Source organism: Bacteroides stercorirosoris, assembly GCF_900142015.1.
GTDB classification, from domain to species: domain Bacteria; phylum Bacteroidota; class Bacteroidia; order Bacteroidales; family Bacteroidaceae; genus Bacteroides; species Bacteroides stercorirosoris.
Genome location: NZ_FQZN01000010.1, coordinates 114,419 through 172,089, shown reverse-complemented (window position 1 = coordinate 172,089; position 57,671 = coordinate 114,419). Strand labels below are relative to the sequence as shown.

The following is a 57,671-nucleotide window of genomic DNA, read 5'->3' as shown; positions in this document are numbered from 1 at the left end:
TTCCTGTTCAACAAAACTTTCAAAGCCTGCATCGCCCAAAACAGCGGCAAGCACATCATTTACAGTCTCAGTGCAGGGAAAAGTGCGGAAGGTAAATTCTAAATATTTCATTGGAATACAATTTATTGTTAAATACAAAGAGCTTCTCTATAAGGCGAACCACTTTCTTTGTATATTTGTTTATCATCTGCAAAGATAATGCAAATCGAATGCAGAACTTTCATGCTTGCATGAAAAAGTTATGTTGAGATGCCGCTTATCTTCTTTAAAGATAAGGTATTTAGGGAATTCCCTACAATCATTTCGGGAATTTCTCCTGTATACGGTAAATCCCATCGCTATCTTTGTGACGTGATAAAATGGATTAATGTAAAACCTATAAACCACACCCATATGAAAAAGATTGTTTTTTTATCGCTTTTTGCCTTGTGCCTTCCCTGGATGGTTGCGGCGCAGAGCATAGATGACGACCTTTACTACGTTCCTTCCAAAGATAAGAAGGAAAAGAAGCAGGAGAAAAAGGTAACAGCTACTGCTCCGGCTGAAGAGATTGTAGTAAAGTCGAATGCACCGACTACGGTTTATACGTCGCCGGGTAACACTACTGTTGTAGTGCAGGATCGTAAAGGAAACACACGTGATGTAGACGAATATAACCGTCGTTATGATTCGCGTGAGAATGATTTCGTCATGGAAGACGATACCTTATATATTAAAGAAAAAGCAGTGCCCGATCCGGAAGGTGAATGGGTGAACGGCTTCGAAGGTTCGGAAGATGATTACGAATATGCAATGCGTATCGTGCGTTTCCGTAACCCGCGCTATGCCGTGAGCATCAGCAGCCCGTATTATTGGGATGTCATGTATGGTCTGAATTCTTGGGACTGGAACGTATATTCCGACGGATTGTATGCCTATGCTTTCCCCACTTTCTCCAACCGCTTATGGTGGGATTGGCGTTATAACTCCTATGGCTGGGGTGGCTATCCTTATTATGGCTGGGGAGGTTATTCGCCTTATTACGGCTATGGAGGCTGGGGTATTGGCTGGGGTGGCTTCTACGGCGGATGGAGTTGGGGATGGGGACATCACCATCATCATCACTATCCCGGCGGTGGCTGGTATCCCGGTGGCGGTGGACACTGGGGAGGTGGGCACTGGGGAGGTGGCAGCGTATATACAAACAGACGTTACACCGGTACACGTAGCACAACACCTTCTATGCGTACATCCGGTTCAAATAGAGTGTCCGGTACGACAAGAGACGTAACGACCAGACGGACCAGTGGACAAGTGAGACGCGGAGAAAGTACAACTACCCGTCGGGTAGTGGGAACCCGTTCTTCAAGTGAACAACGTCCGGGAATGTCAACTCGCACTGATGCAGCTTCATCAAGACGTTCTACTTATACACGTCCGAGCAGTACGCGTAGCAGTTCTTCTTACAATAGCAATGTAGGAACTGTACGTAACAGTTCAACGAGGTCGTCTTCTGGAACTGGTAGTTCTGTGAGAAGTTCTTCAACACGTAGTACTACTCCTACCTATAATCGTGGCAGTTCAACAGCTCCGCGTAGTTACTCTAATGATAATAATCGTTCCACTAATAGTAGTTCACGTTCTTATAGTACTCCTTCTTCTACCCGTTCTTCTTCCAGTAGCAGCTATTCTTCCGGAAGTAGTTCCCGTTCCAGTGGAAGTAGCTATTCCAGTGGTGGCGGTGGAGGTTCCACACGTTCCAGTGGTGGCGGCGGTGGCGGCTCAAGAAGAAGATAAGTAAGTGTTTTACTCAAAAATGAATGAATTATGAGAAAGATAATGATTCTAACAGCCCTTACTGTGCTTGTCTCGGTAAGCGCAGGGGCTCAGTCGGTATACGACGCTACGAATATAGCAAGTAAAGATTTAAGTGGTACTGCCCGTTTTGTAGGTATGGGAGGGGCAATGGGAGCGTTAGGTGGCGATATCTCTACCATCGGTACGAACCCTGCCGGTATCGGTATCTATCGCAGTAATGATATTATGACGTCATTTGGCTATTCGAGCACAGGAGTAGAAAGTAAATATGGCGGGCAGTCATTTAATATGGATAAGAACCGGTGGAACTTTGACAATGCAGGTGTTGTGTTCTCTACCAAGGTTGGTAACGTTACGTCATTACGGTATGTGAATTTTGCCTTTAATTATCAGAAAGTAAAGTCTTTCAACCGTAATATGACTACGGCAGGGGACTTGAATGGGCATTCACAGACATACTTGATGGCAGCTATGTCCGATGGGATTACGAAGCCAATGTGGGACAACAACAATCCTTTCAACACGGATGTAATTGGTTGGATGTCAGCATTGGGATATGAAGGATATCTGATAAGTCCGTCACTAACTACGGATAAGACGCCTTATCCACTTGAGGATGCCGATGGAAAACCAATTGTTGATGAAAATGGTAAACCATTATATACGAATTATGACTTTTATACAAGTGTCTTGGGAGATGGAGACCGTCCTTATTTACGCGAATTTCGTTCGCGGGAAAGCGGAGGGGTAAATCAATTCGATTTTAATGTTGCTTTTAACTTCAATGATCGTTTCTATCTTGGTTTAACGATAGGGGCTTACGATGTGAATTATAATAAGTATACATTGTATGGTGAAGACTTCCGTACAGAAAAGGGAGAAGCTACAGGTTCCGGATATACATTGGAAAGTTTCAACAAAGTGACAGGAGCGGGCTTCGACTTTAAGCTGGGTGCCATTGTCCGTCCGTTTGAAGATTCGCCTTTGCGTATTGGATTTGCTATACATACTCCGACTTTTTATAATTTGACATGGGCTACTTCCGCACGTTTGGTTTCGGAATTGTATGAAGGAGACAAGCTTGTAACTACGACGGTTGATAGTTATGATTATCTGGATAATAGAGATATGAAACAGGATTATAAGATCAACACTCCTTGGGTTTATAATTTAAGTTTGGGATATACAGTGGGAACTCAGTTGGCATTGGGAGCTGAATATGAATATAAAGACTACTCGACAACGAAGTTCTATGACTACAATGGAGATAATATGGAGTGGCAGACCAATGAATCCAAACTCTGTCTGAAAGGCGTAAATACATTCCGCATTGGTGCTGAGTATAAGGTAATTCCGCAGTTTGCATTGCGTGCCGGATATAATTATAGTAGTTCTGCTTTCAAGAATGATGCTATTAAGGCGTATCATGAATATTTTATTAATACTGACACGGATTATACAAATCTAAAATCGTTAAGTAACTATACGTTGGGTATCGGTTATAGAGGCTCTGCATTTTATGCTGATTTAGCATACAAATATTCAGTGCAGAAAGGTGACTTCTATCCATTTGATTCATCGGCGAGCGGATTGAAAGATCCTCTTGCAGCCGCTAAGTTGACTGATACGCGTAGCCAGGTGATATTAACCTTAGGTATGCGTTTCTAAAAGAACAACCATATAAGCAAATAACCTTTCATTGCAAATACCTTGTGTATTAAACCAAAATCCCCGGAGCCTGCATCACAGGACTTCGGGGATTTTACTGTTTTATAATACTTTGAAAATGATTCTCTTACAAGGAGTTAATTCCTTGTTGACAAGAAGTTGACTTCTTGCTGACAAACTCTTAACTTCTTGTTGACAGCCTCTTAATAGGCTATCTTGTCTTCCTTCCCACTCCATGCTTCAAAAGCCTTGATAGCTTCGTCATGCAGCAATATTTCCGACGGTAGTTTGCGGTCGGCAGGCTTTAGAGCAATCTCGTCATAAATGAAAGAGTCGTCGAAACCTATATTTTTGGCATCAGTCTTGTTGTTTCCATAATACATTCTGTCCAGTCGTGCCCAATAGATGGCACCGAGGCACATGGGGCATGGTTCGCAGGAAGTATAGATTTCATATCCGCTGAGGTCGAAAGTGCCCAGCTTGGCTGCCGCTGCACGAATGGCGCTGACTTCGGCATGTGCTGTCGGATCGCACGAAGATGTCACACGGTTCACTCCGGTAGCTATGATTTCACCATTTTTGGCAATGACAGCACCAAACGGACCGCCACCGTTAGCGACATTCTCCGTAGAGAGCTCAATCGCTTTTCTCATTAATTCTTCTTTGGTCATAATAAAAATGATTGTTTTTTTAGAGTTACTGACAAAGATAACAATGTTTTTGGTATTCTCCAAGATCGTGAGCGATTACCGGAAACAAAGAAATCCGTCCCCTGAGATGAAAAGATTTATCTCAGGAGGCGGATTATCTTGTCTCACGGAACGGATTTTTTTATCTCAGGAGACGATTTTTTTCATCTTGAGAGATGGATTTACCAATATAAGCCTACACCTATAGAAGCCGGATAGAGTTCGGGGCCTTTATTTTTTTCAAACAGAGAAGTGAGTGCGAAACGGGCATTGAATCCCAGACAACCGTAACCTGCCTGTAATAACAGATTCAATCCAAGCGGATGGGTATTTAACTTATCACTCAATGTATGTTTTTTATTATCATATTTGGCTCTGGATTTAACTCCCACACGCCATTCCACTTCCGGACCGGCTGCAAGAAAGGCGCGGCGACTACCGAATTTTGTCTGCCATTCCAGGCTGACGGGCAGGCGGAAAGCCCAATAGCGAAGCCAGCTTTTTTGATAGTCTACGTCTTCGGCCGGGCGGCAGACAGTGATACCGTCCACTTTTTCGAAACCATAATTATCATCTAATTTATGGACGATGCGTGCCAAGCCAAGAGTAGTAGTGAGTCCCCAATGATTGTTCCGGGTGATGGAAACCCCGGTATTGAATAGGTTGATACCCCATTCCCAGGACTTGGAACCGAGTTGTGGAACCTCGGCGGAATATTGAAGCTTGCCGCCTGCCAGCTTATCGAAGCCAAAGTAAAAGGCAGGATAATGCGGATCGAAGCGATAGTTGCCTTTTTTCTTTTTCATGAAAGGTACGGATACGGTAGTAGTCCGTTCGATACTGCGGCCGTCCAGATATACACCTTCAAACACTTGTGTATTCTCTATGGTATCATTTTCAGCCTTGGCTTCGTACATCTTTACTTTGATTTTGCCGTCACGCTCCTTGATGACAACTTTGCGGCCATTGAGGTAAAGAGTGGTGTCTTGCGGGATGCTTTCTTGTGCCATGACTGTCATGGAAGTCATGAGCAGGAATAAAAAGAATATTCGTTTCATAAGTTTTATAATTTGTGATTTATAATTTTCAGAGTTAGTCTTTGCTGAATATCAGTGTGACAAGGTCGTCACTGTCTATCTCGCCTTCAATATAGATAAGAGTCGCTTCACCTTTCTTCCCGAGCCGGAACAGTATGAAACGGTTGGTCTTATTCTGTAATGGAGGCAATTGGTAGTAGCCTGATTGTATTTGTCCGTCAGTTACTACCTCCTTTATCTTCTTGGCGTGTTCGCGGTCAGCTTCCAGGCAACGGTAAATTTCGGGTAATGCTTTTTCTGCTTTCGCCAGTTTTAGGCTCTGATAGTGGGTGATGTCCCAGTTCTTGGATAGCATTTTGGACAGTTCCACGTAGGTAGCCCCTTTCTGGTTGCCGTATTTCTGGAATACGGAAGCTATTTGTAGCCCCTTTTGGGCGTACATGCCGGTGCTGAATAGTAACAGCAGGCAACATAGCAGGGTACGAATGAACTTTTTCATAATCATATCTATTATTTTTTTTTATTATTCGAACATCAGGTCAAGTACTTCATCTTCCGTGGTCCGCATATCACGGAAAGCGGCAAGAGCTTGTTCACGTACCAGATTGTCGTCGGTGTATTGCTTGCCATCAATGATGACATAATTCTCTGGAGTAACGTGAAGGTATTGTTTGGTGCCGGCAATACCGATAAGCAATAATATTCCGGCTGCCACTCCGCTCATCATATAGATGAAGCGGCGGCGATGGGAGGGAAGCTTAGCTGTAGGGACACTTTTTTCTTGGAATGCTTTTACCTCCTGTTCCAGACAGATGAACAAGGGACGGTACACTTGAAGGTGTTCGGGCACATTTTCCCGGGTGAAGAAACGGCGCAGTTCGCGTTCTTCCTCGCACGAGGTCTGTCCCTCGAAATAACGGTCAATTAATTCTTCTATCTTCATGCTTGGTTCCTCCTTCTTCTTTCTTGTATGGTTTGCAGGTAAATTTCCCTCACTTTCTTCCGTGCCCTCGACAAGTTGCTCCGGATGGCTTCCGGGTTGCAGCCCGTGATGTTGGCGATCTCTTCCGTTTCGTATTCCTCGATGTCCTTCATTCTCATGATGGTGCGTTGCAAGGTGGGCAGCGAGTCGATGATTTCACGCATCAGGCGGATTTCGTCCTTTATTTCGAGCAACCGTTCCGGTGTTCCGCCGGGAGTGGCATCCTGCACGTATTCCAACGGTACGTTGCCGGTATGCCTGGTGCGCCACATGTCCATGCAGAGATTATGAGTCATGGTCATGGCGAACGCTTCAATGCTACGGTACTGCTCCAGTTCAAGCCTTTTGTTCCATAGCTTGAGCAGGACTTCCTGCACGGCATCTTCCGCATCGTCCGGACTCTCGGTCAACTTCCGCGCATAATTTAATAACTTATCGCGGAGAGGAAGAACGGATATTTTAAATTGTTTAAGTTCCATTTACATTGATAAGACGAACGGGAAAAGAGAACGTGACATCAAAAGTAGAAAAAAGAATAAAAAAAAGAGGATACAGTAATGCATCCTCTTCTATCAACACAAAATGTGTTTTTACATTATTTCTTGAAGTAACGGTTATACAGACCTTCAAAGCCTTTACCGTGACGAGCTTCGTCTTTAGCCATTTCATGAACAGTGTCATGGATAGCGTCCAGGTTCAGAGCTTTTGCGCGGGTGGCAATGCGTTTCTTATCTTCGCAAGCACCTGATTCAGCGTTCATTCTCTTTTCGAGGTTCGTTTTTGTATCCCATACGCAGTCGCCCAGCAGTTCAGCAAACTTAGAAGCATGTTCTGCTTCTTCCCAAGCATAACGCTTGAAAGCTTCTGCTACTTCGGGATAACCTTCGCGGTCAGCCTGACGGCTCATTGCCAGGTACATACCAACTTCTGTACATTCGCCCATGAAGTGATTGTTCAAGTCTTTAATCATTTCTTCGTCACAACCTTTAGCTACACCGATAACGTGTTCGTCAGCAAAAGTAAGAGGACCATCTTCTGTAGCTTCTACTACTTCTACAAACTTGCTTGCAGGTGCTTTACACAACGGGCATTTCTCAGGAGCGGCATCACCTTCATATACGTAACCGCATACAGTACATCTAAATTTCTTCATTTTCTTTCTGATTTAATTGAATTAGTTATTCGTTCGTTTTATAATAAAACGTTAGTCTTCTTTACATTGTTTACAAATACCTTTGTAATAATAATGGATTTCCTGCACTTCGTGTCCATCCATATCCGTATCTACCACTTTCTTTACAGCATCGTCGCACGGCAAATCATAAATTCTTCCGCAACTCTTACATAGGAAATGTGCGTGAGGACTGGTATCGGCATCGTAGCATGTGTTACGTTCATCGATAGTAAGGGTTTGTGCAGCTCCTTGTTCGCTCAAAATCTTCAGTGTGTTGTAAACTGTAGTTTTTGAAAGCGTAGGTATAGTAGGAGACAGTGCTGTATAAATTTCATCTACCGTCGGATGCGTACGATGTTCCATGAGATATTTCATGATGGCGATACGTTGCATTGAAGGCTTAATGTTATGTTCTTGCAATCTTTCTACTACTATTTCCATATTCTCTTAGTTCAAACTTGTAATAATTACATTTTTATTTCGCTTGCAAAGATAAAGACTTCTGGGAATTTTCCAAAAGATTTCTAATCTTTTTTTGCATGATTATTCTATAAAATGTAATTTTCACCTCTTTTATATGGGTTGGTAGGGGATTTCTATCCAGAATTCGGATCCTTTGCCTACTTCGGAAGTGACTCCGACAGTGGCATCCATCTTTTCGGCAATCATCTGGCAGATGGATAGTCCGAGTCCTGTGCCTTGCTTGAAATTGTCCAGTTTCACAAAGCGCTGGAAAATAGTTTGTTGTTTGTCGGGAGAGATGCCACAGCCTGTATCTCGCACATAAAAATGTAATTTGCCGTCCCGGGGTGGGTTATAACCGATGGTGATGCTTCCTTGGGAGGTGTATTTTATGGCATTGGAAAAATAGTTTCCGAGCACTTGCAGCAAACGGTTCTTCTCAGTATGTATGCGGCATTTTTTCATTCCGCACTCCGTAATGCACTCTACGTTTGCAGGCATCCTGAAGTGAAAGGCATCTTCAAGTTTATGCATACATCCATTGATGTCTACATCGGTATAGTGGAAATCAAGTAGTCCGGCTTCTATTCTGGAAAGGTCGAGAATATCATTGATGAGTTGCAGCAACAGGTAATTGTTGTCTTCTATGATTCTGATGTATTCGTGGCATTCGGGAGTGTCCGCCGTTTCGGCGAGGATACTGGAAAAGCCGACGATAGCATTGAGCGGGGTACGTATTTCATGACTCATATTGGCAAGAAAGGCCGATTTTAACCGGTCTGATTCTTCGGCGCGTTCTTTTGCCTGAATGAGTTCTTTTTTGTGTTTTAGGGAATGGGTGTAATAGAAGATATAAAAGGTGAGAAGGAGGGTAAGGAAGATGCCTGTCATCCAGATGTAGGCTTTGTATTGCTGATAGAATGTGGGAGGTTGAAAATAGTAAACAGCATTCTCCGGATATAGCTTTTCCGGTATGTTGCACCATTTCAAATCGGAGAAATTAAGGTATGTGCGGGGAGTTCCACCGCTTTGGTAAGGAATGGATGAGGCGGATTCACCTTCCATGATACGGTTGATAATGGACATTACCGTGGCTGTGAAATCCTGTACGGAAATATAGTGTCCGCCTGCATACAGGTTCTCCTGCAAATTTAAGTCGGCCAGGGTGAAAACCGGGACTTTCAGGAAGGTAGGAAGTATCTTCTTGAGGTGGTCGGACAAGTAGTAATTCTGCTTATTGCCATATTGCCGCAGCCAGGCATAGTATATGACACCGGTCGTCTTATCATAAACAGTGAGCGTGTCCAGTAACTCTTCGGTGGCTATCTGTGCCGATGATAAAAGTTCCAGTTTCAGGTCGGGAAAGTCTTTTTGCATGATTGCCTCTATGGATTGTCGGGTGACAACGCTGATGTAGCGGTCGTCAGAGATAAAGGCTATCCGTTTGACTTCCGGCTGGAGCTGTTTGATTAGTTCCAGGGTTTGCTTGATATAATAAGGTTGCTTCAATACGGTGATATTATAGTTCTTGTTGAATTCCTCGATGGTTATGCTGTTTGCTTGCATCAGAGGAGATTTGTCCAGTAATGTCTGCAATGTGGACGGGACACGGTCGCGTGAATAACAGAGTATGACGGGAATATTTTTCCAGGGGCCGTCGAATATGGGAGCGCTGACCAACCATCCAGGATCTCCTACGATTATGACAGCTTTTGGGGGAGTGGGGCATGCTTGCAGAATATCTTGTTGGGCTTGCTTCACTTCCTCTTTATTCTGAAGCACCGGCACTGTCAGGAAATAAGTCTGCAATCCGAGTTTTTCCTCATAAGGGAAATACCCGCGAAGTTCATTCAGGAAACCATGTATCCATGCTTCTTCTTCACTGACGGAGCTGAGAAACAGTACATACTCTTTTTCCTTTTCTTGGGCTGAGAGGGAGAGATACCCTGCCAGAAGTATCAGGGAAAGTAGCCATCTATGGAGTGCATTGCGGGTTTTCATGAGTTTTGTATAACGTGTTTTAAAAATGCCGCTAAAAGTACTAATAATTTAGGATATACCGAGTGAAAGAAATGATAATTTTGTGTTTGTGGATAAATAAGCGTATTTTTGCCGTCAAATATTATAAATGACATCCTTATGAATTACGGATATGTAAAGGTGGCGGCGGCTGTGCCCCGTGTCAAGGTGGCGGACTGTAAGTTCAATGCCCGTGAGATTGAAAAGGAGATAATCATTGCTGAAGGGAAAGGCGTGCAAATCATTGCGTTCCCGGAATTGTGCGTGACAGGATATACATGTGGCGATTTGTTTGCCCAGCAACTGCTGCTTGAAGAGGCGGAAATGGAGCTGATACAGATTATAAACAATACGAGACAACTGGACATTATTGCCATACTGGGTATGCCGGTGGCACTGAACGGTATGTTGCTGAATACGGCTGTCGTAATCCAAAAAGGAAAGGTGCTGGGTGTGGTGCCTAAAACCTATCTTCCCAATTACAAGGAATTTTATGAGAAGCGTTGGTTCACGTCTGCCGTCGATGTGTCGGAAAGAAGTGTGCGTCTTTGCGGACAGGTGGTTCCTATGGGGGCTAATCTGTTGTTTGAGATGGCGGACACGACATTTGGCATTGAAATCTGTGAGGACTTATGGGCAACCATTCCTCCCAGTTCCTCACTGGCATTGCAGGGAGCGGAAATTCTGTTCAACCTGTCGGCGGATAACGAAGGCATAGGCAAGCACAACTATCTGTGTTCGCTGATTAGTCAGCAATCGGCGCGTTGCATTGCCGGTTACGTATTCAGTTCATGCGGCTTCGGAGAGTCTACCACGGATGTGGTGTTTGCGGGAAACGGGTTGATTTTTGAGAACGGGACGATGGTGGCTCGTAGCAATCGTTTCTCTTTTGAGGGACAGGTTGTTATCAGTGAGATAGATGTGGAACATATTCGTACGGAACGTCGTGTGAATACTACATTTGCCGCTTGCCGTGCACATTGTGCACCGGGAGAAGCGGTGCGGGTATCTACAGAATATGTGAATAGTAAGGATTTGAACCTGACACGTGCTTTTGAACCACATCCGTTTGTTCCGCAAGGTGCTGCATTGAATGAGCGTTGCGAAGAAATCTTCTCCATACAGGTTTCCGGTCTGGCACAGCGTTTAATGCATACCCATGCCCAAAGTGCAGTTGTCGGGATTTCCGGCGGACTGGATTCCACACTGGCATTACTGGTATGTGTCAAGACGTTCGATAAACTGGAATGGCCTCGTAAGGGTATTATCGGTGTAACTATGCCGGGCTTCGGGACAACCGACCGTACACATACGAACGCTGTGGATTTGATGAATTCTTTAGGGATAACCGTCCGTGAAGTTAGTATCAAAGAAGCTTGCGTTCAGCATTTTAAAGATATAGACCATGATATGGATGTACACGATGTGGTTTATGAGAATGCCCAGGCACGGGAGCGCACGCAGATATTGATGGATATAGCCAATCAGACCAATGGAATGGTGATAGGCACGGGCGACCTGTCTGAACTGGCACTGGGCTGGGCTACTTACAACGGTGACCATATGTCTATGTACGGTGTCAATGGAAGCGTACCCAAAACTTTGGTAAAACATTTGGTGAAGTGGGTGGCTGAGAATGATATGGATGAGACTTCACGTGCTACGCTACTCGATATTGTAGATACGCCGATCAGTCCAGAACTGATTCCGGCGGATGAAAACGGAAACATCAAGCAGATAACGGAAGACCTGGTAGGACCCTATGAACTGCATGACTTCTTTCTGTATTATTTTCTACGTTGCGGTTTCCGTCCTTCCAAGATATTTTTTCTTGCAGCCCGTACTTTCAAGGGTGTGTATGATGAAGAAACCATCAAGAAGTGGTTGCGGATATTCTTCCGCCGGTTCTTCAACCAGCAGTTTAAGCGTTCCTGTCTGCCGGACGGACCCAAAGTGGGCAGTATTTCCATCAGTCCGCGCGGTGACTGGCGGATGCCGAGTGATGCATCGTCAGAAGCATGGTTAAGGGAAGTGGAAAACCTGTGATCTAAAAGAGATATAAAGTAGGAACTAAAAAGAGACCCTTGCATTTGCTTAGTGAACTGATTATCAGTGTATCTCATTTACATACGGTTTACCTGATGATGTAAAAGCATTTACCGCAGGATGTAACGACCTTTACCCCGTATTGTAACGGCTTTTACCTCGGTATGTAACGACCTTTACCTCGGCGTGTAAATGGAGTTACCGTTTGGGGTAAACAATGTTATCATGACATGAAACGGTTGTGCCCCCGCAGAGTGGATAAGTTTCACTCTACGGGGGCACAGTCATTTATCGGATTTCTCTTTAGAACGTAACGTCCATCTTCACAACGAATGTGCGCGGGGCGCCCAATGCCATGGGGCGGTAGCTGTATTCCTTATTAAACAGATTGTTTACCATGAATTGGAAAGCTACTTCTTTGGTGGCTTTCACGCCCATACGCAAGTCAACGGTGCAGTAATCCGTATTATGCTTTTTCCAGTAACTTGCCAGTGTCTCGCCGTTGCCATATCCGAAGAGGATGGTGCGGATGGTATTCATGAGGTCGAATTCACCCAATTCTTTAGGGCGTTCGTCCAGCATGATATAGTCCACTGCCAGTATTTTGCTCTTCCAGTTTACGTTTCCGCCGAGGTTGAAGCGTTTCCACTGGAAGTCCATCGAGGCTTTGAAAGAATGTTTCGGACGATATTTCAGATATTTGGAGTTGTTTGATTTCTCTTTCATCTGCAACGGGTCGGTATAGGCATCTTCAATGGCGTTGCGCTTTTTGTAGTCTGCATCACGCGGCTCGGTGTACACATATCCTAAGTTGTAAACCAGCTTGGTGTTCTTGTTGAAGTTGTAGGCTCCGGTAGTGCTGATTTCCGCACCGTAGATTTCCGCTTTGGATACATTATGGAATTGCGCGCCAATGCCGAAACCTTGTCCCATCACCAGCATGAGGAGGGCACCCGGGATGCTGTTAATCATCTGGTTGTTGGCGTTATTGAACAAGCCGAACTGGAATTCCACCATATTCTTATACTGGGTGTAGAAACCTGCCACATCGAGGAAACCTTGCAGGTTACCTATCTTATATCCTTGTTTGATACCGATTTCTGCATTGAAACCCTTCTCCGGTTGGATGTTGTAATTGGGATAAACGCCTACACCGCCGATATCCTTGCGCAGGAACTTCTCGGTAATGGAAGGGTTGCGGTAACCCTGGCCGAAGCTGGCACGCAGGAAACTGTAGTCGGCAAGCTGGTAGTTCAGTCCTGCACGGAATACGGGACGGAACGGCACTTTCGTTCCGAATATCGTGGATTCAGCTTCGCGGTAATGCTCGTTGACGCGATAGTATTCGGCACGTACGCCGGCTGATACGCTCAGGCGATCCCAGAAACGCTGGTCGTACTGGAAGAAGAGGGCTACGTTGTCGCTGTTGTGCGTTTCGCCCATTACGGCGGAGTTGTAGCGGATATGTTCGAAAGTGGTTCCGGCAGTGATTTGTGCGCCACCGTCCCATTTCTTGTTGAACTGGTAGTCCAAGTAATAATTATAACACTTGTCTTGTTTGGTGCGCGCGTTGTTCTTGGTGGGATTCATAACACCGGACAGCCAGGGCACTAAGTCCGAAGGTATCTTGCCTTCCAGCACGGCACCTATATCTGAGGGCAGACCGTTGTTCATAACCCATGAAATCAGATCGCAATAGTCGGCTGTGGTGGCATTGGGGAAAACTTTCTCCAGTGCCGTGAATGCGCCGTTCACTATATCATTGACGTTACCTTGCAGAATACCCTGGTATAGCGGGTCCAGTATGCTCAGGTCACCGTTCACGATGTTCTGTATCTGCTGGGCATCGGTACCCATATTGCCTAAGATGTCTGTAATGGATGCGCCTTGGGTGGGTTCGGCAAGATTGTCGGAACTGTAATAGAAGCGTCCTTTTACTTTATGGGACGTACCGTTGTCGGGGTTCACGTAATTAAAGAAAGGGTCGATGTGGATGTTGTTTGCCTCACGTCCCATGTTGGTGAAAGGAGAGGGTTTATAAGGTTCGGCCGGTGAGCGCCAGATGAAGAAATCACCGTACTTATTGCTCAGGAAGTCAATGTTGAAGCCGTAATTCATAAACTTCGTTCCCATATCCGGCTGATGGTAAGTCAGGTTGCCGCCTGCGCGGAAGCGTTTGTTGTAACTTTGCTCGCGATAACCCTCGTCGGTAAAGAGATTCAGTCCGCCGCTGACGTCGAAATTACCGATGCGGCGTGAATGTGAGAAGTCGAAACCTTCGTAAATGGGTTTACGGATGCCATTGTACAGGCTGTTGCGAAAGATGGGTTCTACGGGGTACTTGTCATTCTTCCAGAACGTATTATCGCTGTACGCATAACTTTCATTCTTCGGGTCATCGTAGATGCCGACGTATGTGCTGAAACGACTTTGCGGGGTTAACCCCGGTCGTGCGGTACGGATGTTGATAATCCCGTTCAGGGCAGACGAACCATAGAGCACACTGGATGCTCCTTTGATAACTTCCACCTGCTCTATATTCTCCAGTGGTACGGTGTTCCAGTTGATTTCTCCGGTTTTCGGGCTTAGTGTACTCATCCCGTCTACCAGTACCAGACTGCGGGCGCCTACGCTGTACGTCCATCCGCCACCACCGCGTATGGAGGGCTGCTTGTCTACAATGTCCACGCCCGGAAGGGTTTGCAACGTCGATGTGATGTCCGTAGGTGCCTGGCGTGCAATGTCGCTCGCTTTCAGCACGTTCATTGAAACAGTCACGTCGGAGAGTTTTTGCTCGAAACGTCCGGCACTGACGACGACATCCTGCAGCAGGTTGGTACTTTCTTTCATGTAGATGTCTTTGGTCATATTCTCACGTCTGCTGATGACGATGGGTACCAGCATATCATCATAACCTACATAGCTGAATATGAGGTCGACTCCGCCTTCGGGGAGGCTGATTTCGTATGCACCGTTTATGTCGGAAACGACACCCTGCTTGCCGTGCAGTGTGTAGGTGACGGTGGCGCCCGCCAATGGTTCGTTTGTACCGGCGTCGTAGATATGTCCTTTCAGAGTCTGTGCGGAGACGTATGTGCCCGTCAGCAAAAGGAAGCTTACTATAAGGTATATTTGTTTTTTCATACGTATGCTAATTACGTGGTTTCTAAATTATCCTGCATTTTTCACGTTGAAGTAGAGCGTCAGGCTGAGGTCGCTGATCAAGGACGACAGATCGGCCAATGTGCCTATCGTACTTTCTCCCAGGCCGGGGATTTCTCCGATACTGATGTTCCTTATGGCATCCGGTAGTACTTTCAGCAGTGCAAAGACGGGGTCCAGTTCTTCCTTGTTGAGGGTGATGGAGTTTTCTGCATATGAGAGTTTCAATCCTGTGGTAGACCACTGATTCAGCAAGGCATATACCTTGGGGAGCACGGTAATCAGATTGTCGTCAGCACGTGTCACCGCTTGGTTGAGCCGTATCTGGCGGATTATCATATCCACGTTTGGGGCGACATACAAGGTATTCCCATCTGTCATATAGAAAGAAACCAGATTGACGGGAGAGCTTTTCCAGTCGGATTCCTGCATTCCGGAATAGGAAGCGGTAATATTGCCATCGGTATGGAAGCTGATATCTTTGAGAACGGCTTTCAGGAATTCGTTAACTTTTCCCTCGATTAGTTCTCCTAAATCCATGTCGCCTATGGCGATGCGCAACACAACTCCGGCTTTCACAAAGTTCAGGTCCTTTGCCTGTACCAAAGGATTGGCTGGTATTTGGGGATTTTTTATATCGAGTGCCAGTTTGCCTTTTTGCACGGTTCCGTTGTAACTGAAAGTAGTCCCGGTCTGGCTGCCCGTAGCGTCACCCGAAAATGTATATCCGCCTTGTCCGTCGGGAGTCAGGGAGATACCGGTCAGCTGGGTTTCCGCCTCGTGGGGTAATATACATTGCAAGGTGAGTTGGGCTGTCCGCGAGTCATTGGTTTCGAAGTTCACACTTTTTCCTATCAGTTCATGTCCACTGTAAGTTAAGGCAAGGTTGGCACGTGTTCCGTCTGATAGTTTGCTGCTGTAATGGGCGGTGATTTCATCGGGTGCTGCACCCGGATAATCATCATCGTTGCAAGAGGTGACAAATAGTCCTCCAAAGGATGCAACCATACAGAATAGGTAGAATAAAGGTCTCTTTTTCATCTTCGTTTAGTACTTTAAATGAATAGTCTCTTATAAATATCCGGTGCAAAGTTCTAAACAATAGGGGAATCTGACAAATTCTGAAAGCTGAAATTGAGTTCCCCCTTTCAGAATAGATGTTCTAATTTTCGGTGGAAAGCTTTGTTAAAGCAAAAAAGAGCTTATTTCTTGTCGGAAGGAGAGTAATATTTACGGTAGATGAGTTTAAACTCATTGCTGGAGCGGAAAGTCTGGAGCCAGGCATTGAGACTGTCCAGCAGGACGGGGGATTGCTTGCTGACAGCCCATGAATAAAATTGTGTGAAACTGATATCCGTGTTGATATCTATCTGAGGCAGACTATCCACCACGGCGCGGGCGATACTCTCATCGCATACGGCATAGTCAATATCTCCGTGAGCCACGAGGGATATCAATTGTTCCGAACCGTATTTGTCTATTTCTTGAATATAGATGGTGTCGCCTATTTCATTTCCCAGGTTATGGATGCGGAGGATAGACGGTGAACCTTTTACTACATGCAAGGTTTTGCCTGCCAGGTCCAACTGGCTTTTGACGAACAGGGAATCGGTAGGTGAGGTGGCTTTCCGCTGTACGAGAACTTGCTTGTTCAGTACAATCGGTGTGGTAAGGAGCAACGAATCTTTCAATTCGCTGGTAGCCAGGATGCCATAGGCTATGACATCGAATTTGTCTTCGGCCAGTCCTTCCAACCGTTTGTCGAAACTCATTTCGGGAGTAATGGCGGCTTTCCAGCCACGGTCGCGGGCAAATGCTTCTATCAGTTCGTAATGAAAGCCCGACAATGTATCACCGTCTACATAGAAACTGATGGAATTATATTCCGTAGCGACACGGATGATTTTCTCGGCAGCTATTTCTGCATAATCACGCGGATGACCCTGCGACTTCTCTTTTTTAAGAAAGAAGGTGGCAATGCAGGCGGCTATAATGCCCATTGCTGCATATTTCAGAATCTTAGCTTTCGATATTCTCATACGTAAAAGGCTTTAATCATAGAAATTCCATGAAACACCCAGTCTGAGAAGACTCGGGTTGATGGGGTAGTGCGGTACGAGGAAAGAATTACGTGTACCCATACCCTGGTTCACGTGAGAGTACATGGCAAAGAGACGTGTACGTTTCAGGTGTATGTTGGCATAGATATTGACTATCGGATAACCGCCGATCTCTACCTGGTCATCGTTCGGTTGCAGATGGAACTGCTGGATGGCAGGGGTATAGGCCGGGGCGTGATATTTAGTGAAATAACGCACGTCGGCACCCAGTTGTACGGTTAGTACTTTCTTCGCCATTGTGGTCAGTATGTAGAGATTGGAATATAATGAGATTTGGGGCAGAGGGAGAACGGTTTCGTTGCTCGATTTTTGCCAGACTATCTCATTGTCCAAATGGAAAATGCCTGCGCGGAAGTTTTGTTGCAGCGTAGCGGAAAGTACTTGTATGTTTCCACTATTCTGGGTAGGTACGGCATTCTGATTAAAGTAGGTGTAGTTCTTAATGTTTTCTACACCGGCACGGAGGTTGGTACCCCATCGGCTGATGTTAAGTTCACCTTCCACACGGGTACGGAATTCTTTTTCCATATTATCATTATCCCAAATGAACAGGTTGGAATGATAATGGCGCATATAGAAGGAAGGTAATGTGTTCTTTACAAATCCCCGTACAATGAAATTTACCGTATCTTTCCAAAGGCGGAAATTCAGATCCATATTTCCGTTTACACTGAATTGTCCCAGGGCTTTGTCCATGATACCTATTTCACCGTCTACGGAATAGTGCAGGGTCTTACCCTGGCGTTTGGCAAGTTCACCGCCAACGTAGATTTCCTGCTCGGTGAAGCGGTCTGTCGTTATGGAGTCTTTATTCATCAGGTCATAACGGCTGTACTTATGCGATATGTAGGCGGTCAGTCCGGCTTTGGCATATTTATTGAACCCTTCCAGCAATGCGATACCGAATACGTTCTTCACGCTGAATGCTGTGGTGGAGTCGCGGCTGACTCCGAATTTGTTATAGTTGGCATTTTCGTTCGGATCTTCCACTGCCTGGAAACGGTGGCGTGACCGTTCTACCTTGAAGGTGTGGATGAAACTTGTGACCGGAACGAATTCTTCGACGAAATTGGTATCTTCCGGAAGGGAAGTGCTGTTATGAATACTGTCCAGGCGGATGCTGTTTGCCTGTATGAGACTGTCTGCCAAAAGACTGTCAGCCGGGAGTCCGGTTGTTGCCAGACTGTCTGAAATAGCAGATGTTTTCCTTATCGGTGTAGTGGTATTGGAGGAAGCAAAACTTTGCTGGGCATTGTTTTTGGCGGCTTCCTCTTTCAGTACTTTTCGCGTAAAGCCCATTCGGTAACGCTGCGTAAGGTAAACGTAAAAGTCTTTGTTACGGTTAGAAGCCTGCTCCATCTTCACCGGGATAGTGGTGGACTCATACTCTTTCTTACCTTCTGCCATCGTATCGGGACGGGTGATATAACCGTCATCCGCTATACCGCCATTTTCATTCATCTTCAAGTAGAAGTTGTTATACACGGCTTGTAACTGATAACGTTCGCCGATATAGCTTCCGAATATGCCGGCGTTGAAATAAGAGGTAGATTGATTGGTATAATATCCGCGCCCGTACAGGTAGTCGATTTTAAAACCGAAAGCCAGGCGCTTATTTACATTGACGGAAAAATAGGACTTGAACCGTTCTTCACCGTTTATCTTGTTACCGGCTTTATAGTAAGTCAGATTTGTATAAGGAACGTTACTGTTGGTGAAAAGCATTTGGTCGGGACGGACAAAGAAACTGGAGAATGGTGCCATAAAGATGGTCGGTTCGTCACTTTCCCGGTCAAAGAATACACGCGAGAGGCGGGGAGAACCGAGGTTGCCTAAAAAGTTATATTGTCCTGTCATACCGTCTACCAGGTTCGTGTTCTGAAAGTTCAGGTTGGCTGTGTCGGCGGGTATGATTGTGCGGTTGCCCAGTGTTTCGCTTAATTTCCACATATAGAGTTTGGGCGGAATGCTTTGTACATCAGTACCGGTATCCAGGCTGTCTGGCTGTCTGGATGGGTCTACCTGGTTTCCATATTGGTCACGGTTGTCCAAGGTATTGAGCGTACGCTGTGCCTGCGCTGTCAGCAGTCCCAATACTGATAGAAGTATGTATGTTAGTAGAATGCGTCTCATAATTAGGCGCAAAGATACAATAAAAAATTATTCGCTTGCGGAATTCAGCCTTTTTTGCCTATTTTTGCAAACACACTATCTTATAAACCAATATAAATATGAAGACTCTGATACTCTTTTTCTGTCTTTCCGGACTTTTTTCTTCTCTTTATGCTCAAGATGAACTTACGAGTTTGAAAACTGCCGCGGAACGTGCGGAAAAGCTCGGAGTTGATGATAGCATCGCACTGGCCTATTGCCGGCTGGGTGAATATTATGCTTACCGTTCGTCGGACACTGCGCGATATTGGTTTGAGAAGTCGATGAAAGCCGTCAAAACCAAACAGCCGCCTCTTTATACGGGACTGTTGGTAAATTTGGCTGAAACCTACTTTTCACATGGTGACATGGATGAGGCGATGAAACGCTACCGGTTTTCTCGCGACGAGAGTGCCCGGCTGAAAGATACGGCTTCACTGGCAAATTCCATTTCAAGCATAGGCATCATTTATCGTCGGAAAGAGATGCCGGATTCTGCGTTGATTTGCTACAATCAGGCTCTGCTGTTGCTGGACAGACGTGATGGCGACTGGGATGAGAAAGCCAACCTGCTGGGAAATATATCCATACTCTATGCCAATACTTCCCGTCTGGACGAGGGGTTGGTTTATGGAAAACGTGCGGTGGAAGCTGCCGCCAAGAGTGGTGATATGGATATGATTCTATATGCCAATTATTCTTGTGGCAGTATCTTGTTTCTTCAGGGAAAATATGATGAGGGAATCGCTATGATTCGGGCGGTGCTTGAAGAAGGCAGAAGACAACGTATGCCTAAATATGCGCTGAAAGGTATTGTTACGATGCTCCGGATGTTTTATAAGATAAATCAGCGGGACTCGGTGAATTATTATATGCGTGAAGCGGAGGAGGTGCTGCTGGAACTCCCTGCGAATTCTGTCGAGGTGTTGGGGTATCGGGAGATGCAGTCTTTGCTGCTTGCTCAGATGGGACGCTACAGGGAAAGTTTGGAAATTCAGAAGTCCTTGCTGGACTATCAGGGAGAAAATGTTTCCTCTCCTGTTGACAAATTGTATCTGGAAATGGCGCGTAACTATCAGGATCTGAAGGATTATTCTCAGGCGGCCAAACATTATGAGCGCGCCTATGCATTAGCGGACAGTCTGCGTACCGAGCAGGTCCAGAAAGAACTTTCCGAATTGACTGTGAAATACGAAACCAAAGAAAAGGAACTTGAAATAGTCCGCTTGAACGGAATGCGTCTGGAAGAGGAAGCCCGGACTATGCGTTGGGCTATCCTGGCACTCGTTTTTGCTTTTGCGTTTATTCTGTTCGCCTTCTATTATATGTTCCGCCGGAAGCGTATGCAGAAAGAACAGGAATACAGGTTGGCACAACGTTATATTGAAGGATTGGAAAAGGAACGGACGAGACTTGCGAAAGAGTTGCATGATGGTGTGTGTAATGATTTGCTGGGTATCGGGATGCAGATGCAGTGTATGCCGTCCACACCGGAAACACAGCAGGAGTTGTTAGGGCTGTTGGAACAGGTACGGGGAGATGTACGTTGCATTTCTCATGAACTGATGCCTCCAAAGTTTCAGTATGTTACCCTCGTCGAGGCCTTGGAAGCGTATGTGGCTCATCTGGCGATTCCTTCTGCCATGCATATCACTATGCATAATGCGAATACGGATGCTGAATGGAGGAAAGTTCCCGAACAGATAGCTTATGAAATATATCGGGTGGTGCAGGAATTATTATCCAATTCAGTGAAGCACTCCGGAGCGACGGATATACAGTTGAAACTTTCTATGGAACCTTCTCAGTTGGTGTTGCAATTGACCGATAACGGCAAAGGATATACTGACACTCCGGCTTCTTTGCGCGGAATAGGTCTGAATACAATTCGCGAACGTGCAAAGAGCATCAATGCGGCTTTGACAATGGGAGTCAGTAAATCGGGTGAGCAGGAATTTGTCTTATCGGTTCCCCTGCCGTTTCCCGAAAAATAAACTGACTTTTCAAGCGAAAATCACTATTTTTGATGATGTCGTATATTTATAAATCACTTTTCTTTGCAACATAAATGTAGAATACAAAAATAGGTTAATGAGAGAAAAAGATATACGCATTTTGTTGGTGGACGACCATGATTTGGTGCTTCAGGGTTTGAAGCGGATTGTGGAATGTTCTTTACCGGAGATAAAAGTTGTATGTACTGCCTCAACAGGGCAGGAGGCTTTGCTTCTTATCGCATCACAGAGTTTTGACCTTTTTTTGTTGGATATGGAGTTGCCCGATATGTCCGGACTGGACATTATAACTCATATCCGGAAAAAGGCTCCAAAAGCACGTATTATCGTGAATACGATGCACGAGGAAATCTGGTTTATAAAAAACATGATGCAATGTGATATCGACGGCATTCTTTTCAAGTCTGTAGATGCTACAAAAATAACAGAGGCCATCCGGCGCGTGCTGGACGGGGAAACTTATTATTGCACCTATGCTGAACACGTGCGCAATCAGATGAAACGTTCGGAAGAGGGGCGGAAAGAAGAACTTACGTTGCGCGAGTTGGATGTCTTGAAACATATCTCCGAAGGAAAAAGTACCCAGGAAATAGCGCAGGAACTTTGTGTTTCCACTAATACGGTGGATACACACCGCCGTCATTTAATGGAGAAGCTGGGCGCGCGCAATGCGGCAGATCTGATTATGACGGCTGTTTCCAAGGGAATTATTCCCATTCGGAAGTGCTGAAAATGAATCTTTCAATTAAGCGGAAATAAAACATATTTAATCACTATAATTAATCTGGTATCATGGAGAACGTATATCTGTTTCTGGGCTTGGTAGTTCCTTTTTTGAGTCTGTTTGGCTTGATATTTTCGTGTGTCGTATTTTTTAAGTTTGATAAAGTGAAAGGCTGGTTTAATAAAAGAGCCGGAACGGAAATTGTTTCTTCATTCAGTTTCCGTACCCTCCGCACGCTGATTCTGACAATGGTGCTGGGATATGTGATGTTTCTGGTTTATATGTTAACTTCCATCCTGATATTGGGAGAAAGTGCTACAGAAGGACAACTGTTATGGTATGGCGTTGTTTTCGCAGTGTTAACATTGGCTTATCCGGTGTGGCGTATTGTGCAGCGCTTTTTGCAATATGGCCGTTCTGCAGATAAGAAAGCCGATATGTGGCGCATCATTTATGATGTGATAATGAATATTACCTTCTTGTTTGGTGGAATTATGCTTATGGTGGTAGTGTCGTTTGTGGCAGTTATCCTCTCACTGACCAAATGGAGTGGTTTTGTTCCCGGTCGTTTGCGCGAGTTGTCAGGTGTGGAAGTAGTGCCGGAATCGAAAAACTACTATATAGTTGGTGCGGTTTTGGGTGTGGTTGCTGTCATCTCACAGTGGGTTGGCGACGGTGGTCAGACTTTTATAGGTTGGCTGGTGGGCATCTCGGCTTTGGCAATCATTCTTTATGCCTGGTATCAGATACGTAATACGCCGAAGGAAGACCGGAAGCAGATTACCTGGCAATGGGGATATATGATTCTGACAACTTATGCTGTGTTTACAATTACTTGGATATTGATATTCGTTGCATTGGCACTTCTGGTGCTTTATATCATTTTGATGGCTACCGGGCATGCAGGCAGCGGCAAGGATAAGTATAAAGTGACTTGTGATAATCTGACGGATGATGTGATAAACGGACGGGGTGTCTGCAGTATTACTAATTCAAGGTGTACAGCACGCGATTCGGGAAGTTGTCCCTATAAATAAGTCTTTTTTATGTATTATGGCATAGTCTATAAAAGTTAAGCCCTTGCAATAATTTCTTTCTGCAAGGGCTTAACTTTTTTATTGTAAGAGCTTATGGAATTATACCTCTTTAATCAATTCCATACCTTTCTTAATTGCTTCTTCATTCATCGGTATCAAGTGATGATGGCGTTCGGGCAATGTCTTCTTCAATCCTCTGAGCACACTGTCCAGCGTAACCATCGGTTTCAGTTTTAGCAATCCACCCAGCACAATCATGTTAAATGCTTTGGCATTATTCATTTCATTGGCTGCATCCATTGCATCGATGCGATACACTTTGATATCCTTACGGGTAGGCGGATTGATGATGCCGTATCCGTCGTAAATCAGGATACCGCCTGACTTAACCTTACTCTCGAATTTCTCCAAAGAAGGTTGGTTCAGGATGATGGCAGCATCGTACTTGCTCAAGATAGGGGAGGAGATTTTCTCGTCGCTCACGATAACCGTTACGTTGGCCGTACCACCGCGTTGTTCCGGTCCGTAGGCGGGCATCCAGCTTACCTCTTTGTCTTCCATCAGTCCCGAATATGCCAAAATCTTTCCCATGGACAATACACCTTGTCCGCCGAAGCCTGCTATAATGATTTCTTCTTTCATTGTTCTTAGTCTTTTAGCATGTGATTATTTATCTTTCAAGTCACCCAGCGGATAGAATGGGAACATGTGCTCTTCCATCCATTTGTTGGATTGTGCAGGAGTCTGCTTCCATCCGGAGTTACAGGTAGAAACGATTTCTACCAGGTTGGAACCTTTGCCTGCCATAGAATTCTCAAATGCCTTGCGGATAGCTTTCTTAGCTTTGCGGATGGCACCAACGGTCTGCACACTCTGGCGGGTTACGTAAGCTGTTCCTTCTAGTTGTGCGGCGATGTCGGCCATCTTCAACGGATAACCATGTAGATGTACATCACGTCCGTAAGGACTGGTAGAGGTTTTCATGCCAACCAGCGTAGTAGGAGCCATCTGTCCACCTGTCATACCATAAATGGCGTTGTTGATGAAGATGATAGTGATGTTCTCACCGCGGTTCAATGCATGGATAGTCTCGGCAGTACCGATACATGCCAAGTCGCCGTCGCCCTGATAAGTGAATACCAGGCGGTCCGGCCAGAGGCGCTTGATAGCGGTGGCAAGTGCAGGTGCACGTCCGTGTGCAGCTTCCTGCCAGTCAATGTCCAGATAGTTATAGATGAACACGGCACATCCCACCGGGGAGATACCTACTGTTTTGTCTTCCATGCCCATTTCTTCGATAACTTCGGCTATCAGCTTGTGTACCACACCGTGGCTGCATCCCGGACAGTAGTGCATGGGATTATCGTTCATCAGAGTCGGTTTCTTATAAACCAGATTCTCAGGCTTGATAATATCTTCTTTTGTCATAACTTTTGTTTTTTAAGTTGACAAGGCTTCAGTTTACGAGGCCCTTGTATCTTGTTAACTTGTTCCCTTGTCACCTGTTGGTGAACCGTATAAAAAACTCCATCAGCTTAACGAATATTGCTGCGCCGCAAACATAGATGAATAGTTTGAAATCATCCTTTGCAACAAAATATACGATGATAGCTGCCAAAGCGAGTATCATGAAGAGTATATTCAATACGCTTCTTATTTTATCAGGGTTCATTTCTTTATTACTTTTTCTTTCAACGCACTTACAATTTCTTCCGGATCAGGTACGATTCCGCCAAGGCGTCCGAAGTGCTCTACTTGCACTTTACCATTCACAGCGAGGCGTACATCTTCAACCATCTGTCCGGCATTCAACTCGGTGACCAGCATACCTTTTACCTTTTCGGCATAAGATGCGATGGCTTTTGTGGGGAATGGCCAAAGAGTAATGGGGCGCAATATACCGACTTTGATACCTTCTTCGCGTGCAAGTTCCATTGCTTTTTGTCCGATGCGGGCCATAGAACCAAATGCGATAATCAGATAATCGGCATCTTCACAATCGATTTCTTCGAAGCGTACTTCGTTTTCTTCTATCAGTTTGTACTTGGCCTGGAAACGGATATTGTTCTTTTCCATTTCTTCCGGTTTCAGTTCCAGAGAAGTAATGATGTTGGGTTTGCGACCGTTAGCCTTGCCGGTAGTAGCCCACGGGCATTGCTCGATAACTTCTGCATCAGTGCGGCGCGGCTTTTGCGGGGGCAATACCACCTTTTCCATCATCTGGCCGATAACACCGTCGGCAAGAATGATAGCCGGGTTGCGATATTTGAAGGCAAGGTCGAAAGCCAGTCCTACGAAATCTGCCATTTCCTGTACGGAAGCGGGAGCGAGCGTAATCAAACGGTAGTCACCGTGTCCTCCACCTTTTACGGTCTGGAAGTAGTCCGCCTGACTTGGCTGGATAGTTCCCAATCCGGGACCGCCACGCATCACGTTTACAACCAGACAGGGCAATTCGGCACCTGCCAGATAAGAGATACCTTCTTGCTTCAAACTGACACCGGGGCTGGAAGATGACGTCAATACCATTTTTCCACTTCCGGCACCGCCGTACACCATATTAATAGCTGCCACTTCACTTTCTGCCTGTAACACCACCATGCCGGTAGTTTCCCAGGGTTTCAGTTCGGCAAGAGTTTCCAATACTTCCGATTGCGGAGTAATAGGATAACCGAAGTACCCGTCCGCTCCGCAACGGATAGCTGCATGGGCGATGGCTTCGTTTCCTTTCATTAATACAACTTCTTCTGCCATATTCTACTGATTTACAGATTTATTCAACTTTTACTTTATAAACAGAGATACATCCGTCCGGGCAAACCTGGGCGCACGACGCACAGCCGTTGCAGGTATCTTCCAGTATTTGGTGGGCATAGTTATACCCTTTTACGTTCACCTCTTTGGTGAGGGCTATTACATGCAGGGGACAGGCTACCACACATAGGTTGCAGCCTTTGCACCGTTCGGTGTCCACTACGATTGCTCCTTTAATCTTTGCCATAATTCACGTTACTTTTATATGTTATTGATTGTACATATCCTTATTGAAGAAATTCAGGATATCCATTACCATACGGTGGGCTTCACGGGCGGGACTGTCCGGATTGAGGTCGATGGCATATTGATAATTGTTTAAAGCTTGCTGCCAATTTCCTTGTTTACGGTAGGCATTTCCCCGGAGATAGAAAGCTTCGTCCCGGTTGGCGGGGGCGTTGGCCAGATATTCGTCAAGCAGTTGGATAGCTTCGACTACATCTCCCTGATTGATAAGCTCTTTGATTGTATTCAGTTGCTCCATATCGTATTGAATTCCGGATTATTGGAATACAAAGATAGTTTTTATTTAGAGACAATGAGCAAGTATTCTGTGAAAAATAAGAAAAATGAGGAAATAAAAAGCCCGAAGTTGAATGAAATTCTGTCAGAATGTCACGACTTCGGGCTTGAATTATGATAAGTGTGGCTTGCTTACTTTACAAGTTTACCATTTATATATAGGTTTTTGAACGTTACGTCTTTTGCACCTTTTATGTCATTTCCATCTTTGGCAACATTATTAAAATGGGAATCTTCAACACTGATGTTATATACGTGGTCATCATCGTCAAGACCAATAATGAGAACACCGAACTTGCTTTCTTCGCAGGTCACATTTTTCAGGTGGACGTTGCGGACAGTGGGAGTGAAGCCACGGTTGCAGTTTTCACGGTTCTCGTATTGCAGGTTGATGCGCAGCACGGCTTCGCGGCACTGGCCTACGGTGACGTTACGCACGAACACATTTTCAATCAATCCGCCACGGCAGGTGCTGGTCTTGATACGGATGACGCGGTCGAGGTCGGGACTGTCCATTTTGCAATTTTCCACATACAGGTTACGGTATCCACCGGAAATTTCACTGCCGATGACTACTCCGCCGTGTCCTTTCTTCATATAGCAACCGCGTACAATGATGTTCTCGCTAGGAATACCCCACTTACGTCCATCTTGGTTACGACCGGATTTAATGGCAATACAGTCGTCTCCGGTGTCGAAAGTACAGTTTTCTATCAATACATTTTTGCAGGACTCGGGATCGCAACCGTCACCGTTGGGACCACGGTTATAAACATATACTCCACGCACTATGAGACTTTCGCAGAATAGCGGGTGGATAACCCAGAAGGGGGAGTTCAATAAAGTTACGTCTTCTATCAACACCGTGTTACATGAATACAGGTTGATGAGTTGCGGGCGCAGACCATCTTCGGGTGTCATCACACGCTTATAAATGGGAGTAGAGGTTTCACCGTACATCAGCAGGCGTTCGCGTCCGCCATTGCGTTGTGCCACCATGCCTTCTTTCCAGCCATAGCGGGGAGCACCGCACATAGGCCACCAAGTATCGTTGGAACCTTGTCCGTCGATGGTACCTTTACCGGTGATGGCGATATTTGTTTCTCCATAAGCATAAATCAGTGGGCGGGCATTATAGCAGTCTATTCCTTCCCAACGGGTGATGACACCGGGGAAGTAGAGACTTTGGTCGGTTGAGAATTTCAATACAGCTCCTTCTTCTACATGAAAGTTAACATTACTTTTCAGGGTGATGGGGCCTGTATAGAATGTGCCTTTGGGAACTACAACCGTACCGCCACCATTCAGGCAGCAGGTTACGATGGCCTGGTTGATTGCCTCATGGCAAGGCGCGTCCGGGGTATCGGGTTTGGCACCGAAGTCCGTGATGAGATACGTTTGCTTGGAGAAAGATGTTTTCTTGATTTGCTTTTCAATCTTTGCACTCTCCTTGAAAGCCTTGTCGAAGTCTATCGGGTTGGCGATTGCCAATGAAGCCGAGAGAAGCAGGGAAAGAATTCCGAATACTTTTTTCATGCGTTTCTTGTTTTGCTTTTAATGGTTAATTAGATTATGTGGGCAAAAATACGGAAAGCGACTCTAAAATACGGAAGAGTTTTTGACTTAAAAGGTGTAAAATTTGATGTGTTTGTACTTCTTGAACTTGCAAAAGGTTTATGAACCTTCGGTAAACACTTGCGGCTGCGAATGCTTACACTTGTACAAGTGTAGGGTAACGCTTGTACAAGCGTCAGCTTTCGCAGCCGCAAGTATAAATTTCAAGTTGGGATGATTATCCTACTGGCATCTTATCAATCCGCTTCTGATGACGCCCTCCTTCAAATTCCGTACTGAAGAACTCTCTCATAATCATATCGGCTTCTTCCGTACTGATAAAACGTCCCGGCATCACAAGTACATTGGCGTCATTGTGCTGGCGTGCCAAGTGGGCTATTTCCGCTGTCCAACACAGTGCGGCGCGAATACCTTGGTGTTTGTTCAATGTCATGCTGATACCTTCGCCACTTCCGCAGATAGCAATTCCCGGATAGCACTCTCCGGCTTCAACGGCCAGTGCCAGCGGGTGGGCGAAATCTGCATAATCGCAACTTTCCGTAGTATATGTTCCGAAGTCCTTATACTCCCAACCCTTAACTTCCAGCCAGCCGCGAACGTATTCCTTCAACTCAAATCCGGCATGGTCGGAGCAAATTCCAATTGTTTTCATCTTATGTTGTAGAATGATTGATTTATAGGTTTTATAAACAGGTCCGGACTAAAAATGTTTCGCCCCTACAAGCCTGTTACAACCTGTAGGGGCGAATAATCATTCGCCCGGTATGCACCAGGCAATATTATAACATTGCTTTCACTTGCTTGTAAACATTGTCAGCCGTAAAGCCCAGTTTTTCATCCAGTACAGTGTAAGGAGCGGAGAAACCGAATGACTCCAATCCCCATACCTTACCGTTAGTACCTACCAAACCTTGCAGGTTGACAGGCAGACCGGCTGTCAGACCGAACACCTTTGCACCCACAGGGATAATGCTTTCCTGATAACCCGGAGCCTGGCTGCGGAATAAACCTTCGGATGGAGCGGATACGATACGTACCTTTACACCATCTTTACGGAGCAATTCCGTACCTGCCACCAATGTAGAAACTTCCGAACCGGAAGCAATGAGCACCACATCCGGATTTTCATCGGAACCTGCCACGATGTAAGCACCCTTGGCAGCCTGTTCGTAGTCATTTCCTGCGGGCAGGTTAGCTATATTCTGGCGGGAGAAAATCAAACCTGTCGGAGTAGTGGTATTTTCCATTGCCAACTTCCATGCTATAGTTGTTTCTTCTGCATCTGCCGGACGGAGAACCAACATAGAGTTGTGTCCCTTATGGTTTTTCAGTTTTTCCATCAGACGAATCTGAGCTTCCTGTTCTACCGGTTCATGAGTAGGACCGTCTTCACCTACGCGGAATGCATCGTGTGTCCAGATGAACTTCACGGGTACTTCCATCAGGGCAGCCATACGTACGGCTGGTTTCATATAGTCGGAGAATACGAAGAACGTTCCACAAGCCGGAATCACACCACCATGCAGTGCCATACCGATACAACAGCAAGCCATTGTCAACTCGGCAACGCCAGCCTGGAAGAATGCGCCGCTGAAATCACCTTTCTTGAAAGCATGGGTCTTTTTCAGGAAGCCGTCTGTCTTGTCGGAGTTTGAAAGGTCGGCAGAAGCCACAACCATGTTTTCTACTTGAGTAGCGAGGGCACCCAATACGGTAGCCGATGCTGCACGTGTAGCCGAACCTGCTTTCTGTTCGATAGCTGCCCAGTTCACTTCCGGAGCTTTGCCTGAGAAGAACAAATCAAGTTTGGCAGCCTTTTCAGGATTAGCCTTCGCCCATTCAGCCTTAGCTGCATATTTCTTAGCCATGATTTCCTTCAGCTCGGCAGCACGCTTTGCATACATTTCTGCCACTTCGGGGAAGATAACGAACGGATTTGTCGGGTCACCGCCAAGGTTCTTGATGGTATTAACATAAGCGTCGCCACCCAGGGGAGCACCGTGAGTAGCACAGTTAGCTTCGTAGCTGCTACCGTCTGCCTTGCGTGCACCCTTACCCATCACAGTGTGACCGATAATCAGGGTCGGACGTTCGTTTTCAGCTTTAGCCTCATTCAGAGCGCCACGGATGGCATCAGGGTCGTTACCGTTAATCTTGATAACCTTCCAGCCCCAGGCTTCATATTTCTTGGCAGTATCTTCGATGGTTACATCTTTCGTCTCAGTAGAAAGCTGAATGTCATTGGCATCATAGAACATGATAAGGTTGTCCAAACCCAGTGCACCTGCGATGCGGCCGGCACCTTGTGAGATTTCTTCTTGCACGCCACCGTCAGAAATGTAAGCGTAGATAGTCTGCGGCATTACTTCTTCGAAGCGTGCTTTCATGAACTTAGCGGCAATGGCAGCACCTACGGCATAAGTGTGACCTTGACCGAGCGGTCCGGAAGTATTTTCGATGCCACGCTTGATATCGCGTTCAGGATGTCCCGGAGTGGGGCTGTCCCATTGACGGAATTCTTTCAGTTCGTCCAGTGTGAACTTGCCAATCAATGCCAATTGAGAATAAAGCATCGGTGACATATGTCCCGGATCGAGGAAGAAACGGTCGCGGCCTTCCCATGATGGATTTTCGGGGTCATACACCAGGAACTCAGAGAAAAGTACGTTCACAAAATCGGCACCACCCATGGCGCCACCGGGATGACCGGAATTGGCTTTTTCAACCATAGAAGCAGCGAGAATACGGATGTTATCCGCTGCACGGTTCATAAGTTTGTTGTCGTTCATATTGATATTAATTATACATTGAATACTATAATAAAGCGGGTTGACGTCTCACTTGTTAATTTTAACAGCGACAAAGATAACTCTTTATGCGAAATTCACAACATAGAAAGAGTCTCTTTTTTATTGGGCATCCTGCCTGCTTCTTGTTAAAAATACAATAAGCCTTTTGGGCTGATTTACTGTAACTCAATAGTAACAATCGATTTGGCTGGTAGTTTTATCTTCAACTCTCCTTTATTGATTTTTACCTCTTTGAACGGAGCTAATTTTACATTATTAGGCTTTTCAAAGGAGTTGTAATCAGCCAGGTTAGCAGAAGTTAGAATTTCACCTACGGCTTTCTTTGCTTTCACGTCTGCCAGGTTGATGGTGACTTCTTGTGCATTGTCGGCATCGATGTTGGACATAGAGATATGAATCTTACCATCCTTATCCTTGGAAGCTGTGGCGCTAATCATGGGCACTTTACGGTTGTCACGTACATCCTTGATTTCGCAGTTTAGGTCGAGTGGGAGGTAGGTGGCATCCTGGTGCACATTGTACATCTTGAATACATAATAGGTAGGCGTCAGCACCATGTCTTTGCCTTGTGTCAGAATCATCGACTGCAATACATTTACTACCTGGGCGATATTCGCCATTTTCAAGCGGTCGGTGTATTTATGGAAGATATCAAAGCTAAGAGAGGCAACGAAAGCGTCGCGCAGTGTGTTTTGCTGATAAAGGTGTCCTGGAATAGTACCGGGTTCTTCATCCCACCATGTTCCCCACTCATCGAGCATAAGGGCTACATGCTTTTTAGGATCATATTCATCCATAATGGCGCAATGCTTTTTGATTACGTCTTCTATTTCACGGCATTTACCCATTGTCCAATAATAGTCGTCTTTGCTGAACTGGGTGGCTGCTCCTTTACTTCCGCTCCATCCGGTAACTGTGTAATAGTGGAGAGAAAGACCATGCATACGTCCGCCTACACGGTCCATCAGGATTTTAGTCCAATTATAATCATAATCGCTGGCACCACTGGCTATCTTGAACAAATTATTGCCATCATAGTTGCGACAGTAAGTGGAATAACGGCGATATAAATCAGCATAATACTCAGGGCGCATGCTTCCACCGCACCCCCAGCTTTCATTACCTACACCAAGATATTTCACTTTCCATGCCTTGTCGCGTCCATTCTGGCGACGGAGCCTTGCCATGGGAGAGTCTCCTTCGGAAGTCATGTATTCTACCCATTTAGCCAGTTCTTCTACAGTACCACTACCAACGTTTCCGCTGATGTATGGCTCAGTGCCCAACATTTCGCAGAGGTTGAGGAATTCGTGTGTACCGAAGCTGTTGTCTTCAATCGTACCTCCCCAGTTGTTGTTTACCATTTTGGGACGGTTTTCTTTCGGACCGATACCGTCCATCCAGTGATATTCGTCGGCAAAGCAACCGCCCGGCCAACGGAGAACAGGAACCTGAAGTTCTTTCAAGGCATTGAAAACGTCAGTACGATAACCTTTGATGTTAGGGATATCTGAATTCTCACCCACCCAAAGTCCGCCATAGATACAGGTGCCGAGATGTTCGGCAAACTGACCGTATATTTCTTTAGGGATGATTTGTGTGCCTTGGTCGGCATGCAAGGTAATCGTCGCACTTTTTTGTGCTGATAACGATACTGAAGCAGCTAAAAGAACACTGCTGAAAAATAGTTTGTTTCTCATAATGGTTATTAGTTATATGATGTAAAATAATATTTTTTATATCCTTTATTTTATAGCGTTTATAGTGGCAACACCCGGTGTTGTTATTTCAATAAACGTACTTCGTAAATAGCAGACGTCCATTCTGTTCCGTCGGGACTGAAATGTATTGGATAAGCTCCTGCTCCTATTTTCTGGGGCAAAGAATAGCAGACAGTAATAAAACCATCTTTATCAGCTTCGCCGATTATCGGGTTGGTGGTCAGTTTCTCACCATTGAAAAGAATAGCTGTTTTATTGCGGTCTCCTTTCTGTATGGTAATCATTATCCGGCTTGCCTCTTCTTTCACTTTCAGGTGGTAGCTGAACCATCCTTTAGCACGGCGGAAGTGGCGGTCTTTGTGTGTGCCTGTTTCTGCCTTATCATATTGGATGCCATGGTCGGATTCCGGTTGCTGTTCACCGGGGAAAATGAGATCGACTGTTTGACCCGCCAACTCGTTTGCCCTCTTTTCAGCTATCGCCATTTCTTCCCGCAATGTTTGAAACTCTTCTTCACTGGCCTGATGGAAATAAACGGCATAACGGGAATTGTGCAGACGGAAGAATGGCATTAGCTTCATTGCTTTGCCGGATGCCGGATATACCTTTCCGTCATAGTTGAATGTCAGTCGGTCGCTGTCCTCTTTGTGAAGTGATTGGCTGATAGTCTCGGGATTTCCTATCAGCATGGGGATTTCCGACACGGGGATTTGCTTACCATGGGCGATATGTCCGCCGCGACTGTCGTCTGCATACAGGCCGTCCAGATGTTCTGTTCCGGTGGAAGCTGCAAGAACGATGGGACCATATAAGAATGCGTAGAAATTTTCCTTATCAGGGATTTGTTCCAACTTTATCTGCATGGGAAGGGTGAAGGTGATTACATCTCCTTTTTTCCATTTACGGTTAACTGATAGATAGCCGTTATTTGTAGCTGTGGCAGAAGGTTGTTCTTTGCCGTTAACTTTTAGGTTATACCCTTTGGAGAAGTCGGCCCATTCCGGCTGGCGTATGCTAATGGTGAAAGCTTTTTTAGATGCTTTGTCGATGCGCAATGTCACTTGTCCGTTATCGGGGAAACGTGTTTCTTGTACCAGGCTTACACTTTTTTCTTTCCAGGTAAGTTGGGATGGGATGAAAAGATTGACGTAAAGTGTATCTTTCTGATGTGCATAGATAAATTCTCCGTATTTAGTGTGGTTTTCCAAACCGGAACCTACACAACACCACATGGATGTTTCCGGTTGCGAGTAAACCCGATAGTGTCCGGGACGCATAGGGGTGAAGTAGACGAATCCGCCTTTATCCGGTTCCTGAGATGCCAGGATATGATTATAAAGCGCACGTTCGTAATAGTCTGCAAAGCGTGAGTCGGGAGAATCTTGGTAGAGCATTTTGGTAAGGCGCAGCATGTTGTAAGTGTTGCAGGTTTCCGGTCCTTCTATATCATTGAGCATGGGTGAGAAGTCGTTTGCCGGATGGAAGTGCTCGCGGACGCTATTACCGCCGATACAAACGGAACGGTGGTTAACCACGGTGTTCCAGAAGAAACGGGCGGCATGATCCCACTCGGCAGCATGATTCCAGTCTTTATCATCTTGTGAAAGTTCGGCAACGCGCTTGTAACCGATTACTTTGGGTATCTGTGTGTTAGCATGCATTCCTGTCAGGCGGTCTTCGTCTTTGATAAGCGGATCGAGGATGACTTTATGAGAGAAACGGCGTGCCAGTTCCAGGTATTTCTTGTCACCAGTGATTGCGGCTACATCGGCAAATGTTTCGTTCAGTCCGCCATGCTCGCTACGAAGCATGTCTTGCATTTGCTGGTCGGTGAGTCCGGCGGTGATGTCTATCATCCAGTCGGTGAGGGCAATTAGCATTTCACGGGCAAGGTCGCTTCCGGCGTAGAGGTAAGCGTCACGAAGTCCGGCATAAGTCTTGTGTATATTGTATAAGGGTACCCATTTGCCGTTTAGGTCGAAACCTCCGGCACGGATATTCCCGGCTTTAATTTCTTTCCAAAGTTGCAGGCTTCCGGGCGTTCCTCCGATGAAGCCGGTGCCTACTGCTTGCTGTGCACGATGTAGTTCGGCGAGCATATAGTTCAGCCGATTGTATACGGCTGTGTCTCCGGTAGCGGCATACATCATGGAGAGTGCGGAAATGTAATGTCCGCCGATGTGTCCGTCCAGTCCGGTGTTTTCCCAGTTGGTATAACTTGGTACTTTTGGAGTCAGTCCGGCTTCGCGCAGGAAAGGGGCGAGCAGGCGGTCGGGCTCCATGGCCAGGATGTAATGTAAGTCAGTTTGTTGAGCTTGTAGGAAAGGGCTTTCCAGTAGCTTGACATCTTGAAGGGGAAAATAAGTAACTTTTTGTTGATTTTGGGCTTTCCCGGTTGTAAGGGAGAGGAAAAGTAATAGGTAGGCAAGGGCTAATTTCATATTGTATTAGGGTTTTTGAGTGTGTGGGAGGGGACCTAAAATAGAACAAGCATATCTATCTGTCATCCTGAGCTTGTCGAAGGATCTGCTCTCTTTGTTATGGGAGAAGAGATGCTTCGGCTGCGCTCAGCATGACAGAATGTATGATTATCAAGCAGAATAATTACTTTTTAAATCTTACCGCTGCTTCTTCGATGGGCAATGCTGCCTGATAGTTTTCGATGTATGCGTTAAAGCCTTTTACATCTTCAACCGTAGGTGATATCTCAACACCTGCATCCCCACCAAACACCTGCTCGTCCAGGAAAGCGTCGAGAGGTTGCTTCTTCTCGTTGTTCACAAGGAATGAGCCCAGCAACGCAATACCCCAGGCACCACCTTCACCGGCCGTTTCCATTACGGAAATGGGTGAGTTGAGTGCTGCTGCAAGTACTCTCTGGCCCACATTCTTAGTTTTGAACAAGCCTCCGTGTCCTGTGATTCTGTCAACTTTCACCTTTTCTTCTTTGAAAAGAATGTCATTACCAATCTTGAGGACACCGACAGAAGCGTACAAGTGCGTCCGCATGAAGTTCGCAAGGCTGAACTTGTCATTGGCCGAACGTACAAACATCGGTCTTCCATCTGCAAATCCTGTTACAGGTTCGCCTGAGATGTAATTGAATGAAATGAGACCACCACAATCCGCATTGCCTGTCAGGGCATGGTTGTAGAGTTTTCCATATACTTCGTTCATATCTACAGGTATACCCAGCAGTTCCTGGTATTCCTTGAACAGGTTGATCCATGCATTGAGGTCGGACGTACAGTTGTTGCAATGTACCATGGCTACGGGACTTCCATCGGGAGTAGTAACCATATCGATCATTTCGTAGGGCTTTGACAGATCTTTCTCCAATACAATCATGGAGAATGAAGAGGTACCTGCCGATACGTTTCCAGTACGCTGCTTAACAGCATTGGTTGCCACCATACCGGTACCTGCATCTCCTTCGGGCGGGCAAACCGGTATTCCGGCTTTCAAATGACCGGATACGTCGAGCATCTTAGCGCCTTCCGGTGTCAGGAAACCTGCATTTTCACCGGCGGGCAATGCTTTAGGAAGAATATCCAGTAACTTCCAGTCGTATCCCTTCGGAGCGATTAACTCGTCGAACTTAGCCACCATTTCAGCGGAGTAGTTCTTGGTAACCGGATCTATAGGGAGCATACCCGATGCATCGCCGATGCCCAATACTTTTTGACCTGTTATCTGCCAATGGATAAAACCTGCAAGTGTTGTCAGATAATCGATATCTTTCACATGTTCTTCGTTGTCCAGAATAGCCTGATACAAGTGAGAAATGCTCCAACGCAGAGGAATATTATAAACGAACAGCTCTGATAAAGCAGCTGCAGCCGCACCCGTATTGGTGTTTCTCCAAGTACGGAAGGGTACGAGAATCTCTTCTTTATCATTGAATGCCATATAGCCATGCATCATGGCGCTGACACCGATTGCCGCCAAGGTTTCTATCTCTATATCATACAGGCTCTTCACGTTTGAACGAAGGTCGGCGTAACAATCTTGCAGTCCATACCAGATGGCCTCAACGCTATATGTCCAAAGTCCGTCCACCAACTGGTTCTCCCAGGTGTGACTTCCTTGAGCGATGGGCTTGTTTTCCTGGTCAATCAAAACAGCCTTGATTCGGGTGGAGCCGAATTCTATGCCAAGAATGGCTTTACCTGCTTCGATGGTTGATTTTGCGTCTGGTTTCATAATTAACAAAGCGCTTTGTTCAACATGTAATATACTTCATTCATGCGCAGTTCTTTCTTGAACTCGCTGATAGTTGTATTTTCATCGATAACTACCATTTCGATACCTGCCATCTCTGCATAATCTTCCCAATATTCTACTGTCAAGTCGTAAGAGAAGCTGGTGTGGTGAGTACCACCTGCCAGAATCCATGCAGCGGCACCTACTTCGAGGTTCGGCATCGGAATCCACAATGCGCTGGCAACGGGAAGTTTGGGCAGCGGTTTGCTCTTGATACATTCCACCTTGTTCACGATAAGACGGAAACGGTTGCCCAGGTCAACAATCGTAGCGGCTACGCCTTCACCTTGCTTGCTGGTGAATACAAGACGTGCAGTTTCGCTATCGATACCAATGGCAAGACGGTGTACTTCCAGTTTCGGTTTTGCTTCGGCAATCAGCGGACAAACTTCCAGCATGTGTGCCTGCAGGATAGCGCTCTTTTCACCGTCGAAGTGCAGTGTATAGTCTTCGAGGAAAGAACATCCCTTCGGCATGCCTTGGCTCATGAACCAAGTGGTACGGTACAATGCAGCCGTTTTCCAGTCACCTTCTGCACCGAAACCATAACCTTCTTCCATCAGACGTTGAGAAGCCAATCCCGGAATTTGGTCAAAGTCACCGAGGTCGTTGAAGTTGGTAGTAAATGCTTTGGCACCTGTGTCTTTCAAGATACGACGGAGAGCGATTTCTGCTTTTGCAGAGTTCCAAACTTTGGTATAAGCTTCAGTTCCGGCCTTTTCCAGTTCAGGAGCATGGTCGTATTCTTTGAAGTAAGTATCTACCATTGCCTGTACATCTTTGTCTTCTACTGCATTGTAGTACTTCATCAGATCGTTTACCGGACAGTAGTCTACGTGGTAACCTAAAACTTGTTCAGCAGATACCTTGTCACCATCAGTTACGGCAACGTTGTTCATCTGGTCACCGAAACGGATAATCAGCATATCCTGTGCATCGGCCCATCCGGCGCAAACACGCATCCATGCTGCAATCTGACCTTGCGCTTTTTCGTCTTGCCAATGGCCTACAACCACTTTGCGGTTCTTGCGCATACGGGTTACAATATGACCGAATTCGCGGTCACCATGAGCGGACTGGTTCAGGTTCATGAAGTCCATATCCATTGTATCCCAAGGAATTTCCTTGTTGAACTGTGTATGGAAATGCAGCAACGGCTTCTTCAGTTCCTGCAAACCGTGAATCCACATCTTTGCTGGAGAGAAGGTATGCATCCAAGTGATAACACCGATACATTTCTCATCATTGTTGGCAGCCTTGAATGCGGCAGTTACTTCTTTGGAAGAATTTACAGTACCTTTATAAACGACTTTAACAGGCAGATTTCCACTGGCATTCAGCCCAGCTACCATTTCATTACTGTGTGCGTCTACTGCGATAACTGCGTCACCTCCGTACAGGAGCTGTGCTCCGGTTACGAACCATACTTCATATTGATCAAATGCGTTCATAATTCTTTAATTTTTAGTTGTTAATTTTTAATTGTCGATTGTTTACTGTCCATAGTAAGCGTTAGGCCCATGCTTGCGGTTGAAATGCTTTTCTACCAACAGCGGATTCATGGTCAGTTTCGGATTGACGGCATAAGCAATGCTTGCCATCTTAGCCACTTGTTCCATTACCACTGCGTTGTGTACAGCATCGTGCGCATCTTTTCCCCAAGAGAAGGGGCCGTGATTCTTTACCAGTACTCCCGGTGTGTGTACAGGGTTCAGCCCTTCAAAGCGCTTCACGATTACATTTCCGGTTTCCATTTCATACGCTCCTTCCACTTCTTCCTTTGTCATATCTGCCGTGCAAGGTATGGCATCGTGGAAGTAATCTGCGTGTGTCGTTCCGATATTCGGAATGTCACATCCGGCTTGTGCCCAGGCAGTGGCATAAGTAGAGTGGGTGTGTACCACACCACCGATTTCAGGGAAAGCCTTGTAGAGTACCACGTGGGTCGGAGTGTCTGAGGACGGTTTCAAGCGTCCTTCCACTACCTTGCCGTCGAGGTCCACCACCACCATGTCTTCCGCCTTCATATCGTCATAACTTACACCACTGGGTTTGATGACTACCAGCCCCGACTCGCGGTCGACAGCCGATACATTTCCCCAGGTGAAAATAACCAGTCCATGCTTCACCAACTCAAGGTTGGCATGGAATACTTTTTCTTTCAGTTCTTCCAACATAATATTAATAAATCACAGTTTAAATTTCGGTGCCTTGCGGTATGCCTTTTCATTGAACTTATACAAGGCTGCTCCGCGTTTGGAACCGGTTTTATCAATCTTGTCCGTTTTTTCGATGTAGTCCATTTCGGCTATCCGTTTGCGGAAGTTACGCTTGTCTATCTGTTCGCCGTAAATAGCCTCGTAAAGGCTTTGCAACTGAGACAGGGTGAATAACTTCGGCAACAGATTGAAACCGATGGGTTCTGTAGATGCTTTTTGTTGCATCAATTCACGTGCCTGCTCCACCATCAGTGGGTGGTCGAAAATCAAAGGAGGCAGTTCGTTGATGTTTACCCAGTAAGCATTATGCTGATGCACCAGTTCGCGGTCGTACTCATTGATATTGATCAGTGCATAATAAGCAATGGAGATAACCCGTTCTCCCGGGTCACGTTCCACTTCGCCGAACGAACCTACTTGTTCCATATACACATTCTCCAATCCGGTGAGTTCTGCCAGTACACGTTTGGCCGCATCATCTATACTTTCACCTTGTTGCACAAATCCACCCATCAGAGACCATTCGCCCATTGCCGGCTGAAAGTTTCGTTTCAGCAATAACAGGTTCAGTTCTTCTTCGTTGAAACCGAAGATTATACAGTCGATACCAACGTAGAAGGTGGGATTTGAACTATAGTATTTATTCATAATGTCTTTTTACCAGAAATAGATATAGAAAGCGGCAGTGATACCCAGGATAATAAGCGTATGGATAATATCCCAATGGTTCCAGCTGACACGTGTTTCCGCTTTTTGGGCAGGAGTAGCGGTACCGAATACCAATCCTTGTATCTTTTCTGCTGTAGGTGCTTCCGTAGCCAGGCTGACCAGGATAACCACAATGATACAGAACAGGAACATCCATCCGCAGAAGAACAACCAGTTCATATCGTAGAACAGATATTTGAATGTACCGCCGGCTACATCGCCTGCATTGCTATAATATACTTTGGCTCCCAGACGCGTCAGACCGATAACCATACCAGCGATCAATCCCCACATACCACCTTGCGCAGAAGTACGTTTCCAACAGATACCCAACAGGAAAGCTGCGGCGATACCCGGTGCCAAAACAGATTGTACGTCTTGCAAGTAAGTATAAAGCACGTCGCCTACGCTACGCATGATGGGAATCCACAGAATACCCAGAATTACAATCACTACAGTTGCCATCTGACCAATGACTACCAGTTTCTTTTCTGATGTTTTGGGTTTGAAACGTTTGTAGAAGTCAATGGTAAACAACATAGCTGAGGAGTTGAACAGAGATGCCAGTGAACTCATCAAAGCTGCCAGAATACCGCAAACTACCAGACCTTTAACACCTGCCGGCAACAACTTTGCCACCAGTGTGGGGAAAGCTGCATCGGCATTCGCGTTACCATTGGCAAGCATCGGCAAGAAACCTTCACCACCGGCACCCAGATATTTCTGATGCAATGCGAAAGCAATCATACCCGGAATAAGGAATAAGAATACAGGCAACAGTTTCAGGTAGGCACCGAAGATAGTACCGCGGCGTGCTTCTTTCTGGTTCTTACCTGAAAGTACACGTTGCACGATGAACTGGTCAGTACACCAGTACCAGAAACCGATGATAGCCGAGCCTATCAATGCTCCCAGCCAAGGGAAGTTAGGATCGCTATTGCTACGGATTAATTCTGTCATCGTATTGCCTTGATCGTTTACGGTCACTGCACCACAAATTCTCATCATTTCGTCCCATCCACCCAGTTCTCTGAAACCAAGAACAAGGATAATCAGTGAGCCCAATAACAAAATCGGGGTCTGCAATACAGAAGTATAGAGTACTGACTTCATACCACCAAAGATAGTATATAATGCAGTTATTAAAACCAAGCCGATAGCTGCAATCCAGAAGAAGTCGATACCCCAAAGTTCTTCAATGCCGAATACCTGTTGGAATACCAAACCACCGGCATATACCGTAACCGCAACTTTAGTCAATACATAGCTGATTAAAGAGATAACGGATAATATGGTGCGTGACTGCGGGTTATAACGACGTTCCAGGAATTCCGGCATCGTATATACCATACTTCTTGAATAGAAAGGCACGAATACCCATCCCAAAATAAGAATCATCCATCCTTGAATCTCCCAGTGCGCCATAGCCATACCACTGGAAGCTCCTGCGCCTGCCAAACCAATCAAGTGTTCCGAACCGATGTTTGATGCAAAAATAGATGCACCAATCGCAATCCATGTGGCATCACGTCCACCCAGGAAATAATCTGCCGAGTCGTTCTGTTTTTGTCTGACAACCCAAACAATAATACCTATCAGAGCCAAAGCGAAGACTCCAATCACAATCCAATCTAATGCTTCCACAATTCTAATATTTAAAAGTTAACTATTATTTCTCTACTGAGAATTTAAAGATACATTCGCTGTTGTAAGTTTGTCCCGGTTCCAGTACAACGGTCGGCCATTCGGGTTTGTTGGGGCTGTCGGGATAGTGTTGTGTTTCCAGGCAAACGGAAGCACGTTGATTATAAATAATGCCTTTCTTACCGGTTACAGTTCCATCCAGGAAATTGCCTGTATAAACTTGTATACCCGGTTCGTTAGTATAGACTTCCAGTGTGATGCCGCTTACCGGTGATGTCATCTTGGCAGCTACCTGAGAGAGGTCACCCTTTGTATTCAGCACCCAGTTATGGTCATAACCGTTTCCGTTCTTCAACTGAACGAAATCAAAGTTTGTGATATCTTGTCCTACAGCTTTGGGAGTAGTGAAATCCATTGGTGTATCTTTCACTGTTGCGATTTCGCCTGTAGTCATAAATGTGCTGTCTACTGGAGTGTAATTATCTGCATTTACATATAAGATATGATCAGTTGCAGCATTTGCAGGATTACCGGATAAGTTGAAGTAGGAGTGGTTGGTCATGTTGATAACCGTTTTCTTGTCTGTAGTGGCGCTATACTTTATATCTATAGCGTTGTCATCAGTCAGTTTGAAAAGAACTTTAGCTGTTACGTTGCCGGGGAAGTTTGCATCTCCGTCCGGTGAAATGCGGGTCAGTTCCAAAGTAGTGTCGTCAATCGGATTGGCTTCATATACCTGATATTGCCAACCTTGGGGACCACCATGCAGACAGTGTCCGAAGTTATTTTGTGGTAATTGGATCGTGTCTCCATCCAATACAATTCTTCCCTGGTTGATGCGGTTTGCATAACGACCGATAGAAGCACCGAAATCACTCGGAATGTTTACATAGTCAGCAATGCTGTCAAAACCCAGAACGACGTCCTGCATATTCCCGTTTTTGTCGGGAACCATAATAGAAACGATGCGACCGCCGAAGTTAGTGATGCATACTTCCATGCCCGACTTATTCTTTAAAGTATAAAGATTCGTCTTGGCATTGTTTACTTCTGTTTGGAAATCCACCGGATTGAGACCGGACAAAGTCAACTCCTGAGCTGGCTTGTTATTGCACGCAGATAGCATCAGTGCGGCAATTCCTGCAAGTAGAAAACTGTTTTTCATGGTTCTATTTTTAATGTAAATGAGATAATTATCCGATTTTGGGTGTAAAAGTAACACTTTATTTTGAGTGTATCAACTACACTACTATATGTTATGTAACATAAAAGCAAAAAAACTGCCTGAATATGGTGCTATTCAAGGCAGTTTTTCAGAATGAGAATGAGCGATTATTATGCATTTACTTAATAAAGCTATTTACTCTTTTTGCCCCAATAAGTCTTGTTATCGGTATAGGAAGCGTAAACAATAGTATGCGTTCTTGGTTTTGCTTCCCAGTCTGTTTCTCGTTGTAAATACAAGTCCACACCATTAACGGTTAGAATTTGATTCTCGGCGTCGAAACTCCATGAACTATCTTTCCAGGTTCCTTCTGATACTTTATGATCGTCAGTCAAGGTCATTGTAGAAGATTCTTTTTGCTGCCCGAAGACATATGACAGATCAATATGTTCCCAATCACCGATTAATTCTTCTTCAGTGATAGCCGCTTGAGGAACAGCTCCATAACGTTCAGGCATAACCAGAGGCCATCCATCTTTAGTCCAACGAATGCTACGTACATGTCCCAGCATGACGGCATTGTCTACACTTTCAGGTAAACGTCCTTGTGAGGCATAGTACCAGTTGCCATTACCGTCATCGAATATGGCACAATGTGAAATACCTACCCAACCCTCGCTATTGGCGAATTTATATGGATGGGTTACGACTGGATACATATCAGCCCCTTCGGTAACATTGGCACCATCAATGCCTAAATAGGGACCGGTAATACTCTTTGAACGGGCGACGCGTGTGTTGTAAGGTGTTTCCAAAGCATCGTAAGCCATAAACAGATAGTAATATTCCGTTTGGGGATTGTAAACGATTTCAGGACCTTCACTTGCTTGCCAACGATTACCCGCTTGGCGGGTGGCAATTAACTGCCCATATTCAGCAGGTGCATTGCCTTCAGCCCAGGGAATACCCAAACTTTGTTTTGGCATACCGGTCACTTCATTCAGTTCCATAGCAACAATACCACTGTGCCATGAACCATAAATCAACCAGTGTGCACCTTCGGGGGTAATTATGTAAGAAGGATCGATAGCATTCCATTTATAGTAGCAGTTTGCCCAGTCTCCTGCGGTAACATTAAACTCAAGCCCTTTGTCTGAAGCATTCGTCACTATATACCCTTTATCTACCCATCCATCATTATTAGAAAGATTGGTATTTTCCATCATTCCGATAAATGCACGTTCACTCCAGGTACCTTCACCGTTGAGTAATCCCGGACAAGTGATAGAATAGTACATACGATACAAACCGTTTCTAACTTTGCGCACACAGGGAGCCCAGAAACCATAGGAAATTTCAGCAGCAGTAGCAACGGATTGCAATCCCATTCCTTGACGAATCTCATTTAGCTTGGGAACTACCCAACCGGGAAGTTCTTTCATTGTTCTGCCCAGATATTCCCAGTCAATCAGGTTCTTGGAGCGGCGTGCATGGAAGTGTCCATGTCCTCCATGGGCATTACCGTATGAAGCATCAGTCTGATACATATAATAGTATCCGTCTTCACCCAACACTACCGTAGGATCGTGTACATTGGCAAGATTCCATTGACCACGCATGCTCCAGTCTGCTATAGCGATATAATTGTCGGGGTAGGTGGGGGCTTGATAAGCCGCTAACTGTTCATCTAATGTACCATCGGCTGTACTGAACGTGAACTCTGGTGAATAGACTACATCACCTTGGTAGATGCATACGAATGCACGTGCATAGTAAGTGCGTTTCGGAGCTAAATCCGTGAGAGTGGCAGACAATGTTCCATTACTGATGAGTGCTTTGACTGTGGCACTATGGATGGTAGGAGACGATTGTAAACTGTAGCAAAAGCCGGCACCGCTATAGCGTACATCATCGCGCATGTTGACTGCCACACTAAGTGAGGCAGATGAAGTGCTTGTTTCACCGGTTACGGCAGGCGTTTCTATGGCAATTCCCTCGGTTCCATAGTCGTTGTCATCGTCGCTGCACGCTCCCGTAAAGAGAGCGGCTGCGAACAAGGCAATAAGACATTTATATTGTTTCATAACTTAATTCTTTAGATGTTTTGTTCTGTAACATTTTCCCTTTATTCAGCCGGAGTTTCTTCATTCGAATCGTTTTCATCTCCACCTGTAGAAGTACTGAGTTCCCAACCTTGATTTTGTCCCAGCCTCGGCAGTCTCTTAGTTTCCGCATCGGGTATCGGGAAGTAGTAATTCTTAGGCACATTGAATGTGCGTGAGGGATAATTTCTGGCAGAGCCGTATGTGTACACTGCATTTTCCGGATTTGTAACAGTGACACCATAAAGATTATAGACCTGCTTGTAGTATGGCAGATTTTTTTCGCTGGATGGTGTTTGAGCTTCAAAAAGCTTCCAGCGACGTTCGTCGAAGAAACGGTGGTCTTCAAAGCACAGTTCAATACGTCGCTCGTTGCGAATGCGTTCACGGAGTTGTTCCTGATTCATGCCGCTATAAGCAGGCATACCTACGCGATCGCGTAATTCGTTGATATATTGATAAGCTTCGGATGGTCCATAGGCTTCGTTTACGGCTTCAGCTGCGTTCAATAAAACCTCTCCGAAACGGAAAATGGGACACACATGATTATAGTTTGACGGACTCTTGAATGACATATTGTTCAAGTACTTTTTTGTATAGTAACCTGTTAATGTACCACCGTTTTGTGTCTCATAGTCTGCTCCGCTAGGATAAGATACGTCAATGGCACGTTCCTCCTCATTCAGTTTGTCTCCCCAGATGGAGCCCTGATGCAGGATCGTCTGTTCAAGGCGCGGATCTCGGTTGGCATACGGATTTTGAGGGTCGTAACTTGGGTCTTGGTCAATGGGCAAACCATTGATTGTTTCATAAGAATCAACTAAATTCTGGGTCGGATTCGTTCGGCCGCTTGAATTGGTAAAGCCGGCAGGAGCCAGATAATCCTCCACTGTATGAGTGGTCCATACTGAACGGGTCAAGATATATTCGTCGTTGAAATATGGGGTTGTTACGAAACATTGATAATAGTTCTGTGTAGGATCATTATCAGATGTTCTGTATAGCTTGTATGGCTTCGTTTGTTGATTGTTTCTGGTTATGAACGCACGCGCTGCTTCGGCGGCTTCTTTCCACCATTCAATGTTATTGGTCGGATTGTTTAGTGGAGAAGCTCTGTAAAGCAGGGCCCTTGCCTTTAAGGCATAAGCAGCGGCACCATTCACGCGTCCCCAATTCTCATTTTCGTTGCTGTAGCGGAACGGCAATACGTCTTTTACCAAGTCGCATTGGTCGGCAACCCATTTCATAACGTCTGCACATTTATTGCGCGGTACATTCATGCGTGGGTCATTCTGTTGGAAAACGATGGGTACACCCTCTTCATCGTCGCCTGCAATAATGATGTCGCCAAACCAAGAAGACATGTCGAAGTGGAAGATGGCACGAAGCAATTTGGCTTCGGCCACATAGCGATCATACAAATGATTATCGTCACCGGTCTTATCATAGTTGCCAACTACTTCTTCGCGAACATTCTTTAGGAATAGATTTGATGCCCGGATAGCTCTGCTGTTTTTGGGCCAAAAGTCATTGGCGAACGGGTGGTTAATAGCTGAATAACCATCTGTAAGTACACTGCCATAATACAGTACTGACCACCAACCTAAAGCGTTATCGGTCATGCAATCGCGGGATGCGCTTCGGAATTGTCCATCTGTGTAGCCAACAAAAGCGTCCGGTAAATAAGTGTAAATATTGGCTAAGAAACCACGGGTGTTTTCGTAGCTTCTGAATACTTGCTCCTCGGAGAGGGTCAAGTCCACTTCCTTTTCCAGAAAGTCGCTGCAGGAAGAAGTTCCGGATGCTAACAGCGCTATTGCTATATATTTTATAAACTTTTTCATATTCATAATCTTGTTTATTGAAAGGTTAGAAACCAACGTTTATACCAAAAGAGAATGTGCGGGTCTTAGGATACCACCATGTGTAACTCATAGGCTTTTCCGGATCCAGATTATCAGGTAAGTGACTCCAGTTGAATAAGTTGTATCCGCTAAAGTAGATACGGCATTTGGTCATACCGGCTTTTGCAATCAGTCTTTTGGGCAAAGAGTATCCGAGTTCAATGTTGCGTAGTGACAGATAATTTCCATTAACTATCCAGATATCATTCATATAAGTGTTAGTACTTCTTTCACTGTCAATAGGATTGAATCCAGCATACGTGGGACGCGGATAGGTTGCATTGACGTTTCGAGGGTCATTCGGATCATCCGTGTAGTATCCCCATGCCTTAGTGATTTCATGAGTTGCCTGGTGTCCCCAAGGAGACCAAGTCATGGCAGGTGAGATGAATACTGAACGATTCAGATATGCCGTGAGCGTTGCCTGTAAATCAAAACCTGCATATTCAACACCAAAAGACAAGGAAGGAGTTATTTCGGGGATAATGGTATAACCACTCGGAATCATGTCATTTTCATCAATTTGGCGGTCACCGTTCAAATCTTTGAAAACAGCTGTACCGAGATCTTGCCTTTTTGCACTACCTGCAGCCGTATTATACGGATATTTTTCCGGATGATCGATAGCATCTTGTTGACTGGTAGCAATCAGGTTGGGATCGCTTGCCCATTGTTGGAACTTATAAATATTCCAACCACCTACTGTTCCGTTGAATACATTTTCATAAAGTCCGGCTACAGAAGTGTATTCAAATATCCGTTTACCAGTCTTGCGCTGCCACTCTACATTCGGTTCCGTTTCGTCCATTTCGGTAATCTTGTTGGTATTCCAAGTCAGCATGCCTTCCAAGAAATAAGTCACTTTACCAATGCGGTTACGATGTCCGATTGTTAACTCCATACCTTTGGTTTCGGCTTTTCCATAGGCATCTTGTGCTACACCGATACCCAAAAGGCTGGGAGTATTGGAACGGGTTACAAGAATATTGGAACGCCATTCCTTGAACGCGTCGAATGAGCCGTAGAGTCTCTTATGCCAGAAGTCGAAATCTACGCCGACATTAAGCATATCAGAGAGTTCCCATTTATTGTTGTGATTGCCGGAGAGGGTTTCTGCCACCCCGCCTACGCCTGTATTGGAAGTTCCAAAGCTATAACCGGTACTTGTTCCAAAAGTACTTTGGTAGGGGTAACGATTACTGCCCGTAGAAGATTGACCAACGTGACCGAATGAAGCGCGTAGTTTCAGCAGGCTGATATTCTTGTTTTTCAACCATGCTTCTTCTGAAGCTACCCAACCAAGAGAGGCTCCGTAGAAATTTCCCCAGCGGTCTTCCGGTGCGTAGTTATCACTGGCCATCCGCGAAAAGTTTCCAGAAAGGATATACTTGTTATCATATACATAAGTTGCCTGTCCGTTGTATGACAAGAAACGGTTGGACGAAAGCTTGCCTACATCATGGTTGTTAGCGTCGCGTACGTTTTCCATATTCTGATATGTACGTATGAAGGCGCGGGCATCTACAGCATGTTTCCCAAATGACCGGTTATAGCTGAAACCGGCATTGAAATTAAAATTGTAGTAGTTGGCGCGTTCATTGGCAGATGGGTTGGTCAAAGCAGAATACTTGGTAGTTTGTTTGTATTCAAACTGTGACGGATCTTTTACGTTCATATTCATGTAATCGTACTCGTAAGAATTCACACTGTTATCCTGAGTAGATTGAAATACATCAAAGGCATCAAAACTAACTGTTACGTTTGCTTTCAGTCCTCTCACCAGTTCGGACAGGTCGCCTGTCACATTAACGGTAGAATACAAGTTACGACGACGGTTTTTGTCCTGTCCGGATGAACCTAACAAACGTGCAGGATTCTGAGCTGTGTTCTTGGAGTACAATTCTCCGTTGGGTGTGTAAACAGGAGCCATCGGGTCGGCTTCTACTGCACCGAACGTTACCAATGAGAATACACCGGTACGGGGCTGAGAGATATTATCGATACGTCCACCCAGGTCCAATGATACATTCAGATACTTGTTTACGTCAATGTCCAGATTGGAGCGCAGGTTATAGCGGTTCAAAACGTGCTGGGTACTGAATTTGTCATTATATTCCGTCCATTTGGAATTCCACATACCTTCTTGGCGGAGATATGAGAATGATACATAGTAACGTGCACGGCTGCTTCCGCCACTGATCTGCATATTTGTTTTATAGGTAGGAGCCATGTCGCGATACAACTCATCAAACCAGTTCGTATTGAAGTACCGGTATCGGTCTATACCTTCCAGTTCTTCACCGGCAGTCACACGACGATACATTTCAATTTGTTCATCCGAGTATTGTGGATTGCTTCCATCCAGATAGAGTACCCGGTTGGTAGTCAGTGCTTTGTTATATGCATTCTGGTTTTCCATTTTGTTGCTCAACATCTGGAAACCTACTTCTTGCGTGAAGTCTATCTTCGTCTTTCCTGTTTCACCGCGTTTCGTGGTTACCAGAATGGCACCATTGGCACCGCGCATACCATAGATGGCTGTTGCGGCTGCATCTTTCAGAATAGTGATATTCTCAATGGGGAAAGCGTCGAGAAATGAAAGGTCGCGTTCTACATTGTCTACAATTATTAGCGGATTGCGGGCACCGGAGTTCATGGTACGTATACCGCGGATATACATGGCGGTTTCCGTCCATCCCGGTTCGCTGGACCACTCATAAGTCTCCATACCTGTAACAGTAGAAGAAAATGCATTCTGGAGCACCGTAATGGGATACTTCTGTAGCTTTTCACCAGCTACTGCCGAGGTGGATTCAGTCATAAACTTCTTTGGTTTGCGGGTGAAAGCTATTGGCATTGTGTGTAGATATTCGTCTATGTCAGGTTCCATCACAATTTTGAAGTTATCATCAAATTCGGCTGTAGCCGTAGTATTCTTGTAGCCTATGCTACTTACGCAGAGTTCATCGCCTACTTTTACATTCTTCAAACTGAAGAAACCGTTATCATCAGACAGAGCTATGCGGCTCTGCTCGGTCACGTTCACAATAGCTCCCGGAATTGGGGTACCGTCAGGATCTAAGATACGCCCTTTTAATATCTGTTCGTCCTGTGCCCGGACTGTACCGGATAGGATAATCAGGACTCCCAACAACAGGAATTTGCTGATTCCTGCCAGTTTGTTCATTATATGATTCATATTGTTATACATAATATATTCGATTTAAGATTACCAGCCTGGATTATTTTCAATGTTCGTCTTCCAGTATTCTCCCTCAGGTATCGGATAGAGATACATTTTATCTTCGAATACGCGTTTTTGGGCTACTTTACGTGTGATGGCTCCATTTTCAGCCACATTCACTCCGTAGATGTCACGTGATAACGCTTCAGTTGCTACATTCCAGCGCCGAACATCCCATGCGCGATGCTCTTCGAATGCAAATTCGATGGTGCGTTCTTTATGGATGAAGTTGCGCATCTTATCTTTGGTATTCAAGTCGGTGCGGTTTGCCACGCTGCCTGAGATACCTGCGCGTTCGCGTATTTGGTCGAGCATGGAATACACTTCACTGCAAGGGCCGTTCACTTCATTCATAGCTTCTGCATAGTTCATCATGATTTCAGCATAGCGAATGATAGTCCACAGGCGATAGGCTGTTCCGGAATGTTCAACGCTAAGAATTGATTCGGGAATATACTTGCGTACATAGTATCCTGTAGGAGTAGAGTTTGCATTACCTCTTGGGTTGTCACGCATTCCAAATCTTACGTCAATGCTTCCGCTACCCCATTCAGCTCCTTGATAGAGAACTGTGGCAGCCAGACGCGGATCGCGATTGCTCCACGGTTGGGCATCATTGTAACCGCTTGCCGGGTTGATGGCGGGAATCATTGAATTGCCGGTATATACCGGGGCGCCGGTAGCATCATACTCGCTAAAGGGAGAAGAACCGTCCACCATGTCGTACATATCCACCAGATTCTGTGACGGGCAAAGACCACCGTTTCCTCCTTCACCTACCGGTGTGTCATTTTTTATATTGCCCCAATTCTGCTTGTCATCATTTCGGTAGAAGATAACTTCCTTGTTGCTACCTTGATAGGCGGTTCTCAGCAGTGCATTGGTATAGTTCTCTATTCCTAAAGTGGCACCGGTAGCATCTTTAGCATTGAACAATGCAAAGTTTGCTCCATAGGTGTCAATGAATTCTTTGGCAACATCAGCAGCCTGTTGCCAAGTGATACCAGATTCGCTACTATAGCGCGGACTTGCCATGAAGAGCATAATGCGTGACCGGAGTGCGCATGCCATAGGCTGACCGATGCGTCCTGCAGTACTTGATGCCCATGCTGTTTCATAATCCAATAAATTACCTTCACAGCTTTTGAGTTCCTCTAAAATAAAGTCTACTACATACTCTTTTGTCGTGGGACGAGTCGTATATTTACTCATCAAATCGCCGTTAGGGTCAAGCACTTCTGTCACAATGGGGATAGGACCGTAGCGCAGAAACAGTTCCCAGTAAAAGTATGCGCGCAGGAAGCGGGCTTCCGCTATATAGTTCTTTTTGTCTCTATTATATTTGTCTTCGCTGTCGGCAGGGTTTTGGGGCACTTCTTCTATGCGGGTGAGAAGCATATTGCATTTGCGGATGCCGCGATAGTAGTGTTCCCAAGTATCAACCAGTTCGGATGCACCCGAACCTCCATAGAAGTTACCGATATTGAAAGAGGTTCTTACACCATTCCCATAGGAAGTCTCAGCCAAATCGGTTGCTGCATCTAGCCAAGTAGTACTGATGCGACCTGCACCGTGGCGCAGGAAATTGTAAGTGTCGAGGTGGAACTGTACCGTCAGATTCCAATCACTGAACACTTGTTCGCCGGTCAACTCATTGCTGGGTTGTTTGTCAAGGAAGCCACCGAATATATCCTCGCAGGAGGTTAGGGTAGTGGAGGCAATACCAAGGGCGAATATACTGTATAATAATGCTTTCTTCATGTTTCTATCAGAATTTAATGTTTACACCAAAGTTTACGGTTTTCATAATCGGATAGCGGTTTGAACCGTTGCTTTCCGGATCGGTCAGGCCATCCAAGTCATCCCAGGTAATCAGATTGTTGGCATTTACATAGAGGCGGCAGTCGCTCATCCCTACTTTCTTGGCCCACAAAGTAGGCAAGGTGTAGCTCAGTTCTATATTTTTCAGTCGCATGAATGCACCGTTTTTCAGGAAGAATGAGTTTCCGCGTTGGTTATGATTGCCGTAGCTGTCATAGTGAAGACGTGGATATTTGGCATTTGCTAAGTTTTCAGCTTCACTTTTGGAAGGATTCCAACGGTCCAGATGATGTTCTTTCACCTTACCTCCATTTACAAAAGCGAACATTGCTTCAGCGTCATAATAGCGGCTTACGTGATTCACGCCCTGAAACATAACGCTGAATCCCCAGTTCTTGTAATTAGCTCCCAATGACAGCGCGTACGTGTTTTCCGGAATATCACTGTAGCCGATGAAGGTCTCGTCACGTTCATCAATCAGTCCGTCACCATTCATATCACGATACTTCAAATCTCCTACTCCTACGTTTTCACCAAGTTTGGACACCGGAAGCTTTCCACCGTCAATGTCGGCTTGTGTGATGAATCCATCACATACCAGACCAAAGTACTGATTGATAGGATGACCTTCACGCTTGCGATAATCTGTTTTCAAGTCTGGTTCGTCCATCATGAGGATTTCGTTTTTGGCGTGAGAGTAAGTCAGTCCCACTGTGTAGTTGAAATCCTTACCGATGTGGTTGGCATGTTTCAGTTCGATTTCGTAACCGCTGTTCTTCGTTTTTCCCAAGTTGGCAGCTGCCATGGCCACTCCAACCCATTGCGGACGAGTGAGATACTGTGTCAGAATGTCGTTACGCTTCTCGTAGAAGAGGTCAAGATTACCACTCAGCAGGCCGTTCCACAATCCAAATTCCAAACCGAGGTTATATTTATGGGCACGTTCCCATGTAACACCATAGTTAGGATATTGAGATTCATAAATACCGGATTGCCAGGTTTCTCCATATCGGTAGTCATTACCAATCTGGCTCCATTTCTGTTCATACAGGAAGCGTTGTTTGGTGCCATTTATTTTATATATGTCATTACCTACCTGACCGTAAGAAGCACGAAGTTTCAGGTTGTTCAACCAATCTTGTGTACCTTTCATGAATTCTTCGTTGGTGATACGCCATCCCACAGATACGGAGGGGAAGAAACCGAAACGTTTACCTTTCATAAAGTTCTCGGAACCGTTATAACCGGCATTGAACTCAAACAAATAACGGTCATCATAACCATAAGTAACACGACCCACGATACCTTGATAACGTTCTGCCAGTTCAGCTTTATTACGATAATCATTCTGCATATATAGCATCATACCGGTTACATCATGTTTACCGAACTTGCGTGCATAATTCACCTGAGCCTCCATATAGAGTTTATAGATAGAGGTGAAAGAAGAACCATAAGCTAATTCGGTATCAGTGTTGAATTTATTGTAAGCATCAATAGAATTATAATTATCACGATTGTTTAATTCGTAGGTGGCGAAATTCTTGGTATAATTTCTGCGATGTTCGTTTTCATAGTCGAACGACAACATGCCTTTCACACTTAAACCTTCAGTGAGCCAATCCAATTTATAATCTACAATGAAGTTTGTTTCATTAATAGTGTTTACTGAACGGTAATAACCTCCTTCTGCCAATGCAGCTACGATGTTATTCTGATACTGTGAACTACCGCCATAGAGTGAGCGGGTAGTTTCGCCACTTTGTACTTCATAAGCTACAGGGAATATCCAGCCCGGAGTATGATTGATTTCATAGAATACTTCACTGTAGTCGCCTCTTTCTGTAGTCTTGGGGCCTCTGCGTTCCTCAAAGCGTGTACCGAAGTTTACCGAGAAAGTCAAATCTTTCGTCAAGAAGAAATCGGTATTGGCACGGAAAGCGTAACGGCGGAAGTTCAGGCTTGATTTGTTTCCATACGCATCGTTACTCAGGTTTTTATACATAGAAGTCTGGTCGTAGAATTCTCCGGAAGCATAGTATCGCATACGTTTCGTACCTCCACGAATACTTACGTTGTAACGTTGTGCAGGAGCTGTACTGTTAAGCACCTCATCATACCAATTTACGTTGGGATAGAGCATGGCGTCTACCCCGCTCAATTGTCCGGTTACTGATTTACGATACATCTCAATATCATTATCGCTGTACCATGAGTTTATTCCATCGTTGCGCAAAGCTTCTTCAAGTAGTACAACGGACTGATATGAGTTCAGGTAAGTATCTCCACGTGTAGGGCTTTGAATCTGCCAGTTAGCAGTCAAGCTCACTTCCGGTTTCTGTTCCTTACCACGCTTAGTAGTAATCAACATTACACCATTTGCACCACGCACACCGTAAACAGCTGTTGCTGAAGCATCTTTCAATACAGAGATGGTTTCAATGTCATCGGGAGCGATTTGCGAGAAAGCACGTTCCACACCGTCTACTAAGATAAGCGGTTGCGCATCGCCTGCAAAGGTGGCGCGGCCACGGATAAAGATCTGGGCATCATCAGCACCCGGCGCACCGGAAGTCTGTGAAGTGATTACACCGGGAATCTTACCGGCAATAGCTTGTGATACGTTGGCGGCGGGAGTAGACAATAAGTCTTTGGATGATACCTGAGAGATAGCACCAATGACACTCTCTTTTTTCTGTGCACCATAACCTACTACCACAACTTCTTCCAGCATTTCTGAGTCTTCTTTCAATGTTACGGCAATGGAGCTTTTCCCGTTCAGGCTGATCTCTTGTGTTTGATAGCCAACGAACGAAATCTGCAGTGTGGCATTGCCGTTGCTGACAGTTAGCTTGAAGTTACCGTCCATATCGGTAATCGTACCATTGCTTGGTGTACCTTTTTCAAGTACGCTGGCACCTATGACAGTCTCTCCTGTGGCATCCTTCACAACGCCTGTTACTTGTTTTGATTGAGCCTGGGCTACCTGGCCTATCAGTATCAGGGCAAGCGTCAACAACATGCCAATACACTTGAATCTTGGTGTTGTTTGATGTTTCTTTTCTTTCATATTGCGTTAATTTATATTAGAATAAAGGTTATTTCTTACGGCTAACCAGAACTTTAATTTGTTCCTGAGTTAAAGCTACGTTGTAAATAGAAATGTGGTCGAAAGCAAAGCCCGGATCATTGTCTCCCCAGTTCCATGCTTGATTGCCTCCCAGGCAGATATATTTCAAGTCGCTTCCGTTAGAGAACAAACCTGCAATAACATTCCCGTCGCCTGAGCCCGAAACATTCCATTCATTCTTCAGCACACCGTCGAAGTAGACTTTAGCGTTGGTTTCAGTGAACACGGCAGTATACAAATGCCAATCTTTATCGGCAAGCCAATCTGTGGCATCATGATAAGCCACATTGACACCTGCTGTATTCTGTGCGTCTGTAAAGTCGCACCAACCACTACAGTTAACTTGCAGTACCCCCCTGTATTGGCAGGCCAACATCGGCGCACCATTATCAGTGGCTGGTCCTGAACCGTATGCCATGAACAACGGAGCCCACATGTAATCAGTAGAAGCCCCTGCATTTTCAGAATTTACCCAAACGGCTACAGTCAATTGTTTTGTATCAGCAGTATGAGAGAGGGCATCTTCGGGCAACACTAAATAATTAGAGCGTAGTGCGCCTCCTACATTCTGGAATACATTCCCCCATGCGCCGCCAGGACGTTCGATAGTTCCTGCACCGTAGATTGTGGCATTGCCTACACCTTTTTCAAAGTCGTTGAAATACGTTGGAGTCGGTAGTTTTTTATAGGCAATGATATTATCGATTTCTGCTTTAGTCAACGCTTTATTATAAATGGCAATATCGTCGAACATGAATCCTGGGTCATTATCTCCCCAATTCCATGCTTGGTTACCTCCCAGACAGATGTATTTTAAATCACTTCCGTTGGAGAATAAGCCGCCAATTACATTTCCGTCACCGGAACCGCTAACATTCCATTCATTTTTCAGTACTCCATCAAAGTATACTTTGGCATTGGTCTCAGTCAGCGTAACTGTATAATAGTGCCAACCTTTATCGGCTAACCAGTCTGTAGCATCGTGGTAGACTCCATTGACATGGTTTGTATTTTGTGCATCTGTAAAGTCACACCAACCATTACAGTTCACTTGCAGAATACCTCTATATTGGCAGATAAACATGGGAGTGCCATTATCTGTAGCAGGACCAGAGGCATAGGCTGAAAATAGTGGAGCCCACATATAATCGGCAGAAGCGCCTGCATTGGCAGCATTCACCCATACACCGATGCTCAATTCTTTGGTTTCCGCTGAATGAGAAAGGACATCTTCGGGCAGTATTAAATAATTGGAGCGTTGAGCGCCACCCACATTTTGGAATACGCGACCAAAGTTGCCTCCGAAATCAATGAAGCTACCCTTACCATAAATAGTTGTACCATCGTTTTCTCTTTCAAAATCGCTGAAGAAAACTTGGCCGGGATAAAGCTCGCCACCTTCGACACTGCTGTCTCCGCCTTTCTTCGGCACTGCGATTTCTGCGTTTGTTATCGTATTCCGATAAACGGACAGGTCATCGAGCAGCCACTTCTGATTCTCGGTGTCCGAACCGTATCCTATATATAGATAAGGTACGGACGCCATGAACTGAACGATTTTTGAGCAATCGAAGTCAGAGACGGTTTTCTCTATTTTCTTTAATCCGTCTACATACACAAAATAGCCGTTATTCTTAACGGATATTGCTACATAGTGCCACTCACCGGCACTCATCAATCCGGTTTTGGCATCTGCCGGGTTGTTGTCTTCGTAGCTGCCATCCACACCTTCATAATGTAGCCAACCGTTTGCTGTGAAAAACATGCGTTGAGTGGAGTTTGCATTTTCAAATGAGAAAATAGCTCCCGTTACATCTTGTTCAAAAGTAGATGCATCTTCATCTTCTTCAGGAATGGCTTGTTTCATCCAGAAAGTCAGTGAAACGCCGTCTTGTACTTTCACCTTATTTAAAGGATTAAAGATACGTGCATAACCTCCTTCAAATTGGAGTACTTGTCCGAGCGTTTCATCAGTAAATAAAGAAGGAATGTCGCCATCAGGATAGGCGAATGTTTGGATCTCTTCGGGGTTTAGTTTTTCATCATCGAATGTCAGATTGGCAACCAGCTCAAGTTTAGGTAAAACTTGATGTCCTGGAATTGGGTTCATTTGTCCCCAATCCTGACAAGACCCCATACATAGCGTAAGAATTGCCAGGCATATAGCCGGCCATTTTCTTGTCTTCATAATACAGATATTAATGGTTCAACAATTAGTATTACTACATTCATATATTAAGTAGTGATGCAAAAGTACGCTCATACATGCTTTTAGAGGTGGACAAACGAATATTAGAGGTGGACAAACGAGTATATAAGTGTAAAAACTACAATTATTATAATAGTTGACTTATATGAGATCTTTTAAGATGCTTTTGCTCAACCGGATATCATTCCTTACTGTCCCGATGTTCCATCTTATGAGGGAATGTTCTGTTCCTATCATGGAAATTCTGTTTACCCCAAATGGTAACTTTGTTAACCCCATACAGTAACTCCATTTACACGCCGAGGTAAAGACCGTTACATACCGAGGTAAAGAGCGTTACAATAGGTGGTAAAGGTCGTTACATCCGGCGGTAAATGCTTTTACATTATGAAGTAAATTGTGTGTAAATGCAATGTGTTGAATATTAGCTTACTAATGGATGCTCGTTGTTTGCGTAAGCGGATGTATAACCCACTCTTGTTTTATTTACTGATGTGAAGTTCCTATTCCTCGTTATTCATCAGTTCACTGGGTGTCATATTGAATTGCTTGCTGAAACAACGGGCAAAGTATTTCGGGTCATTAAAGCCTACTTCATACGCTATTTCAGCAATATTCATCTGTTTGGTTTCCCGGTTTTTGAGGAGTAGTTCACGGGCGGTGTTTAATCTGTAGTTACGTATGAATTGTCCCGCAGATTGCCCGATGAGGCTTTGAAGCTTTTTATTCAGTAGACT

General features: G+C 45.3%; 42 protein-coding genes (2 of these 42 running past the window's edge). 6 read left to right on the top strand and 36 right to left on the bottom strand.

Annotation, left to right across the window (positions count from 1 at the left end):
• Nucleotides 1-111, bottom strand: the 5' portion of a protein-coding gene (gene prmA, locus BUC01_RS09605) for a 50S ribosomal protein L11 methyltransferase (protein ID WP_025831623.1). It extends 732 nt beyond the left edge of the window; the window shows 111 of its 843 coding nt (coding positions 1-111); it begins with the start codon at nucleotides 109-111; its stop codon lies beyond the left edge, outside the window.
• A gap of 282 nt (nucleotides 112-393) precedes the next feature.
• Between prmA and BUC01_RS09600 the strand changes: the two genes are divergently transcribed.
• Both BUC01_RS09600 and BUC01_RS09595 read left to right on the top strand, forming a co-directional pair.
• Nucleotides 394-1,776 carry a hypothetical protein gene (locus BUC01_RS09600; protein WP_073313539.1) on the top strand — a complete coding sequence of 461 codons (1,383 nt, stop codon included), beginning with the start codon at nucleotides 394-396 and terminating at the stop codon, nucleotides 1,774-1,776.
• Nucleotides 1,777-1,806: 30 nt separating this feature from the next.
• A complete protein-coding gene (locus BUC01_RS09595; protein WP_025831626.1) occupies nucleotides 1,807-3,465 on the top strand; it encodes an OmpP1/FadL family transporter in 1,659 nt (552 codons plus the stop codon).
• Between the two features lie 203 nt (nucleotides 3,466-3,668).
• Here the strand turns inward: BUC01_RS09595 and BUC01_RS09590 are convergent, their stop codons facing one another.
• The 8 genes from BUC01_RS09590 to BUC01_RS09555 all read right to left on the bottom strand — a co-directional run bounded on the left by BUC01_RS09590 (nucleotide 3,669) and on the right by BUC01_RS09555 (nucleotide 9,810).
• The gene (locus BUC01_RS09590; RefSeq protein ID WP_025831628.1) at nucleotides 3,669-4,136 is read right to left on the bottom strand and encodes a nucleoside deaminase; all 468 of its coding nucleotides are present in this window, start codon (nucleotides 4,134-4,136) and stop codon (nucleotides 3,669-3,671) included.
• Between the two features lie 200 nt (nucleotides 4,137-4,336).
• On the bottom strand, nucleotides 4,337-5,212 hold the full coding sequence (locus BUC01_RS09585; RefSeq protein WP_025831630.1) for a hypothetical protein: 876 nt from the start codon (nucleotides 5,210-5,212) through the stop codon (nucleotides 4,337-4,339).
• Between the two features lie 34 nt (nucleotides 5,213-5,246).
• A complete protein-coding gene (locus tag BUC01_RS09580) occupies nucleotides 5,247-5,690 on the bottom strand; it encodes a DUF6108 family protein (protein ID WP_009131183.1) in 444 nt (147 codons plus the stop codon).
• 24 nt (nucleotides 5,691-5,714) lie between these two features.
• Nucleotides 5,715-6,134, bottom strand: a complete 420-nt coding sequence (locus BUC01_RS09575) for a hypothetical protein (protein ID WP_025831634.1) — start codon at nucleotides 6,132-6,134, stop codon at nucleotides 5,715-5,717.
• A complete protein-coding gene (locus BUC01_RS09570) occupies nucleotides 6,131-6,652 on the bottom strand; it encodes an RNA polymerase sigma factor (protein ID WP_025831636.1) in 522 nt (173 codons plus the stop codon). The genes BUC01_RS09575 and BUC01_RS09570 overlap by 4 nt, the downstream gene beginning before the upstream one ends.
• A 116-nt stretch (nucleotides 6,653-6,768) precedes the next feature.
• The gene (locus BUC01_RS09565) at nucleotides 6,769-7,326 is read right to left on the bottom strand and encodes an NADH peroxidase (protein WP_009131168.1); all 558 of its coding nucleotides are present in this window, start codon (nucleotides 7,324-7,326) and stop codon (nucleotides 6,769-6,771) included.
• 51 nt (nucleotides 7,327-7,377) lie between these two features.
• Entirely contained in the window at nucleotides 7,378-7,788 is a 411-nt protein-coding gene (locus tag BUC01_RS09560; protein WP_025831639.1) for a Fur family transcriptional regulator, read from the bottom strand.
• A 132-nt stretch (nucleotides 7,789-7,920) separates the two neighbouring features.
• Nucleotides 7,921-9,810 carry a sensor histidine kinase gene (locus BUC01_RS09555; RefSeq protein ID WP_025831641.1) on the bottom strand — a complete coding sequence of 630 codons (1,890 nt, stop codon included), beginning with the start codon at nucleotides 9,808-9,810 and terminating at the stop codon, nucleotides 7,921-7,923.
• 138 nt (nucleotides 9,811-9,948) lie between these two features.
• On the opposite strand from BUC01_RS09555, the gene BUC01_RS09550 reads away from it, so the two are divergent.
• Nucleotides 9,949-11,874, top strand: a complete 1,926-nt coding sequence (locus BUC01_RS09550; protein ID WP_073313533.1) for an NAD(+) synthase — start codon at nucleotides 9,949-9,951, stop codon at nucleotides 11,872-11,874.
• A 303-nt stretch (nucleotides 11,875-12,177) separates the two neighbouring features.
• On the opposite strand, the gene BUC01_RS09545 is transcribed toward BUC01_RS09550, so the two are convergent.
• From BUC01_RS09545 to BUC01_RS09530, 4 genes are all read right to left on the bottom strand, one after another.
• On the bottom strand, nucleotides 12,178-15,018 hold the full coding sequence (locus BUC01_RS09545) for a TonB-dependent receptor (RefSeq protein WP_025831644.1): 2,841 nt from the start codon (nucleotides 15,016-15,018) through the stop codon (nucleotides 12,178-12,180).
• A 27-nt stretch (nucleotides 15,019-15,045) separates the two neighbouring features.
• Nucleotides 15,046-16,077 (bottom strand): DUF4925 domain-containing protein, encoded by a 1,032-nt coding sequence (locus BUC01_RS09540; protein ID WP_081795788.1) that lies wholly within the window; start codon nucleotides 16,075-16,077, stop codon nucleotides 15,046-15,048.
• Between the two features lie 161 nt (nucleotides 16,078-16,238).
• A complete protein-coding gene (locus tag BUC01_RS09535; RefSeq protein ID WP_081795789.1) occupies nucleotides 16,239-17,075 on the bottom strand; it encodes a transporter substrate-binding domain-containing protein in 837 nt (278 codons plus the stop codon).
• 12 nt (nucleotides 17,076-17,087) lie between these two features.
• The gene (locus BUC01_RS09530) at nucleotides 17,088-19,289 is read right to left on the bottom strand and encodes a putative porin (protein ID WP_025831649.1); all 2,202 of its coding nucleotides are present in this window, start codon (nucleotides 19,287-19,289) and stop codon (nucleotides 17,088-17,090) included.
• A gap of 98 nt (nucleotides 19,290-19,387) precedes the next feature.
• Between BUC01_RS09530 and BUC01_RS09525 the strand changes: the two genes are divergently transcribed.
• The 3 genes from BUC01_RS09525 to BUC01_RS09515 all read left to right on the top strand — a co-directional run bounded on the left by BUC01_RS09525 (nucleotide 19,388) and on the right by BUC01_RS09515 (nucleotide 23,083).
• Nucleotides 19,388-21,301: a tetratricopeptide repeat-containing sensor histidine kinase gene (locus BUC01_RS09525; protein WP_025831650.1), complete on the top strand. Its 1,914-nt coding sequence runs from the start codon at nucleotides 19,388-19,390 to the stop codon at nucleotides 21,299-21,301.
• Between the two features lie 97 nt (nucleotides 21,302-21,398).
• Nucleotides 21,399-22,052 carry a response regulator transcription factor gene (locus BUC01_RS09520; protein ID WP_025831651.1) on the top strand — a complete coding sequence of 218 codons (654 nt, stop codon included), beginning with the start codon at nucleotides 21,399-21,401 and terminating at the stop codon, nucleotides 22,050-22,052.
• A 62-nt stretch (nucleotides 22,053-22,114) separates the two neighbouring features.
• Nucleotides 22,115-23,083, top strand: coding sequence for a hypothetical protein (locus BUC01_RS09515; protein WP_025831652.1), 969 nt, complete (start codon nucleotides 22,115-22,117; stop codon nucleotides 23,081-23,083).
• Nucleotides 23,084-23,182: 99 nt separating this feature from the next.
• On the opposite strand, the gene BUC01_RS09510 is transcribed toward BUC01_RS09515, so the two are convergent.
• The 23 genes from BUC01_RS09510 to BUC01_RS09400 all read right to left on the bottom strand — a co-directional run.
• Nucleotides 23,183-23,725, bottom strand: coding sequence for a 2-oxoacid:ferredoxin oxidoreductase subunit gamma family protein (locus BUC01_RS09510; protein ID WP_025831653.1), 543 nt, complete (start codon nucleotides 23,723-23,725; stop codon nucleotides 23,183-23,185).
• 24 nt (nucleotides 23,726-23,749) lie between these two features.
• Nucleotides 23,750-24,511, bottom strand: a complete 762-nt coding sequence (locus tag BUC01_RS09505; protein WP_009131160.1) for a thiamine pyrophosphate-dependent enzyme — start codon at nucleotides 24,509-24,511, stop codon at nucleotides 23,750-23,752.
• 240 nt (nucleotides 24,512-24,751) lie between these two features.
• Entirely contained in the window at nucleotides 24,752-25,837 is a 1,086-nt protein-coding gene (locus BUC01_RS09500) for a 3-methyl-2-oxobutanoate dehydrogenase subunit VorB (protein WP_025831654.1), read from the bottom strand.
• A gap of 19 nt (nucleotides 25,838-25,856) precedes the next feature.
• Complete coding sequence (locus BUC01_RS09495; RefSeq protein ID WP_007663880.1) at nucleotides 25,857-26,084, bottom strand: ferredoxin family protein; 228 nt, start codon at nucleotides 26,082-26,084, stop codon at nucleotides 25,857-25,859.
• Nucleotides 26,085-26,105: 21 nt separating this feature from the next.
• Nucleotides 26,106-26,381: a tetratricopeptide repeat protein gene (locus BUC01_RS09490; RefSeq protein WP_025831656.1), complete on the bottom strand. Its 276-nt coding sequence runs from the start codon at nucleotides 26,379-26,381 to the stop codon at nucleotides 26,106-26,108.
• Between the two features lie 170 nt (nucleotides 26,382-26,551).
• Nucleotides 26,552-27,955 carry a glycoside hydrolase family 28 protein gene (locus BUC01_RS09485; protein ID WP_025831658.1) on the bottom strand — a complete coding sequence of 468 codons (1,404 nt, stop codon included), beginning with the start codon at nucleotides 27,953-27,955 and terminating at the stop codon, nucleotides 26,552-26,554.
• Between the two features lie 256 nt (nucleotides 27,956-28,211).
• Nucleotides 28,212-28,646 (bottom strand): ribose 5-phosphate isomerase B, encoded by a 435-nt coding sequence (rpiB, locus tag BUC01_RS09480; RefSeq protein ID WP_025831660.1) that lies wholly within the window; start codon nucleotides 28,644-28,646, stop codon nucleotides 28,212-28,214.
• A gap of 127 nt (nucleotides 28,647-28,773) precedes the next feature.
• Nucleotides 28,774-30,783 carry a transketolase family protein gene (locus tag BUC01_RS09475; RefSeq protein ID WP_073313531.1) on the bottom strand — a complete coding sequence of 670 codons (2,010 nt, stop codon included), beginning with the start codon at nucleotides 30,781-30,783 and terminating at the stop codon, nucleotides 28,774-28,776.
• Nucleotides 30,784-30,959: 176 nt separating this feature from the next.
• Entirely contained in the window at nucleotides 30,960-32,504 is a 1,545-nt protein-coding gene (locus BUC01_RS09470; protein WP_073313528.1) for an alpha-N-arabinofuranosidase, read from the bottom strand.
• A gap of 83 nt (nucleotides 32,505-32,587) precedes the next feature.
• Entirely contained in the window at nucleotides 32,588-34,966 is a 2,379-nt protein-coding gene (locus BUC01_RS09465; RefSeq protein ID WP_073313525.1) for a beta-L-arabinofuranosidase, read from the bottom strand.
• Nucleotides 34,967-35,129: 163 nt separating this feature from the next.
• Nucleotides 35,130-36,728 carry a xylulokinase gene (locus BUC01_RS09460; RefSeq protein ID WP_025831662.1) on the bottom strand — a complete coding sequence of 533 codons (1,599 nt, stop codon included), beginning with the start codon at nucleotides 36,726-36,728 and terminating at the stop codon, nucleotides 35,130-35,132.
• 2 nt (nucleotides 36,729-36,730) lie between these two features.
• Complete coding sequence (gene araA / locus BUC01_RS09455) at nucleotides 36,731-38,239, bottom strand: L-arabinose isomerase (RefSeq protein WP_073313522.1); 1,509 nt, start codon at nucleotides 38,237-38,239, stop codon at nucleotides 36,731-36,733.
• Between the two features lie 42 nt (nucleotides 38,240-38,281).
• Nucleotides 38,282-38,965, bottom strand: a complete 684-nt coding sequence (locus BUC01_RS09450) for an L-ribulose-5-phosphate 4-epimerase (RefSeq protein ID WP_073313520.1) — start codon at nucleotides 38,963-38,965, stop codon at nucleotides 38,282-38,284.
• Between the two features lie 12 nt (nucleotides 38,966-38,977).
• The gene (locus BUC01_RS09445; RefSeq protein WP_025831664.1) at nucleotides 38,978-39,655 is read right to left on the bottom strand and encodes an NUDIX hydrolase; all 678 of its coding nucleotides are present in this window, start codon (nucleotides 39,653-39,655) and stop codon (nucleotides 38,978-38,980) included.
• Between the two features lie 9 nt (nucleotides 39,656-39,664).
• Nucleotides 39,665-41,359 carry a sodium:solute symporter gene (locus BUC01_RS09440; protein ID WP_073313517.1) on the bottom strand — a complete coding sequence of 565 codons (1,695 nt, stop codon included), beginning with the start codon at nucleotides 41,357-41,359 and terminating at the stop codon, nucleotides 39,665-39,667.
• 25 nt (nucleotides 41,360-41,384) lie between these two features.
• Complete coding sequence (locus BUC01_RS09435) at nucleotides 41,385-42,524, bottom strand: aldose epimerase family protein (RefSeq protein WP_025831665.1); 1,140 nt, start codon at nucleotides 42,522-42,524, stop codon at nucleotides 41,385-41,387.
• A 191-nt stretch (nucleotides 42,525-42,715) separates the two neighbouring features.
• A complete protein-coding gene (locus BUC01_RS09430) occupies nucleotides 42,716-44,608 on the bottom strand; it encodes an arabinan endo-1,5-alpha-L-arabinosidase (RefSeq protein ID WP_025831667.1) in 1,893 nt (630 codons plus the stop codon).
• Nucleotides 44,609-44,649: 41 nt separating this feature from the next.
• The gene (locus BUC01_RS09425; protein WP_025831669.1) at nucleotides 44,650-46,470 is read right to left on the bottom strand and encodes a RagB/SusD family nutrient uptake outer membrane protein; all 1,821 of its coding nucleotides are present in this window, start codon (nucleotides 46,468-46,470) and stop codon (nucleotides 44,650-44,652) included.
• A gap of 25 nt (nucleotides 46,471-46,495) precedes the next feature.
• Nucleotides 46,496-49,741, bottom strand: a complete 3,246-nt coding sequence (locus tag BUC01_RS09420) for a SusC/RagA family TonB-linked outer membrane protein (protein WP_073313514.1) — start codon at nucleotides 49,739-49,741, stop codon at nucleotides 46,496-46,498.
• An 18-nt stretch (nucleotides 49,742-49,759) separates the two neighbouring features.
• Nucleotides 49,760-51,535: a RagB/SusD family nutrient uptake outer membrane protein gene (locus tag BUC01_RS09415; RefSeq protein WP_025831671.1), complete on the bottom strand. Its 1,776-nt coding sequence runs from the start codon at nucleotides 51,533-51,535 to the stop codon at nucleotides 49,760-49,762.
• Between the two features lie 7 nt (nucleotides 51,536-51,542).
• Entirely contained in the window at nucleotides 51,543-54,617 is a 3,075-nt protein-coding gene (locus BUC01_RS09410) for a SusC/RagA family TonB-linked outer membrane protein (RefSeq protein ID WP_034524266.1), read from the bottom strand.
• 76 nt (nucleotides 54,618-54,693) lie between these two features.
• Nucleotides 54,694-56,913: a LamG-like jellyroll fold domain-containing protein gene (locus BUC01_RS09405; protein ID WP_175560875.1), complete on the bottom strand. Its 2,220-nt coding sequence runs from the start codon at nucleotides 56,911-56,913 to the stop codon at nucleotides 54,694-54,696.
• Nucleotides 56,914-57,437: 524 nt separating this feature from the next.
• On the bottom strand, nucleotides 57,438-57,671 hold the final stretch of the coding sequence (locus tag BUC01_RS09400; protein WP_073313502.1) for a hybrid sensor histidine kinase/response regulator transcription factor. It continues 4,029 nt past the right edge of the window; only the last 234 of its 4,263 coding nucleotides appear in the window; the start codon falls outside the window, past its right edge; the stop codon is at nucleotides 57,438-57,440.

Coding starts and splice junctions, on each gene's coding strand:
- BUC01_RS09595 (WP_025831626.1), top strand. CDS start 1,807: ATGAGAAAGATAATGATTCTAACAGCCCTTACTGTGCTTGTCTCGGTA.
- BUC01_RS09510 (WP_025831653.1), bottom strand. CDS start 23,725: ATGAAAGAAGAAATCATTATAGCAGGCTTCGGCGGACAAGGTGTATTG.
- BUC01_RS09470 (WP_073313528.1), bottom strand. CDS start 32,504: ATGAGAAACAAACTATTTTTCAGCAGTGTTCTTTTAGCTGCTTCAGTA.
- BUC01_RS09485 (WP_025831658.1), bottom strand. CDS start 27,955: ATGAAAAAAGTATTCGGAATTCTTTCCCTGCTTCTCTCGGCTTCATTG.
- BUC01_RS09425 (WP_025831669.1), bottom strand. CDS start 46,470: ATGAAAAAGTTTATAAAATATATAGCAATAGCGCTGTTAGCATCCGGA.
- rpiB (WP_025831660.1), bottom strand. CDS start 28,646: ATGAAAACAATTGGAATTTGCTCCGACCATGCCGGATTTGAGTTGAAG.
- BUC01_RS09445 (WP_025831664.1), bottom strand. CDS start 39,655: ATGAATAAATACTATAGTTCAAATCCCACCTTCTACGTTGGTATCGAC.
- BUC01_RS09505 (WP_009131160.1), bottom strand. CDS start 24,511: ATGACAAAAGAAGATATTATCAAGCCTGAGAATCTGGTTTATAAGAAA.
- BUC01_RS09565 (WP_009131168.1), bottom strand. CDS start 7,326: ATGAAGAAATTTAGATGTACTGTATGCGGTTACGTATATGAAGGTGAT.
- araA (WP_073313522.1), bottom strand. CDS start 38,239: ATGAACGCATTTGATCAATATGAAGTATGGTTCGTAACCGGAGCACAG.
- BUC01_RS09500 (WP_025831654.1), bottom strand. CDS start 25,837: ATGGCAGAAGAAGTTGTATTAATGAAAGGAAACGAAGCCATCGCCCAT.
- BUC01_RS09495 (WP_007663880.1), bottom strand. CDS start 26,084: ATGGCAAAGATTAAAGGAGCAATCGTAGTGGACACCGAACGGTGCAAA.
- BUC01_RS09585 (WP_025831630.1), bottom strand. CDS start 5,212: ATGAAACGAATATTCTTTTTATTCCTGCTCATGACTTCCATGACAGTC.
- BUC01_RS09525 (WP_025831650.1), top strand. CDS start 19,388: ATGAAGACTCTGATACTCTTTTTCTGTCTTTCCGGACTTTTTTCTTCT.
- BUC01_RS09465 (WP_073313525.1), bottom strand. CDS start 34,966: ATGAAATTAGCCCTTGCCTACCTATTACTTTTCCTCTCCCTTACAACC.
- BUC01_RS09435 (WP_025831665.1), bottom strand. CDS start 42,524: ATGAAAAACAGTTTTCTACTTGCAGGAATTGCCGCACTGATGCTATCT.
- BUC01_RS09560 (WP_025831639.1), bottom strand. CDS start 7,788: ATGGAAATAGTAGTAGAAAGATTGCAAGAACATAACATTAAGCCTTCA.
- BUC01_RS09590 (WP_025831628.1), bottom strand. CDS start 4,136: ATGACCAAAGAAGAATTAATGAGAAAAGCGATTGAGCTCTCTACGGAG.
- BUC01_RS09540 (WP_081795788.1), bottom strand. CDS start 16,077: ATGAAAAAGAGACCTTTATTCTACCTATTCTGTATGGTTGCATCCTTT.
- BUC01_RS09580 (WP_009131183.1), bottom strand. CDS start 5,690: ATGAAAAAGTTCATTCGTACCCTGCTATGTTGCCTGCTGTTACTATTC.
- BUC01_RS09420 (WP_073313514.1), bottom strand. CDS start 49,741: ATGTATAACAATATGAATCATATAATGAACAAACTGGCAGGAATCAGC.
- BUC01_RS09460 (WP_025831662.1), bottom strand. CDS start 36,728: ATGAAACCAGACGCAAAATCAACCATCGAAGCAGGTAAAGCCATTCTT.
- BUC01_RS09570 (WP_025831636.1), bottom strand. CDS start 6,652: ATGGAACTTAAACAATTTAAAATATCCGTTCTTCCTCTCCGCGATAAG.
- BUC01_RS09530 (WP_025831649.1), bottom strand. CDS start 19,289: ATGAGACGCATTCTACTAACATACATACTTCTATCAGTATTGGGACTG.
- BUC01_RS09545 (WP_025831644.1), bottom strand. CDS start 15,018: ATGAAAAAACAAATATACCTTATAGTAAGCTTCCTTTTGCTGACGGGC.
- BUC01_RS09410 (WP_034524266.1), bottom strand. CDS start 54,617: ATGTTGTTGACGCTTGCCCTGATACTGATAGGCCAGGTAGCCCAGGCT.
- BUC01_RS09550 (WP_073313533.1), top strand. CDS start 9,949: ATGAATTACGGATATGTAAAGGTGGCGGCGGCTGTGCCCCGTGTCAAG.
- BUC01_RS09575 (WP_025831634.1), bottom strand. CDS start 6,134: ATGAAGATAGAAGAATTAATTGACCGTTATTTCGAGGGACAGACCTCG.
- BUC01_RS09415 (WP_025831671.1), bottom strand. CDS start 51,535: ATGAAGAAAGCATTATTATACAGTATATTCGCCCTTGGTATTGCCTCC.
- BUC01_RS09475 (WP_073313531.1), bottom strand. CDS start 30,783: ATGAACGACAACAAACTTATGAACCGTGCAGCGGATAACATCCGTATT.
- BUC01_RS09490 (WP_025831656.1), bottom strand. CDS start 26,381: ATGGAGCAACTGAATACAATCAAAGAGCTTATCAATCAGGGAGATGTA.
- BUC01_RS09515 (WP_025831652.1), top strand. CDS start 22,115: ATGGAGAACGTATATCTGTTTCTGGGCTTGGTAGTTCCTTTTTTGAGT.
- BUC01_RS09555 (WP_025831641.1), bottom strand. CDS start 9,810: ATGAAAACCCGCAATGCACTCCATAGATGGCTACTTTCCCTGATACTT.
- BUC01_RS09535 (WP_081795789.1), bottom strand. CDS start 17,075: ATGAGAATATCGAAAGCTAAGATTCTGAAATATGCAGCAATGGGCATT.
- BUC01_RS09450 (WP_073313520.1), bottom strand. CDS start 38,965: ATGTTGGAAGAACTGAAAGAAAAAGTATTCCATGCCAACCTTGAGTTG.
- BUC01_RS09600 (WP_073313539.1), top strand. CDS start 394: ATGAAAAAGATTGTTTTTTTATCGCTTTTTGCCTTGTGCCTTCCCTGG.
- BUC01_RS09405 (WP_175560875.1), bottom strand. CDS start 56,913: ATGAAGACAAGAAAATGGCCGGCTATATGCCTGGCAATTCTTACGCTA.
- BUC01_RS09430 (WP_025831667.1), bottom strand. CDS start 44,608: ATGAAACAATATAAATGTCTTATTGCCTTGTTCGCAGCCGCTCTCTTT.
- BUC01_RS09520 (WP_025831651.1), top strand. CDS start 21,399: ATGAGAGAAAAAGATATACGCATTTTGTTGGTGGACGACCATGATTTG.